This window comes from Amycolatopsis sp. NPDC051128, assembly GCF_040682715.1.
GTDB lineage: Bacteria > Actinomycetota > Actinomycetes > Mycobacteriales > Pseudonocardiaceae > Amycolatopsis.
The window spans coordinates 1-55074 of record NZ_JBFBBN010000040.1 but is presented as its reverse complement, the minus strand read 5'-3'; the positions used below and the strand labels follow the sequence as shown (position 1 = coordinate 55074).

Sequence of the window (55074 nt, the reverse complement as noted above, 5' to 3'; positions counted from 1 at the left end):
CCGCGCCACCCGCGTCGGGGAGGTTCTCGCCGTGGTGGACGCGATGGCCGCGCCCGGCGCCGCGACGTCGTACTACCTGGTTCGCCGGGACGGCCTCGAGCCCGTCGGCCAGACCGAAGCGAGCCTGCTGGTGACGACCGGGGCCAACGCCGTCGCGTACTCCGGGCCGCCGGCGCCGGTCGAGGTCCGCGCGGCCGACGTCGCCGCCGTGCCGAAGGCCGGCGCGCCCCGCGCCGGCGGCGCCGACCCGGCCGCCTACCCCGACCGCATCCCCGGCAAGGCGCCGATCACCGGGAACTCGGTGGCGTTGTGCGTTCAGGGCAGCCGGTTGCTCGTTTCGGCGGAATTCCCGCTTCCCGTTGGCGCCAAGGCAATCCAGGTCGCCACCCGGACCGAAGCAAGGGTGGCGGACGAGGTGTTCGTCCCCCCGTCGGGGGGAGCCGTCGTCGTCGAAGCCGGTTCGGTCACCACCTACCTGGTGACCGACACGGGCCGGAAGTACCCGGTGGTGCATGCGCAGGCTTTGGCCTCGCTCGGCTACGGAGGAGTCGCCAAGCCCCCGGTCGCAGGTAGTTTGCTGGCATTGGTGCCGACGGGCCCCGCGCTGGACCCGGCCACGGCCGGGCAGCCGGCCCCGTCGGGTGGAACGGGGTGAAAGTCGTGCAAATGACAGAAGAGCGTTCGACCGACGACGAAGTGGGCCAGGGGCGGATCCGGGTCGCCGTCGTCGAGGACCACCCGCTGTACCGCGTGTCCGTGGAGCGCGTGCTGGCCGAAGCCGACTTCGTCGAGCTGGGCGCGGTGGTCGATTCGGTCGCCCGGTTCCACGTCCACCGGCAGCCGCCGGGCAGCGTGGTCCTCCTCGACCTCGGCCTTCCGGGTGTCGCGGGCGCGGCGGCGGTCCTGGAGGTCTGCGAGCTGGGGCATCACGTGCTGGTCGTGTCGGCCCAGGCGGAGCCGGAGGTCGTGCTCGGCGCGATCGCGGCCGGGGCGCGCGGGTTCCTGTCCAAGGACGTCGACGCCGACGAGCTGCTGATCGCGATCAAGACGGTCGCCGACGGCGGCGCGTACGTCTCCGCGGTGGTCGCCGGGATGATCATGAAGGACAACGCCGACCGGCCGGCCACCGCGGCCGAGGTCGAGCTGTCCCCGCGCGAAGAACAGGTGCTGCGGCTGGTGGCGGCGGGCGAGCGCGACGTCGACATCGCGCTGATCCTCGGCATCGGCGTCCGGACGGTGCGCGGCTACCTCGACCGCATCCGCGACAAGACGGGCGAACGGCGGCGGCCCGGCCTGGTCAAGGAGGCCATCCGGCGCGGCCTGATCGGCGGCGCGGGCCTCCGGCGCGGCGGCCGCAAATGAGCGGCGAAGCGCCGTCTTCGCGGCGGATCCACGTCGGCGTGATCGAGGACCACCCGCTCTACCGGTACGCGCTGACCCGCGTGCTCACCGAAGCCGCCGACATCGAGCTCGGCGCGGTCGCCGACTCGGTGGCCCGGTTCGCGGTCCAGGACCAGCCGGCGGGCAGCGTCGTCGTCCTCGACCTCAAGCTGCGCGGCGTCCAGGACGCGGCCGCGGTCCTCGAGGTGGGGCACATGGGGCACAAGGTGCTGGTGGTGTCCGCGCACGCGGAACAGCCGGAGGTGCTCGGCGCGATGCAGGCGGGCGCGAAGGGCTTTCTGTCCAAGGACGTCGACGGCGACGAGCTGCTGCGCGCGATCCGCACGATCGCCGACGACAACGCGTACGTGTCGCCGACGCTGGCCGGGATGATCATCCAGGACAGCGAAGAGCGGCACGCGGGGCCGAAGATCGTGCTGTCCGAGCGGGAGAAACAGGTGCTCCGGCTGGTGGCGGCGGGGGAGCGCGACGTCGACGTCGCGGAGATCCTCAACATCAGCGTCCGGACGGTCCGGTCCTACCTGGACCGGATCCGCGACAAGACGGGTGAGCGCCGCCGGGCCGGCTTCGTCCGCGTCGCGATCCGCGAAGGCCTGCTCCGCTGACCCCTGAAGCGTCACTTTCGCTAGGAAAGATGCGTCCGAGGGGCCCGTGACGCATCTTTCCTAGCGAAAGCTCGGCTTTGCGGTTCAAAGTCGGCGGTTGGCGAGAGCGCCGGTGGCCGCGCGGGCCTGGGCCGACACCGCCGGGTCCACCTCCACCAGCAGCGTCTCCGGCGCCGCCCCGGCCTGGGCCACCACCCGGCCGAAGCCGTCCGCCACCGTCGAGAACCCGATCCCCGTCGGCGCCTTCGGGTTCACCGGGACGCCGGTCGCCGCCGGGTCCGCCTGGCCGCAGCCCAGCACCCAGCAGCCCGAATCCAGCGCGCGCGCCCGCACCAGCACCTCCCACTGGTCGCGCTTGCCCTCGCCGGCGCCCCAGGACGTCGGCAGCAGCACGACGTCGGCGCCGTCGTCGGCCAGCGCGCGGAACAGCTCCGGGAACCGCACGTCGTAGCACGTCGCCACGCCGAATACGACGCCGTCGAGCTCGAAGGTCACCGGGGTGGTGCCGGGTGCCACCGTGTCGGACTCGGCGAAGCCGAACGCGTCGTAGAGGTGGATCTTGTCGTAGCCGCGGTGGTGCCCGCCGCCGGTGATCAGCAGCGTGTTGCGCACCCGCCCGTCGCCGGCCGGGGTGAACATCCCGGCCACGACGACGACGTCGTGCTCGGCCGCGAGCGCCGCCACCGCGGACGCCCACGGCCCGTCCAGGGGTTCCGCGACCGGCTCCAGCGGACGGCCGAAGCGCGCCATCGTCGCCTCGGGGAACACCACGATCCGCGCGCCGTCCGCGACCGCCGCCTCGACTCGCGTGCGAACCAGCTTCAGGTTCGCTTCCGGATCGTCACCCGAGTTGACCTGGCACAACGCGATTCGCGCCACCATTGCCTCCTGCATGCTGGGATCGGCCGTCATTACGCCGCACCAGGGAGTATCGCTGAATACCCGCTCGACGTGACCTCGTACCCTGGGGGACATGTTGAACCGCACCGACCTGCGGACGCAGGTCCCGACCGCCGCCGAACTGCGCGCCACGCTGCCCCGCGCCGAATACGACGTGGACGCGGCGCTGCATCAGGTGCGCCCGGTGGTCGAGGCGGTCCGTGACCGCGGTGTGGAGGCCGTCCTCGAGTACACCGAGAAGTTCGACGGGGTCCGGCCCGCGTCGGTGCGGGTGCCCCGGGCGAAGCTCACCGAAGCGCTGGAGCAGCTCGACCCGCAGGTGCGCGCCGCGCTCGAAGAGTCGATCGCCCGCGCCCGGAAGGTGCACGCCGAGCAGCGACGCACCGACGTCACGACCACCGTCGTCGAGGGCGGCACGGTCACCGAGAAGTGGGTGCCGGTCGAGCGCGTCGGGCTGTACGCCCCGGGCGGGCTGGCCGTGTACCCGTCGACCGTGGTGATGAACGTCGTCCCGGCGCAGATCGCCGGCGTCGGCTCCCTCGTCGTGTGCTCGCCGCCGCAGACCGCGTTCGGCGGGCTGCCGCACCCGACCATCCTCGCCGCGGCCGAACTGCTCGGCGTCGGCGAGGTGTGGGCGGCCGGCGGCGCACAGGCCGTCGCACTGCTCGCTTACGGCGGCACGGACACCGACGGCACCGAGCTCACCCCGGTCGACACCGTCACCGGGCCGGGCAACATCTACCTCACCGCGGCCAAGCGGATGCTCCGCGGCCTGATCGGGATCGACGCCGAGGCCGGGCCGACCGAGATCGCCATCCTCGCCGACGAGACGGCCGACCCGGTGCACGTCGCCGCCGACCTGATCAGCCAGGCCGAGCACGACCCCCTGGCCGCGAGCGTCCTGGTGACGACCTCGGAACAGCTCGCCGACGCCGTCGACAAGGAGCTGGTGAACCGCGTCGCGGCGACGAAGCACACCGAGCGGGTCGCCGAAGCGCTGGCCGGCAAGCAGTCCGGCGTCATCCTGGTGTCCACTGTGGATGACGGCCTGCGCGTCGTCGACGCCTACGCCGCCGAGCACCTGGAGATCCAGACGGCCGACGCGCGCGAGGTCGCCGCCCGGGTCCGCAACGCGGGCGCGATCTTCGTCGGCGCGTACGCCCCGGTTTCGCTCGGCGACTACTGCGCCGGGTCCAACCACGTGCTGCCCACCGGCGGGTTCGCCCGCCACTCTTCGGGCCTGTCCGTGCAGAGCTTCCTCAAGGGCATCCACGTCGTGGACTACACCGAGGACGCGCTGCGCGAGGTCGCCGGCCGCGTCGTCGCGCTGGCGAACGCCGAAGACCTGCCCGCCCACGGTGAAGCCGTCGCCGCGCGGTTCGGAGGAGAGACCCGATGACCATCGGCGAAGAGGTCACGCTGGACGCGCTGCCGCTGCGCGACGACCTGCGCGGCAAGTCCCCGTACGGCGCGCCGCAGCTGGACGTCCCGATCCGGCTCAACACCAACGAGAACCCGTACCCGCCGCCGCCCGAACTGGTCGCGGACGTGGCCGAGGCGGTCCGCGCGGAGGCCGCCGAGCTGCACCGCTACCCGGACCGCGACGCGCTGGCGCTGCGCCAGGACCTGGCCGACTACCTGAGCGTGTCGACGCGGGTCGTGCTGTCCGAGGCGAACGTCTGGGCCGCCAACGGGTCCAACGAGGTGCTGCAGCAGATCCTGCAGGCGTTCGGCGGTCCCGGGCGCAGCGCGCTCGGCTTCGAGCCGTCGTACTCGATGCACCCGATCATCGCCTCCGGCACCCGCACCGAGTGGGTCCCGGCGCCGCGCCGCGCCGACTTCACGCTCGACACGGCCGCGGCGGCTTCGGTCATTCGCGACCGGCGTCCCGACGTCGTGTTCCTCACCAGCCCGAACAACCCGACGGGCGGCTCGATCCCGCTCGACGAGCTGCGTGCGGTGCTCGACGCGGCTACCGGGATCGTGGTGGTCGACGAGGCGTATGTGGAGTTTTCGTCGCAGCCGAGCGCGGTGGAGCTGCTCGCGGACTACCCGGCCCGGCTGATCGTCTCGCGCACGATGAGCAAGGCGTTCGCCTTCGCGGGCGGCCGGCTCGGCTACCTGGCCGCGGCGCCGGCGATGGTCGACGCGCTGCAGCTGGTCCGGCTGCCGTACCACCTCTCGCGGCTGACGCAGGCGGCCGCGCGGGCGGCACTGCGGCACGCGGACGCGACTTTGGACAGTGTGCACAAGCTGGCCGCGGAGCGCGATCGGGTCGTGGAAGCGTTGGCGGGACTGGGTTACGACCCGGTGCCGAGTGACTCGAACTTCGTCCTCTTCGGACGGTTTTCGGATCCCGCCGCGGCTTGGCAGTCCTATTTGGAGCGCGGGGTGCTGATCCGCGACCCCGGCATCGAAGGGCACCTGCGCGTCAGCATCGGCACCCCGGAAGAGAACGACGCCTTCCTCGAGGCGAGTAAGGAAGTGGCCCGATGAGCCGCATCGGCAAGGTCGAACGGACCACCAAGGAGTCCTCGATCTTCGTGCAGCTGGACCTCGACGGCACGGGCGAGGTCGAGATCTCGACCGGCGTGCCGTTCTACGACCACATGCTGACGGCGTTCGGCGTGCACGGCTCGCTGGACCTCAAGGTCGAGGCCACCGGCGACGTCCACATCGACGCGCACCACACGGTGGAGGACACGGCGATCGTGCTGGGCCAGGCGATCCGCCAGGCGCTGGGCGACAAGAGCGGCATCCGCCGCTTCGGCGACGCGTGGATCCCGATGGACGAGACGCTCGCCCATGCGGCGATCGACGTCTCGGGGCGGCCGTACTGCGTGCACGTCGGGGAGCCCGAGCAGTTCAACACGTTCACGATCGGCGGCAACTACCCGTTCGTCCTGACGCGGCACGTGTTCGACTCGCTGGCGTTCCACGCGCAGATCGCGCTGCACGTGCGGGTGATCCACGGCCGCGACCCGCACCACATCGCGGAGGCGGAGTACAAGGCGGTGGCACGCGCGCTGCGCGCGGCGACGGAGCCGGACCCGCGCGCGGGTGGCATCCCCTCCACGAAGGGCGTGCTCTAGCCGGCGGTCGCGCGGACACTTCGCGCGATGAAGTCAGGGCTCGGGTTCCCGGGTAGCGAACCGGCGCGCATTCCCGCTACACCTCGAACACACTGCCCGCTCTCGCGACCTCGACCTGTCCCTTGTGGACGGCCGAGGCTCGATCGGCGGCTTCTTCCCGCGTCAGGAACGGGCCGAGGTGGGTCAGCACCAGCCGTCCGGCGGCGTGCGCGGCGTGGGCCGCGTCCTCCGGGGTGAGGTGCACCGGCGACGGCTCGGGCCCGTCCGCCTCGCAGAGGAACAGGTCCGCGCCGGTGGCCAGCTCGGTGAGCGCCGCACACGGGCCCGTGTCGCCGGAGTAGGCCAGCACCCGATCGCCGTCGGTGACGCGGACGCCGAACGCCGGGAAGCCGTGCGCCACCGCCGTCGTCGCCAGCGTGAGGCCGCCCACCTCGGCGAGGTGGCCGTCGTGGAGCTCGTGCACCGCGAACGCCTCGCCGATCGGCGCCGCCGCGGTGTTGGTGAGGAACGCGCTGAGCCGCGCCGCGATGCCCGGCGGGCCGTACAGCGGGATCGGTCGCGCCGGGCGGAGATCGGCGAACAGCAGCGCATACACCGCCGGCAGCAGGTCGGCGACGTGGTCGGCGTGCAGGTGCGAGACCCAGATCGCGTCGACGCCGGTCAGCGCGGTGTGCTCCTGCAGCGCGGCGAGGGTGCCGGGGCCCGCGTCCAGCCAGACCGTCGCCCCGGCGCTGCGCACAAGGTATCCCGAGCACGGCTCGCCGGGACGCGGGTAAGGGCTGGCGCTGCCCAGCACGATCAACTCGAACGGCATGTGGCACCCTAACCAGCGTGAGCAAGGAAGTGGTCGCCATCCTGCTGCTGGCCCTCGGCGGGTTCCTCGTCGGCGGGGTCTATTCGACCTGGAAGACGGCCAAGTTCATGGCCGTGGTGCTGGGCGTCGCCGCCCTGCTGGCCCTGGGCGGCGCCGCCTTCTGGCTCCTGAGCTGATCAGACTCGCGCGAGCTCGCGGGGCTCGTCGTCCAGGTGCTTGGTGAGCTTCTCGCCCTCGACGTCGACGTCCGGCAGGATCCGGTCGAGCCACTTCGGCAGCCACCACGCGCCGCGGCCGAGCAGCGACATCGCCGCCGGCACCAGCGTCATCCGCACCACGAACGCGTCCACCAGCACGCCGAACGCGAGCGCGAACCCGATCGACTGGATCAGCGCCGACTCGGCGAGCACGAACCCGGCGAACACGCTGATCATGATCAGCGCCGCCGCGACGACGACCCGCGCCCCGTGCCGGAAGCCGGTGACCATGGCTTCCTGGGGTTCGGCGCCGTGCACGTGCTCCTCGCGCATCCGCGTCACCAGGAACACCTGGTAGTCCATCGCCAGCCCGAACAGCACGCCGATCAGCAGGATCGGGAGCATGCTCATGATCGGCCCGGTCGAGTCGACGCCGAGCAGATCGGTCAGCCAGCCCCACTGGAACACCGCGACCACGGCGCCGAACGTCGCCGCGACCGAGCCGAGGAAGCCGATCGTCGCCTTCAGCGGCACCACGACCGAGCGGAACACCAGCATCAGCAACACGAACGCGAGCCCGACGATCAGCGCGAGGTAGGGCAGCATCGCGTCCGACAGCTTCTCGGAGACGTCGATGTTCGCCGCGGTCTGCCCGGTGACGGCCAGCTTCGCGCCGGTCGCGTTGGCCAGCACGCCGGATTCGACGCGGATCGCGGCCACCAGGTCTTCGGTCTGGGTGCTGCTCGGCCCGCTCTTCGGGATCACCGAGAGCAACGCCGTGTCGCCGTTCTGGTTGACCTTCGGCGGCGTCACGGCGGCGACGTCGGGGAGCTTCGCGATGCCGGCCGCGGCCTGGTCGAGCGCGGCCTTCCGGTCGGTGCTCGCGCCGGTGTCGACGACGACCAGCAGCGGCCCGTTCGCGCCCTCGCCGAAGCTGCGGCTGACGATCTCGTACGCCTTGTGCTGGGTCGACTCCGGCGCGGCGGTGCTGTCGTTGGGCAGGCCGAGCTGCATGCCCAGCGCGGGCAGCGCGACGACGGCCATCCCGGCCAGGGCGACGAGCAGCACCGGGATCCGGTGACGGGCGACGAACCGTGCCCAGCGTTCGCCGTGCGTCGTTTCGACCGGCTTGCGCCGCAGCCGGATGCGGCCGCCGGCGACCCGGCGGCCGGCGAAGCCGAGGATCGCGGGCAGCAGCGTCAGGGCGATGAGCACGGAGATGGCGACGGTCAGAGCCGCGGCGACGCCCATCTGGCCGAGGAACGGGATGCCGACGACAGTGAGGCCGGCCAGCGCGATGATGACGGTGAGCCCGGCGAACACGACGGCCGAGCCGGCGGTGCCCGCCGCGCGTCCAGCGGCTTCTTCGGGGTCACGGCCGATGCTCAGCTCGTGGCGGTAGCGCGAGACGATGAACAGCGCGTAGTCGATGCCGACGGCCAGGCCGATCATCAGCGCCAGGACCGGCGTGTTGGTGTTCAGCTCCAGGAACCCGGAGGCGAGCAGGATGCCCGCCATCCCGGTGCCGACCCCGATCAGGGCGGTGAGCAGCGGGATCCCCGCCGCGAGCAGCGAGCCGAAGGTGATGACCAGCACGACGGCGGCGACCGCGACACCGAGGCCTTCGGTGGCGCCGGTGGCGGGCGCGCCCTGCACGGCGTCGCCGCCGAACTCGACGGTGAACCCGGCCTGGCGGCTCGCGTTCGCCGTGTCGAGCAGCGCCTGACGGTCCTCGTCGGTGAGCTCGTACGCCTTCGCTCCGTAACTGACCTGGGCGAGCGCGACGCGCTGATCGGGTGAGATCGACCGCATCTGGAACGGGTCGAGCACGGTGGTGACCTTCGGCGCCGTCTTCAGCTGCGCGACCAGGGACTCGACGGCGGCTTTGCCCTTCGCGTCGGTCACCGTGGTTCCGGCCGGGGCTTCGATCACCACGCGAGCGGTGGCGCCACCGGCGTTGGCCTGCGGGAACTTCTCCGTCAGCTGGTCGATCGCCCGTTGTGACTCGGTGCCGGGGATGGACACCGAGTTCGACAGCGGGCTCGACAGCGTCAGCGCGCCCAGCCCGAGCGCCACCAGGATGACAGCCCAGACGGCCGCGACCAACGCCCGTCGTCGGAAGGACAACCGGCCGAGCCGGTACAGGAAGGTCGCCACGAGTCAGCTCCGTTTCGCCCGAACGGGGTCGGTTCACTCCATCAGGTAGGAGTCACGCTAGCCGATCGGCAAGGGGACTCCAAGCCGATCGGCAAGTATGTGACTTGTCGAACAGCTAGTAGCTGGCTTGCCGATCGGCAGGTGGCCCGTTTGCCGATCGACAGGGCGTGACGTACGCTCCGACGGCTGCTGAGGAGGAAGAATGACCGCCGGCCCGGCCGAGGACACCCGGACCCGACTGCTGCAGACCGCGCTGCGCCTGTTCACCGAACACGGGGTGGAGGGGACGTCGCTGCAGATGATCGCCGACGCGCTGGGGATCACGAAGGCCGCCGTCTACTACCACTTCAAGACGAAGGCGGAGATCACCGAGGCGGTGGCCGAACCTGGCATCCGCGACCTGGGCGAACTGGTGCGGCGCGCGGCCGCGCAGAAGCGCCGGGGCGCGCAGGTGGACCTGCTGCTGGAAGGCTTCGTCGACCTGGTGATCCGGCACCGCACGCTGGTGGCGCTGTTCTCGAGCGACCCGGGCATCGCCCGCGCGATCGAGAAGTCGGCGCACGGCGGCGCGGAAGGATTCGGCCAGGCGGTGCTCGGCATCCTGTCCGGGCCCGACCCGGACACGGCGGCCCGGGTCAACGCCCTGGTGGCACTGACCGGCATCGCCATGGCCGGCGGCTCCCCGGACCTGGCCGGCGTCGACGACGAAAAGCTCCGCGCGGAACTCCTGGACGTCGGCCGCCGTCTGCTGGGCCGCCCCCGCCGCCGATCCCTCACCCCCGTGCCGACCCTCTGACCGCCCGTGATGCCCCTCCAGTCACACGAGATGCCCGCCTGATCACGCGAGATCGCCGCTCAGTCACGCGAGTTCCGGCGCTGATCACGCCAGTTCCGGGCCCAATCACGCGAGTCACGTACTTTTCGGACGGTCGGCTCGTGTACTTGGAGGGTCGGATCGCGGTGCTTGGAGCCGGATCTGCCGTGACGGCGGGCGGAACTCGCGTGATTGGGGCCGGAACTCGCGTGATTGGCCGGGCATCTCGCGTGATTGGCGGGGAATCTCAGATCCCGTCACGGGCAAGCGATTTAGATGCCGCCCTCCACCGCGGGACGCAGTTTGCCCGCCCCCGGCCCGAACCGGGCCAGCGAGTCGTCGTTGTTGTAGAGCGCGCAGCTGCGCAGTGAGAGACACCCGCAGCCGACGCAGCCGGTGAGCCGGTCGCGAAGCCGTTGCAGGGCGTCGATCCGCGCGTCGAGCTCGTGCTGCCAGTCGCGGGACAGGCGCGCCCAGTCGGCCTTCGTCGGCGCGTGGTCCTCCGGCAGCGTCGCCAAAGCCGAACTGATGTCCTCCAGCGAGAGGCCGACCCGCTGCGCGGCGCGGATGAACGCGATCCGCCGAAGCACCGAACGTGGGTAGCGGCGCTGGTTGCCCGCCGACCGCTCCGAGCTGATCAGCCCCTTCTCCTCGTAGAACCGCAGTGCCGTGTGCGGAACCCCGCTGCGTTCCGCCACCTGTCCGATGCTGAGATGTTCAGCGAGCCTGGTCACCAGGTCAGGCTATCCTTGACTTCGAGTTTAGTCGAGGTTGCATCGTCGGGGCATGACCACTGCGACCGAACCGGGTTACGCCGAGCTGCCTCGACTGATCTCGCTGATGACTGGCGACGACAAGCACCGCGCCGCCGCCGAGTCCACTGTGGACGTCCTGTGGGTGCTCTACGACCGCGTGCTCGACATCACCACCGAAAACTTCCGCGAGCCCGGCCGCGACCGCTTCCTGCTGTCCAAAGGACACGGTCCGATGGCGTACTACGCCGTGTTGACCGCGAAGGGCTTCATCGACGAAGCGGAACTGGCGACGTGGTCCGGTCCGGCGTCGCGGCTCGGCCACCACCCCGACCGGCGGCGGATCCCCGGCGTCGAGATCTCCAGCGGGTCTCTCGGCCACGGCCTCCCGATCGCGCTCGGCACCGCGCTCGGCCTGCGCGCCCGCGGCCTGACCCGGCCGAAGGTGGTGACGCTCGTCGGCGACGCCGAGCTGGACGAGGGCTCGAACCACGAAGCGATCGTCGTCGCGGCGCGGGCCGGTCTCGAAAACCTCACCACGGTGGTGATCGACAACCAGTCGTCGACGCGCGGGTGGCCGGGCGGGATCGCCCGCCGCTTCGACGTCGAAGGCTGGGAGACGCGCACGGTGTCCGGCCGCGACCACGACGCGCTGGACGACGCCTTCACCACCGCCCACCCGGGCCGGCCGCTGGCCGTCGTCGCCGTCGTCGAACCGAAAGGCTGAACCGATGCTCTCGATGCGGGAAACGTTCCTCGCCACCACCGAACAGATCCTCGACGCCGACCCGGACGTCGCGATCGTGCTCGCCGACATCTCCGCCGCGCAGCTGGCCGGCGCCGCGCGGCGGCACCCGGACCGGGTGATCAACGTCGGGATCCGCGAGCAGCTGCTGGTCAGCACGGGCGCCGGGCTGGCGCTCGCGGGGCTGCGCCCGATCGTGCACACTTTTCCGTCGTTCCTGGTGGAGCGTGGTTTCGAGCAGATCAAACTGGACTTCTCGCACCAGGAGCTCGGCGGAGTACTGGTGTCGTACGGCGCGTCCTACGACATGCCGACGGCGGGACGAACGCACCAGGCCCCGGGTGACGTCGCGCTGATCGACTCGCTGCCGGCCTGGACGGTCCACGTGCCGGGTCACCCGGAGGAGGCCCGCCGGTTGCTGCTGGAGTCCGTCCCCGGCGACGACCGCGTCTACCTGCGCCTTTCGGCCCAGGAGAACGCGGAACCGCACCTGGGCGTCGGCTTCACGCGGCTGAGGTCGGGCCGCGGCGGAGTGGTGGTGGCGGTCGGGCCGGTGCTGGACCGGGTCCTGCGGGCGACGGCGGGACTGGACGTCACGGTGCTGTACGCGTCGACCATCCGCCCCTTCGACGCGGCCGGCCTGCGGGCCGCGGCGCTCGACGCCGGCACGGCCGACGTGGTGCTGGTGGAGCCGTACCTGGCCGGGACTTCGGCGCACTGGGTGGCCGAGGCGCTTTCGGACGTGCCGCACCGGCTGAAGTCGCTCGGGGTCCGGCGGGACACGGAGATCCGGACATACGGCGACATCGCGGACCACGACCTGGCGCACGGGCTGGACGCGGGTTCGCTCAAGTTGTCGATCAAAGACTTCCTGGCGACGTGAACGCCCGCTAGCGTGGGTGCCATGGGGCTCACCATCCGGCCGATCACGCTCGGGATCATCCGCCGCGGGGACGCGCTGCTCGTCTTCGAAGGGCGGGACGACGTCAAGGACGAGACCTTCTACCGGCCGCTCGGGGGTGGAGTCGAGTTCGGCGAAGGCAGCAGGGACGCCCTCAAGCGCGAGTTCCGCGAGGAGCTCGACGCCGATGTAGTTGTCAAAGAACGGATCGGGGTGCTCGAGAACGTCTACACCTGGCGAGGCCGGACCGGGCACGAGATCGCCTTCCTCTACGCCGCCGAGTTCGCCGACGCGAGCTTCTACGCGCGCGACGAGATGAAGATCCTGGACGACGACGCCACCGCGCGCTGGGTCGACGTCGCGGACTTCCGCGACGGCGGCAAGATCCTCTACCCCGCCGGGCTCATCGGGCTGCTCTCACCGGATCAGTGACCGCGAAGTCGCCTCCAGCTCCGACGAGGAATCCGTGGGCGTGCGGCTGAACCACACCGAAACCGGCCTGTCCGTGTGGACCGGCAGCTGCGGGAACGTGTTCTCCACCGGCGCCGTCTCGAACGCCGCGAACGCCGACGGGGGCGGCGCCGAGACCGGACCGACCGTCACGTGCAGACCGGAACCCGGTGGTGGCGAAGCAAGACCGAGCCGGACCGGGCGTAGCAGGTGGACGTCGTCCGAGTCGAGCATCGTCGCGTTCGCCGCGTCGCGATGCGCGCGCCAGACCGGGCCGAAGTAGAACTCCTCCAGCGCCGCCTTGCGCGACTCCATCGAGCGGAAACCCCGCAGCCACACGAACCTGCCGGGCGACGCGCGCTCGCGGAACAGCCCGAACAGGTGTGCGCCCGCGGCTTCCTGCGGCTCGACGAACTCGCGCTCGAACAGCTCGATCAGCTCATCGCGCCGGCCAGGACGCAGGGTGTAGCGCCGCAGTTCCACCACGGCTTCGAACTCCGAAAAGTCGTCAGAAGAGGTCATGCCGGCGAAGCTACCGGCCGCCACCGACAAAAAACGATCAGCGGAACGCGGCCAGCCCCGTGATCGCCTGACCGAGTGACAGCGCGTGCATCTCCTCGGTGCCTTCGTACGTCAGCACCGTCTCGAGGTTCGCCATGTGCCGCATCACCGGGTACTCCAGCGAAATCCCGTTCGCGCCGAGCATGGACCGCGCCGTGCGGGCGACGTCCAAAGCCGACCGCACGTTCGCCATCTTCCCGAAGCTGACGTGGTTGTGGTGCAGCTGCCCGGAATCCTTGAGCCGCCCGATCTGCAGCGCCACCAGCCCGGCGCGGTTCACCTCGACGAGCAGGTCGGCCAGCTTGCGCTGGGTCAGCTGGAACCCCGCCAGCGGCTTCCCGAACTGCGAGCGCGAAAGCGTGTACTCCAACGCCGATTCGTAGCACGCGCGCGCCGCGCCGACGACGCCGAACAAGATCCCGTAGCGAGCTTCGTTCAGGCAGGACAGCGGCCCGCGCAGCCCGCGGACCTCGGGGAACGCGGCAGACGAAGGCAGCCGGACGCCGTCCAGCACCAGTTCCGCGGTCAGCGACGCCCGCAGGGACAGCTTGTGCTTGACCTCGTTGGCCGTGAAGCCCGGCGTCGACGTCGGGACGACGAAGCCGCGGATCCCGTCGTCGGTCTGCGCCCAGACGACCGCGACGTCGGCGACGGTTCCGTTGGTGATCCACATCTTCGTGCCCGACAGCACCCAGTCGGACCCGTCGCGCACCGCGCGCGTCCGCATCGAACCCGGGTCGCTGCCCGCGTCCGGCTCGGTCAGCCCGAAGCAGCCCAGCGCCTCGCCGGTGGCCATCCGCGGCAGCCACTCCCGCCGGTGCTCTTCGCTGCCCCACCGGTGGATCGCGTACATCGCCAGCGACCCCTGCACCGACACGAAACTCCGCAGCCCCGAGTCGACGGCCTCGAGCTCGCGGCACGCGACGCCGTACGCGACCGCGCTGGTGCCGGCGCAGCCGTAGCCTTCCAGGTGCATGCCGAGCAGCCCCAGCGAGCCGAACTCCTTCGCCAGCTCGGCGGCGGGGAGCGCGCCCGTTTCGTACCAGCCGGCGACCTGGTCCAGCAGGTTGTCCTTCGCGTACGCGCGGACGGCGTCGCGGATGGCGCGTTCCTCCTCGGCGAGCCCGGCGTCGAGGTCGAGGAAGTCGTGCGGGTCAGGGGTGCGACTCATGAAGGGCTCCCGGGGACGCGTCGATGCGGTCCCCGCAGGAAACCACAGTCAGGCGTCTGTTCTCCGCGTGGCGTTCGTCACGCGGGCGACAGAACCCCCCGACGGGCACCGCGTGACCGCTCGCGGCCGGACCTGCTGGCGAGGAATCAGCAGTTCGCTGAACTGCGGGAACGGGACGCTTTCGATATCGTCACGCCAGGCGTGCAGCAGTTGGGACAGCACGTCGTCCTCGGCCATCTTCGCCTCCTTGGCGCCCCGGTCGCGCGAGCGGTGCTCACACGATTGGGTGACTTGATACCCAGCGAACGGGACGCCCAAACATCGCTCTTCAAGATTCTTCCGGTCCGTTACCTCCCCGTGGCAGGATCGCGTGGCCGCCGCCATGGTCTCCACTCCCGAGGAGCGCACACCGCGACGTCTGTTCGTTCGAGCGCCGCCGAGGGCTGCGGCTACGCTGAGCGGCGTGTCTCGTGTGGTGATTCTCGACTACGGTTCCGGCAACCTCCGCTCCGCCGAACGCGCGGTGGCGCGCGCCGGCGCCGACGTCGAGGTCACCGCCGACCCGCATGCCGCGATCGAGGCCGACGGCCTGGTCGTGCCCGGCGTCGGCGCCTATTCCGCCTGCATGGCGGGGCTGCTCGACGTGAAGGGCCACCGGATCATCGGCAAGCGCCTCGCCGGCGGCCGCCCGGTGCTCGGCATCTGCGTCGGCATGCAGATCCTCTTCTCGCGCGGTGTCGAGCACGGCGAGGAGACCGACGGCACCGGGGAGTGGCCCGGCGTCGTCGACCGGCTGCACGCCGACGTCCTGCCGCACATGGGCTGGAACACCGTGCGCGCGCCCGCGGATTCGCGGCTCTTCGCCGGTCTCGACGCGGACGAGCGCTTCTATTTCGTGCACTCCTACGCCGCGCGCAAGTGGGAGCTCGACGGCCTGCCGGGCCAGGAGCCGAAGGTCACCTGGGCGAACCACGGCGAGGACTTCGTCGCCGCGGTCGAGAACGGGCCGCTCTGGGCCACCCAGTTCCACCCGGAGAAGTCCGGCGACGCCGGCGCGCACCTGCTGCGCAACTGGCTCGCGACCCTCTGACCGGGCGCCCGGGGCCGCCGCCCTAGAGTGGCCGCGTGACTTTCACGCTGCTTCCCGCCGTTGATGTGGCCGATGGCCAGGCCGTGCGACTCGTCCAGGGCGAGGCCGGCACCGAGACCTCCTATGGCCGCCCGCTGGACGCGGCGCTGGCCTGGCAGCGCGACGGCGCCGAGTGGATCCACCTCGTGGACCTCGACGCCGCCTTCGGCAAGGGCAGCAACCGCGAGCTGCTCGCCGAGGTCGTCGGCAAGCTCGACGTGCAGGTCGAGCTGTCCGGCGGCATCCGCGACGACGCGTCGCTGGCGGCCGCGCTGGCCACCGGCGCCCGCCGGGTCAACCTCGGCACCGCCGCGCTGGAGGACCCGGACTGGACCGCCCGCGTGATCGGCGAGTACGGCGACCGCGTCGCGATCGGCCTCGACGTGCGGATCACCGAGGCCGGCCACCGGCTCTCGGCGCGCGGCTGGACGTCCGACGGCGGTGACCTGTGGGAGGTCCTGGAGCGCCTGGACCGCGACGGCGCCTCCCGCTACGTCGTCACGGACGTGAGCAAGGACGGCACGCTGCGCGGCCCCAACCTCGAGCTGCTGCGTGACGTCGTCGCCCGGACCGACGCGCCGGTGATCGCCTCCGGCGGGGTGTCCAGCGTGGCCGATCTGGTCGCGCTGGCCGGCCTGGCGTCCGACGGCGTCGAGGGGTCCATCGTCGGCAAGGCCCTCTACGCCGGTGCGTTCACGCTGCCGGAGGCGCTCGCCGCGGTCGCGAAGGTCTAGGGCGTGTTTCTTGGATCTCGGCTATCGCGAACACGGATCCGAGAAACACGCCCTAGTACCGGAAGCGGCTCACCGTCTCCGGGTGGAGGACGAGCCGGACCTGGTCCGTGGCCAGGATCCCGGCGAGGTCACCGGCGCGGGCCGGGTCGTCGAGGTCCCAGTACCGGGCGGCCAGGCGGCGGGCGAGGTCGTGCGCGCCGCCGGGTTCGACCGTGGTGCGGCCGGTGACCGACACCCAGCGCTCGCGCTCGCCGACCGGCGCGGCGACGATGAGTGAGGTACGCGGGTCACGCCGTAGCCGTCGCATCTTGGCCGAGTCCGGTTCCGAGAACAGCTGGAGCGTGCCCTCGGCGGTGGCTTCGAACCACACCGGCCGGGCCGGGCCGTCGGCCACGGTCAGGAAGCCGTGCAGCGGGCGACGGAGGAACTCGAGGTCTTCGGTGGTCAGCATGGCACCGATTCAACCGGCCCGGCTCGGACGATCCCATAGGTGAGAAGCCGGATCGCCTGTCCATTCGTCTAATCTTGCGACGTGGACGCGTTCAGTGACCTGATCCGCGGGGTGCGGGCCCACGGCTCGCTGTTCGGCAGCTCGACCTTGTCCCCGCCGTGGGCTCTGCACTTCGTGGACGGCGCGCCGTTGACGCTGTGCACCGTCCTCGCCGGGGCGGGCTGGATCGTGCCGGAGCACGGTCCGCCCGAGCCGCTTCGCGCCTACGAGACGATCGTCGTGCGTGGTCCCGCGACGTTCACCTTCGTCGACGAGCCCGGCACCCGGGCCGAGCCGGTCGCATGCGGCGAGCACTGCGCGACGCCCGAGCAGGGCGGGACCCGGCACCGGCTCGGCTGGCACGACGACGGCCGCGGTCCGACGACGCTGATCACCGGCGCCTATCCGGCGCGTGGCGAGCTCAGCCGGCGGCTGCTGGAGGCGTTGCCCGTCGTGCTGCGCGTGGACGGCGGGGGAACGGGTGACGCGGTGGTGGACCACCTCGCTGCCGAGCTCGCCGTCGACACCCCGGGTCAGCAGGTCGTGCTCGACCGGCTGCTGGACTGGATGCTGGTCTGCACGCTGCGCGAGTGGTTCGACCGGCCCGGCGGCGAGCCTCCGGCGTGGTGGGCCGCGCAGCGCGACCCGGTGGTCGGCCACGCGCTGCGCCTGCTGCACGCCGAACCGGCGGCACCGTGGACGGTCGCCGCGCTGGCCGGACGCACCGGGGTGTCGCGGTCGACGCTGGCCAAGCGGTTCGCCGACTTGGTCGGCGAACCGCCGCTGACCTACCTCACCCGCTGGCGCATGGCGCTCGCGGCGGACCTGCTGGTCGAGCGGGACTCCGCGACGGTCGCGGACGTCGCCCGCGCCGTGGGGTACGCCGACCCGTTCGGGTTCAGCGCCGCGTTCAAACGGGTCCGGGGCGCCACCCCGAGCGAATTCCGGCACACCGCGGCCCCGGCGTTACCTGCGGGGTAATCGACGCTGTGCGCTGTCCGCGTCAGGATCCCTTTCAGGACAACGAAAGGATCAGCATGACCGCCTACGGACTCGCCCACCTCCGCCCGCCCGCCGTGCTGCCGGAGGAGGTCTTCCAGTACCTGGAGCGCATCCAGGCCACGCTCGACCCGTATGGCGGCAGGTTCGTCGTGCACGGCGCGCCGGTGGAGGTGATGGAGGGGGAGTGGCCGGGCTCGCTGGTGATCATCGAGTTCCCCAGCGTCGCCGCGGCGCACGAGTGGTACGACTCGACCGCCTACCGGGAGATCCTGCGGCTGCGCGCCGACCACATCCCTGGTGACCTGGTCATCGTCGAGGGCTGCGGCCCGGACCACGACTCGGCGGCGATGGCCGCCGCGATGCGGGCCTAGTCCCGTTCTCCACCAACGACTTGGCCCGAACTCGTGTGGTGTTCGAACCTGGTGCCAGTCTCGAGTTCGTCCCCGCCGAGGGTCCGGACCATGAACGCGACGTGCTGAAGTCCGGTGCGGTGCCGCGAGTATTCGCCGGGCTCCCGCGCCGGATGGACGAACAGGTACGTCCCGGGTTTGCCCCCGGCCGATAGGCGAACTGGTCGTCGGCGGCGAGGAATTCGTCGAATCCGAGCAGGGGCATGATTCGGTCGTAGTACGCCTTCGCCGCGCGGAGATCGGGCACGTTGATCCCGAAATGACCCAGCATTTCGCCCATCCTGCGCGATCCGGGTTCGACTACGACCGAAAAGCGGCTGACAGCGCCACCCGCGCCCCGTAGGTTGCCGCGGTGGAGGAGATCATCACCCAGCTCGAAATGACCGCCGCCGACCAGTTCCACCCGGCTCCGCTCGTCGATGGCGTCGCGCTGCGGGCCGTGGATCCGGGGCCGCTGATCCGCGAACTACACGTCCGGATCGGGACGCCGTACGCCTGGCCGAGCGCCTCCAGGAATGCCGCGGAATGGGACCGCTGGCTCGCCGATCCGGCCCGGCGGTACCGGCTCATCGAGTTCCACGGCGAGATCGCCGGTGCCGCCGACTTCGAGCCGCGGCGGGACGGCGACGTCGAGATCACCACCTTCGGCCTGCTGCCCGAGTTCGTCGGCAAAGGGCTCGGCGGGTACGCGCTCACCCTCGTCGTCGCCGACGCGTGGGCGCTGCCGGGCACGCGCCGCGTGTGGCTGCACACCTCGACGCTCGATCACCCGAACGCGCTGCCGAACTACCTGCGCCGCGGCTTCCGCAGCTTCAGCCGTCCAGCTTGACGGCGATCCCGACGGTCCGGTCCGCCGGGCCGCGCAGCTTCGAGAAGAACATCGTGACGCGCCCGACGATGCCGTACTTGCGCGCGATCGCCGTCCGGACCCGCTCGGTGCCGGCAGTGTCCAGCAGCCGAGCCTGTCCGGTGACGACAGCGCCGTGGGTCTTCTGCCCCCGGACGTCGCAGGCCTGGACCTCCACGCGTCCGCTGTTGCGGATGCGCTTGACCTTCCCGGCCTTGCGCTCCGACCACAGCACGAGCTCGCCGCCGTCGCCGGCCACCCAGATCGGGGTCGGCACGGCCCGGCCGTCGCGGCGGAACGTGGTCAGGACGACGTAGCGTTCGGCGGCGAGCCGGTCCGTTTCGGATGCCATGCGCTCACTCTAAGGCGTCCGCCGCCGCAGTGTCGCCGCGCCGAGCATCAGCGCCATCAGCGCGCAGCAGGCCACGACCAGGAGGTTCCGCAGGATCACCGCGTCCACCGTCGAAGAAGCCGTCACGCGGTTCAGCGCCTCGACCGCGTACGACAGCGGCATCACCTCCGACAGCCACCGCAGCAGCCAGCCCATGTCGTCGCGCGGCACGAACAGCCCGCACAGCAGGATCTGCGGCAGCACGAACACCGGCATGAACTGGATGGCCTGGAACTCGGTGCGCGCGAACGCGCTGACGAACAGGCCGAGCGCCATGCCCAGCAGCGCGTCGAGGACCGCGACCAGCAGCAGCATCCCCACCGACCCGGCCAGGTCGAGGCCGAGCCACCACACTGAGACGCCCGCCGCGAGCGCCACCTGGACGACGGCGATCGCGCCGAACGCCAGCGCGTAGCCGAAGAGCAGGTCGAGCCGTCCGATGGGGAGCGTCATCAGGCGTTCGAGGGTGGCTGTGGTCCGTTCCCGCAGCGTCGTGATCGACGCGATGAGGAACATGATCAGGAACGGGAACACGCCGAGCAGCGCGGGCGCGACGTGGCTGAACACCAGCGTCGAGTTGAAGACGTACCGCAGCAGGACCATCAGCAGCGTCGGCACCAGGACCAGCATCACCACGGTGCGCGGGTCGTGCCGCAGCTGCGTCAGGATGCGCCGGGTCGTCGCGAGGGTCAGCGCCGGGTTCACGACGCGGCCCTCACGAGGTGCAGGAAGGCCTGTTCGAGGTCGGCGGCGCCGGTGCGTTCCCGCAGGGCGAGCGGCGCGTCGTCGGCCAGCAGGACGCCTTCGCGCATGAGCAGGAGGCGGTCGCAGCGGGCCGCTTCGTCCATGACGTGGCTGGACACCAGCAGCGTGGCGCCGCCGTCGGCGAGCCGGCGGAACAGCGCCCACAGCTCGTCGCGCAGCACCGGGTCGAGCCCGACGGTCGGCTCGTCGAGCACCAGCAGCTCCGGCGTGCCGAGCAGGGCGACGGCGAGGTTCGCGCGGGTGTGCTGCCCGCCGGACAGGGAGCCCACGAGTTCCCCGGCGTGGTCGGTGAGCCCGACCTCCGCGATCACTCTGTCCACATCGGACGCCGGAGCGCGCAGCACCGCGGCGAAGTACCGCAGCGCCTCCCGGACGGTCAGGTCGGCGTAGATCGCCGGGTTCTGCGTCGCGTAGCCGATCCGGTGCCGCAGCGGCGGGCTGCCGGCGGGCAGGCCCAGCACGGTGACCGTGCCGCCCTCGACGATCTGCACGCCGACGATCGCCCGCATCAGCGTCGTCTTGCCGCAGCCGCTCGGGCCGAGCAGCCCGGTGACGACTCCTCGTGGCACCTCGAAGCTCACGTCCCACACCACCGGGCGGCCACCACGCCGGACCCGCAGGCCGGTGACCGCCAGCGCAGAATTAGTCATGCGTTTAATTCTGCGCGTGGTGAGTTTTGCCGTCAAGACCCGGGCGTCCGGCGGCACCGGCTGCGCCGACCGGTCTCGTGATTTCCGCATGGGCCGTTCGAGGGGAAGAAACCCACACTGCTGGCCCAAGCGTTTCGACGCCCGTGTCTGAAACGCTTCCCGCACCGGGGTTTCCGCGACGGAGGGAAGTCGATGGCCATCAAGCACGAGGTACCGCTTCATCCGCAGGCCCAGTTCTTCGGCGCCGGGCCCTACCCGGCCCGCCGCGCGGCGATCGCCGTCGCCGCGATCCTGGCCGGGCTCGTGCTGACCATGATCTGGTCGGCGCCCTTCGTCGACTCCGTCATCGGCGACAGCGTCGCGAACGGGCTGCTCGGCTACGACGCGAAAGCCACCCCGATCAGCGGCGTCCTCGCCGGGACGCTGTTCGCGTTCGTCTCCGGCCTCGCGGGCTCGTTCACCGCCTGCAACATCGCCGCCTTCGGGGCGGTCGCGCCGCTCGTCGGCGGTGAGGCCGGCGGAAAACGGAGCTTCGCCACCACGCTCAAGCCGCTCGGCTGGATCTCCGCGGGCATGCTGGCCGTGTCGGTGGTCTACGGCGTGATCGTCGCCCTGGTCGGCACCAAGATGCCGCAGTTCTCCACCGCGAAGACCACCGGGCTGTCCGCGCGCAGCGTCCAGTCGATGGTCGCCTTCGGCGTCGTCGGCCTGGCCTTCCTGCTGATGGGCCTGATCGCGCTCGGCATCCTCCGCAACCCCCTGGCCGGGTTCGTCCGCCGCCACCCGGCCGCGCCGCTGGTCCTGATGGGCGCGCTCATCGGCGGATTCCTCATCGGACGGCCGTACCCGCTGTTCCGGATCATGTTCCGCAGCGCCGCCGAGCAGCACAACGTCATCTACGGCGCCGCCGCGTTCGCGCTGCAGTCGGTCGGCAACATCGTCGTCATGGCGGTGCTGTTCCTGATCCTGACGCACGCCACGGGCGGGCGCGTGCAGCGCTGGCTGGCCGCGAAACCGGCCAGGATCGCGACCGTGACCGGCGTGGCCCTGCTCGTCGGCGGCACGTTCACGCTGCTCTACTGGGACGTCCGCGTGCTGGGACGGCTCGGGTACATCTGGTTCCCGATGATCAGCTGGTAGCCCGGCCGAGCCAGCGGTAGTCGGGCGAAGGGTCGAGCTGGACGCCGTCCGCGACGGCGACCAGCACGGCCTCCGGCCGGGCCCCCGACACTGTCAGCCAGCGCCCCGACGGCAGCCGGGTGGCGACCATCGCGTCCCTCCCGTCCTTCGGCGGCACGAAGAAGCCCTCGCTGCCGCGGACGGTCACGGGTGCGGCGCCGGCCACGCCGGGGGCGCGCCCACCGACGGCGGCCCGCACCACGGGGATCGACGGCCGGGCCGGGTCGGCCGCGGTCAGCTCGGTGCCCGCGTCGCCGGGACCGGTGCCCTTCACCGCGGCCGAACGTTCGGCCAGCCCCGGCGGCAGCGGGCCGAACCGCAGCTCACCGCGGACGTCGACCGGGTCGGCGGCGACCGAGCCGGCGATCCGCTCCGCGACCGCGCGGGCGTCCGGGACGCTCATGACCTCCGCGGTCAGCACGTGCTCGTCGTCGGCCAGCCAGGTGAGCCGCGCCGTGCCGCCGGAGCCCTTGACCATGGCGACCCGGCCGCGCACCAGGACCTGGTCCGGGAGCGACGCGATCTTCAGCGCCGCCTGCGACCACTCGGGGTCGGCGGTCGAGTACGCCGAGAGCGTGATCGACGCCGGCCCGGCGAACCACCGCCGGACCTGCGGGGTGATCCCGGGCCCGCCTTCGCGGTACTGCTCGGTGAAGCCGTCCGGCAGCCACCCCGGGCTGTAGCCGAGCACCGGGCGGCTCGCGGCCGGCGCCGGGTCCGGCCTGGTCAGCAGCTGCGTGCCCGCGACGACGCCGACGACCAGCGCGACCACGGCGGCGGCCACCAGCGCGAGCCGGGCGGGCGCCCGCCGGCCACGCTCGGCGCGGGCGAGTGCCTCGCGGACCGCGTGGCCGTCCGGAGCGCGGGCGGCGAGGCGGTCGAGGCTCTCCCGGATCAGCGTCTCGGTCTCGTGCTCGCTGCGGGTCATTCTCCAGCTCCGGTCGTGAGGGCAGCGTTGTGCCACCCAGCGGGGTGCGGGGCGGTCCTTAACGTGGCGAGAGCGCGGGAGATCTGGCTGCGCACGGTCGAGGTGCCGCACCGCAGGATCGCGGCGATCTCGGCGTCGGAGTAGCCCTCGTAGTACCGCAGCACGATCGCCGCGCGCTGCTTGCGGGGCAGCGCGGCGAGCAGGCCGAGCATCGCGTCCCGCTCGTCGTAGGCGGTGGCCGGGTCGGCCGACGGCGGGCCGAGGGCGTCCAGGACGTCGTGGCTGCTCGGCACCATCCGCCGCACCGCCCGCCGTCGCCAGGACAGGTACTCGTTGGTGACCATCCGCCGCACGTACGTCGGCGGGGCGCCGATGTCGTCCCACCGCTGCTGGGCGCGCAGCAGCACGTCCTGGACGATGTCCTGCGCCAGGTGGGGGTCGTTCGTCAGGACGGTGGCGTAGCGGAGCAGCCCGTCCAGCCGCTCCGCCACGAACTCTTCGAAGCCCACGCACGTCCCTTCGCCCGCTCTGTCACCCCCTTGGACGCGCGAGAGGGCCGGGCTGATGCATCGATCCGGGAAGTTTCCCCGGCTTCGTCAGCAGTTCGGGGTCACCCCGTCGAAGGACGAGCAGTCGTCCTTGTACCACGGTGCGCTCTGCCACTCCGCCGGCGTGAGGGTGCGGGAGACGTCCCCGGTGACGAACGTCCACGGCCCGACGTAGTCGTTGCTGAACCAGTAGTTGTCCTGGTCGCGCGTGATCGCCTCCTGCACGAGGGTGCCCCGGTACGGGGACCAGGACGGGTAGGTGCCGTAGTTCGACACCACGGCCATCCGGCCGCACAGGCCGGCGCAGCCGGGCCGGGCGGGGTCGAAGCTGAAGGTGTTCGAGTGGATCTCGACCCGCTGGGTCTTCCAGCGGCAGTCGTCGTAGAGCGGCCGGGACTCGATGCCCGGCGCCGCGCACAAGGTCCGGTCGGCGACCAGCTTGGTGCAGCTCGCGGTGGACGTGTTCGCCGGGCTGTTGCAGAACCGGTCGGCGTTCTCCCACAGCGTGATGGCGGACCAGTTGTCCTCGAAGTCGTTGCCGTAGATGTCGACGAGGTCGGTGCGGGCAGGCACGCGCGGTTCGCCGCCGGACTCGGAGAGGTAGATCGCCGCGGAGGGGAAGTTGTCGCCGCGGGCCGCGCGCCTGCCGCCAGCCACCACGTTGTTGCGGCGGATGGCGTTGTGGCGGATGACGACGTTGTAGCTGATCTCGTAGAAGATCGCTTCGTTCTCGTTGTCTTCGATGACGTTGTCTTCGATCAGGAAGTCGTTGTCATTGGTGTCGGCCCACAGGCCGGGCCCGTGGTTGTGGTGGATCCAGTTGCCGCGGATGTCGGCGCCGTTCACGGCCCAGAACTTGATTCCGCCGCTGCAGCCGCAGCCGGGGCTGCGCGTTTCCCAGTCGTCGACATTGTTGCCCGAGACTTCGTTGCCCTCGACGAGCAGCCCGGTGATCGCGTTGTCGGGGCGGTAGGCGTTCATTCCGTACTGCCCGTTGTCGCGCAGGCAGTTGGCCCGCACTTCCTGCCGGACGCCGGCCATCAGCGCGGCGCCCTTGTTGTGCTGGATCGTGTTGTTTTCGATCACCCAGTGCTCGCCGGAGTCGTGGTTGACCACGCCCTGGTCCTGCGGGGCGACGAAGTTCTGGATGGTGAGACCGCGGATGACGACGTCCTTGGCCTGCTGGGTGAAGGCGGCCCGGTTGAGCCCGCGTCCGTCGAGCACGGCGCCGGGCGCGCCGAGGTAGACGTTCCCGTCCTTCGGGATCACCTGGCCGAACTCGTCCGCGGCCAGGCGGTGCGTGCCGGGTGGCAGCCAGAAGGTGGTGCCGGCCGGCGCGGTCAGCGTCCGGATGCTGAGATCGCCGTCGACGGCCGGGTCGACGACCACGGCGCCGGGCGGCGCCTGGGCGTTCAGGGCGGGCTGGTGGTCGCACACGGCGGCGGTCCCGGCGCTGTCGGCGGCGGTCGCGGCGGCCGGGAAAACGGGACTGATCAAAGCGGACAGGAGCAGGACGACAATCGCAAAATGGGGGCGCGGCATGTCGTGAACCTACGCGGGATTGATTGTGATGACACCGCCATAAGTGGAAACTTGGACCCTTTCGGGTGATGAAAATGTCGTGAATGGCCTAGCGGACAAGGGTTAAATAATCACCGGATCTGATTTCTGGACAAATGTGGGACAATGGTGGCGGCCACGGCCACCGGGAGGAGTTCGCGCACAGGCGGAAACCAGACGAACCGGATGGCCGGAACGTGAACGCGCGCTGAGCAGCCCCCGGTTTCCAGCCTGCCAGGAGGCACCGACAGTTCCGCGGCCCGGGCGACCGTCGGGGCGGCGCGGCTACCAGGCCCCCGCCGCCGGGGCCAGGTAGTACTGCGCGACCGGTGCCAGCATCGCGACGATCTCGTCGTCGGAGGCCTGCACCAGCGGTGGCAGCTTGATCACGTACCGCAGCAGTGCCACCCCCATCATCTGCGCCGCGATGCCGGTCACCCGGACCCGCGGCACGTCCAGCGCGCGGGCGACCTCGGCCAGTACAGCGCGCTCGATGAACTGGCGCATCATCAGCGCGACCTGCTCGTTCGTCGCCGCGGCGCGCAGCATCGCGACGAACGGCGTGCGGCCCTCCGGCTCCGCCCAGACCGCCAGGAACGCCCGCACCAGCCGCTCGCCGACGCCGTCGCGGGGCCCGGTCAAGATCGCCGAGATCAGGGAAGCGGGGTTCACGGGCAGGTTCATCGTCGCCGCGAACAGCTCCTGCTTGCTGCCGAAGAAGTGGTGCAGCAGCGCCGCGTTCACGCCCGCGTCGGCGGCGATCCCGCGGATCGTCGCGCCGTCGTACCCCAGCTCGGCGAACCGGTGCCGGGCCGCGTCGAGGATCTTCTCGCGCGTCTCGGTCTGCCCCGGCCGCCGTCCCGCCCGTGCCATTGCCCGAGCTTAGAACGCCCTTGACTACGCTGATGGGCATGTCTGTCGCGGTGCGGGTGATCCCCTGTCTCGACGTCGACGCGGGCCGGGTCGTGAAGGGTGTCAACTTCGCCGGCCTCCGCGACGCCGGCGACCCGGTCGAGCTGGCCCGGCGGTACGACGCCGAAGGGGCCGACGAGCTGACGTTCCTCGACGTCACGGCGTCCTCCGGCGACCGCGAAACCACCTACGACGTCGTCCGCCGGACCGCCGAGCAGGTGTTCATCCCGCTCACCGTCGGCGGCGGCGTCCGCAGCAACGACGACGTCAACCGGCTGCTGCGCACGGGCGCGGACAAGGTGAGCATCAACACCGCCGCCATCGCCCGGCCGGAGTTCCTCCACGAGGCCTCCCGCCGGTTCGGGTCCCAGTGCATCGTGCTGTCGGTCGACGCGCGCCGCGTGCCCGCGGGCGGCGAGCCGACCGCGTCCGGCTTCGAGGTCACCACCCACGGCGGCCGCCGCGGCACCGGCATCGACGCCGTCGAATGGGCCGCGCGCGGCGAGGAGCTCGGCGTCGGGGAGATCCTGCTGAACTCGATGGACGCCGACGGCACCAAGAACGGCTTCGACCTGGAGCTCATCGAGCTGGTCCGCAAGGCCGTGCGCGTCCCGGTGATCGCCAGCGGGGGAGCGGGCGCGGTCGAGCACTTCCTGCCGGCCGTTCGCACCGGCGCGGACGCCGTGCTCGCCGCCAGCGTGTTCCACTTCGGACAGCTGAAGATCGGCGACGTCAAGGCCGCCCTCCGCGAAGGCGGGGTCGAGGTCCGATGAGGTCGTGGCAGGCACCCGTCGAGGTGAAGGTCACGGCGGGGCTGCTGGTTGGCCTGCCGGTGGCGTGGGCGCTGCTCGACCTGATCCCGGTCCTGAGCGCCGGCTCGGGCCTGACGATCTTCCGGATGCCCGCGCTCGCGCTGCTCCTCGGCGGCGTCGTCGTCACCGGGCTCGCGGTGAAGATGGGCAGCGCCCGCATCGGCGGGCTGGTCGTCGCCGTGGTGTTCGCGCTGCTCCACGCGTTCCTGCTGCTCGCCGCGGCGCTGTGGTGGAACAAGCTGTTCTCGGGCCTGTCGTTCGCCGGGTACGGCTACGCATTCGTCCTGCTGAACTCGATGCCGCTGAAGCGGCACATCCTGGGAGCGCAAGCATGACCCTCGACGCGGCCGTCTCGGCGCGCCTCAAGCGCAACGCCGACGGCCTGATCGCGGCGGTCGTCGTCGAGCACGCCACATCGGACGTGCTGATGATGGCCTGGATGAACGACGACGCCCTCGCCGCGACCCTGGCCACCCGCCGCGGCACGTACTGGTCCCGGAGCCGGCGGAAGCTGTGGGTCAAGGGCGAGACGTCCGGTCACTACCAGCACGTTCGCGAAGTGCGGATCGACTGCGACGGCGACACGGTCCTGCTGCGCGTCGACCAGACCGGCCCGGCCTGCCACACCGGCACGCACACCTGTTTCGACACCGAGGAGCGACTGCTCCTGGCCGATGAGAAAGAGCACGCGTGAACATCGTCGCGGACGTCCTGATCGGAATCGTCGCCCTGATCCACCTCTACATCGTCGTGCTGGAGATGGTCCTCTGGACGACGCCCCGGGCCCGTGCGGCCTTCGGCACGACGAAGGAGTTCGCGGAGCAGAGCAAGACGCTGGCCGCGAACCAGGGGCTGTACAACGGTTTTCTGGCGCTCGCGCTCGTGTGGGGCCTCATCGCGGGCGAGTTCCAGCTCCAGCTGTACGGCCTCGTCTGCGTGATCGTCGCGGGCCTCTACGGCGCGGCGACGGCCAGCAAGCGGATCCTCCTCGTGCAGGTGGTCCCGGGCGCGCTGGCGCTCATCGCGCTGCTGCTCGCCCGCTGACCCTGCTGACTTGCACGCCTGGGGGCCCGGGGGTTGCCCCGGTGTCTGCTTTCCCAATTCCGGCTCTGACCTGCGGGTTTCCACTTAGGATTCGGCCATGGATCTGGGGTCGGACGCCCAGGCCGCCGCTCGCCGCCGATCTCGGGATGCTCGCCGGTTCGGCGGCGCTGGGTGCCCTGGCGGTGGCCCGGCGCCGGGCCGCCGATCGCCGGACCGAGTCCGTGCTGGCGCGGCTGTGCCTCGAACGCTGGCTGCCGCCGCCGGAGCGTCTCGACGGCGGCGTCCGGGTCGACTTCGACGTCGAAACCGCCCGGCTGCGCACTCTCGGCCGGCGCGCCCTGGTGCTCGCGTTGCTGTGGTGCGGGGTGCTGGCCGGCGGCATCGCGGGTCTCGTCGCGATCGAGAACGCCGCCGAGGATCTCCTGGCCACCGGCGCCCGCGCCGGCGGTCAGGTCGTGGAAGTCGTCAACCCGCGCAGCGGCCGGGGCTCGCCGTCGATGTGGGTGCGGTACGCGGCCGGCGGCACCGTGTTCACCGAGGAGATCGTCCGGGACAGCAGCCGCGCCTACACGCCCGGCGACAGCGTGACGGTGGTTTACGACCGGACGGACCCGGAGCACGTCCGCACCGTGGACGAGCCGAACGACAACCAGTACCTGGTCGGGTTCTGCGTCGTGCCGATGCTGCTCGCGCTCGTCGCGGCGCCGGTTTCGGTGGTGGCCGCCTCGCGTTGGCGGCAGCGGCACCGGGCCGTGCGGCGCACCGGCTGGCGCGTCGCCGCCGTGACGGTGGTCCCCGACTACCCGGTCCGCAAGGGACAGCACACCCCCGACATCCACGTTCGCTACCGCGACGACTCGGTGATCGCGTTGCGCGCCGCCACCTCGACGCACGGCGCCACGGTGCTGAAGAACCGGCCGGACCGGCAGGCCTGGGTCGGCGGCTGGGGCCGCGACATGGTCGTGCTGTTCCCGTACGCGCCGCGGCGGAAGCGGCCTTACGCGGTCCCGGTGTACGCGATGTCCCTGCGGGAGGAACGTTGAGGCCGGAGGTCAGCGCAGCCGGTCGAGAACGGAACGCCACGCCCGCGCGGAGACGGTCAGCTGCGCCTTGGTGTCCCGCACACCCGCGCCCCAGCGCCACCTCGACGCAATTGTCATTGGTGCCGCTGTACGACAGTTTTTGCCAAAAGTCCACGAATGGCGATGGACTGCTGTTCCGTTCGGCATCCGGGTGACGATCGCCTGCTCACTCGCACGCTCGGCGCGGCCGTCCGGTTGCCTTCGGGCGCTGTGCCTTTTCTCGCGGCATCGGCGCTGCTCAAGGCTTCTAAGCTCGGCTGATGGATCCCTTCGGCGGTTTCGTCCGGCGGCGGTGGGTGTGGTTCGCCCTCCCGGCGGCCGTGGTGGCCGTCTTCGCCTTTTCTCCGGACGTGGTGGCGGCTTACGGCCTGATTCCCGGCTCCGTCGTCGCTCTTGCGGCGTTGTCCGGCTGCGTGGTGCTGGGCGTCCGGCGCCTGCGGGTGCTCGCCCGGAATCGCGCCGCCGCGAGCGAGGACGGTTTCGCGGGGTGGCTGCCGCCGCCGACCGGCCACGACCACGACCGCCGGATCGACTTCGCGGCCGAAACCGTGCGGCTGCACCGGATCGCGCGGCGTGCGACGATGTTCGTCCTCGTCTGGGCGGCACTGGCCGGGAGCGGGGCCGCCGGTCTGGTCCTGCTCGGCAAGGCCGCCGACGAGCTCCTCGCGACCGGCGCCCGCACCACCGGCGAGGTGGTTTCCGTGCAGAACCACACCCGGGGCCGGATGACGTTCCAGGTGCGCTACGGCACGCGGACCGCGAAGATCGTCCGGGATTCGGAGAACTCGTACTCCGTCGGCGAGAAAGTCACCGTGGTCCACGACCGCGCCGATCCGGACCGGGTGCGCACCACGAAAGAAGAGAACAAGAACCAGTTCGTCTTGAACCTCGGCATCGTCTCGATCGTGGCCGGCTCGCTCGGGACGGTGTTCGCCACCTGGGCCGCGGTGGGCTGGTGGCGCCGGGCCCGCGCGGTCGCGGCCACCGGGTGGCGGAACGCGACGGTCGACATCGTGCGCGTCTTCGCCCGCACCGGCACCTCGCTGAGACGGCCCCCGCCGGAGATCCACGTCCGCTACCGCGAGGGCACCGGGATCGTGCTGCGGGCGATGTCTTCGACGCACGGGGCCCACGCGCTGGCGGACTTCACCGACCGGCTCGCGTGGGTGGGCGGCTGGGGGCGGCACATGGTCGTCCTCTTCCCGAACGGCCCGCGCCGCCCCGGCCCGTACGCGGTTCCGGCTTACGCGATGGGCCTGCGCACCGAAAGCGGGGGCGGGGGACTCAGCCGATCTCGCCGGTGAGGTAGCGCTGGACGTTCGGGGCCACCGCGGTCACCAGCGTCTCGATCTCCGTCGACGCCATCGGCTCGAACTTCGCGACGTACCGGATCATGCCCATGCCCACCAGCTGGGACGCGCAGAGCGTCATCCGGAGCGGGATCCGGTCGGAGCCGATGGACGTGATCAGCGCCGTGAAGAAGCTCTGGAAGAAGTTGCGCAGCATCTGCCCGGCCAGTTCGTGGGCGGTGATGCTGCGGATGAGCGCCTGGAAGACGTCGCCGCCCGCGCCGTCCCAGCGGGTGAGGAACGCGCGGACGATCCGTTCGCCGAGCTCGTCGGCCGGGCCGTCGCGCAGCTCCGCCTGCAGCTCCAGGGGGTCGAACGGGAGCTCGAGCACCGCGCGGGCGAACAGGCCCTCCTTGCTGCCGAACCAGTGGTTGACCATCGCCGCGTCGACGCCGGCGCGGCCGGCGATCGCGCGCACGGTCGCGCCGTCGTAGCCGTTCTCGGCGAACACCGCCCGCGCGGCTTCGACCAGCGCCGTGCGGGTGTCCTGGCCGGCGGGCCGCCGGCCCCGGCGGCGGGCGGTAGGCTCGGTGTCGTCGGTGGTGCTCACGGCCCCATCATGACCGAAGCCCCCACCGAATTCAACAGCCATTGAATTTCGGGGTCGCCGTGGCCGTGATCCGCCGGGGCGGCACAATGAGCCGCATGGTCAGCGCTACCGCCGGTTCGACCGGCCCCGGCTCGGTCAGCCCGTCCCGTGAGGACTTCCGTTCGCTCGCCGAAAGCCGCCGCGTGGTCCCGGTCGTGCGCCGGGTCCTCGCCGACGGCGAGACGCCGATCGGGGTGTACCGCAAGCTCGCCGCCGACCGGTCCGGCACGTTCCTGTTCGAGTCCGCCGAAAACGGCGCGTCCTGGACCCGCTGGTCGTTCATCGGCGTCCGCAGCCCGGCCGCGCTCACCGTCCGCGACGGGAAGGCGGTCTGGACCGGCACCCCGCCGGTCGGCCTGCCCGCCGAGGGCAACCCCCTGGCCGTGCTGCGCGAGACCATCGAGGCCCTGCACACCGAAGCGCTGCCCGGGCTGCCGCCGCTCACCGGCGGCATGGTCGGCTACATCGGCTACGACGCCGTGCGCTGGCTCGAAAAGCTGCCGGAGCTGGCCGAGCGCGACCTCGACATCCCCGAGCTGACCATGCTCCTGGCCACCGACCTGGCGGCGTTCGACCACCACGAGGGCACGGTCACGCTCATCGCGAACGCCGTCAACTGGGACGACTCGCCCGAGCGCGTGGACGCGGCCTACGACGACGCCGTCGCCCGGCTGAGCGCGATGACCGAGCAGCTGCAGGTGCCCGCGCCGGCCACCGTCGCCGCTTTCGACCGGCCCGAGCCGAAGTTCACCCGGAAGCGGTCCAAGCCGGAGTTCCACGCCGCGGTCGAAAAGGCCGTCGAGGCGATCAAGGCCGGCGAAGCGTTCCAGATCGTGCCGTCGCAACGATTCGAGATCGCCACCGCCGCCGGCGCGCTCGACATCTACCGCGTGCTCCGGACGTCCAACCCGAGCCCGTACATGTACCTGCTGCGGCTCGACGGCTTCGACATCGTCGGCTCCAGCCCCGAATCCCTGGTCACCGTGCGGGACGGCCGGGCGACCACACACCCGATCGCGGGCACCCGCTGGCGCGGCGCCGACCCGGAGGAGGACGCGCAGCTGGCCAAGGACCTCCTGGCCGACGAGAAGGAGCGCGCCGAGCACCTGATGCTCGTCGACCTCGGCCGCAACGACCTCGGCAAGGTCTGCAAGCCGGGCACCGTGCGCGTGGTCGACTTCTTCCAGATCGAGCGCTACAGCCACGTCATGCACATCGTGTCGACCGTCACCGGTGAGCTGGCCGACGGCAAGACGGCGTTCGACGCGGTCACGGCGTGCTTCCCGGCCGGGACGCTGTCCGGCGCGCCGAAGGTCCGCGCGATGGAGCTGATCGAGGAGCTGGAGCCGGTCCGCCGCGCGCTGTACGGCGGCGTCGTCGGCTACCTCGACTTCGCCGGCGACGCCGACACGGCGATCGCGATCCGCACGGCGCTGGTGAAGGACGGCGTCGCGCACGTCCAGGCCGGGGGCGGGGTGGTCGCCGACTCGGTGCCGGACTACGAGGACACCGAGTCGCTGAACAAGGCCAGGACCGTGCTCTCGGCGGTGGCCGCCGCGCAGACGATCGTGGCGGCGGGCGCCCTCGACCCGGCCGCGGACACGGCCCATGTCTGACGAACCGGCCGAGGCGCCGGAGAGCGCCACGCCGTCCCGTCGTCCACTGTGGATGATCGTGGCCGCGCTCCTGCTGGGCGCGCTGGCCCTGTGGGCGGCGTCACGGCTGACGTGGTTCGCCGAGTTCCGCGACGGCGGCGTGCGCGGCACAGTGCTCCACCGCGAGAACGGCGAGCAGCGGGCGACGGCGCTCGTGCCGCTGGCCCTGCTCGCGCTGGCCGGCGTGGCGGGCCTGGTGGCCACGGGAGGCTGGGCGCGGCGCGTGCTCGGCGTCGTGCTGGCGCTGGCCGGCGTCGCCGCGGTCTGGGCCGGCGTGTCCGGGGTCCGGTTCGGCGGCTACGCCGACGGCCTTCCGGTGACGCAGATGCTGCTCGGCCGCGGGCTGGCCGTGCTCGGGGGAATTCTCGTCGCCGCCGGCGGGCTGGCGGCCGTCAAGGGCGCGGGCGGAACCGCCCGGCTCGGCGCCCGGTATGCGGCCCCGGCCACGCGGAAGAAGACGCGCGATCCGGACGCCGAGCTGTGGGAGGCGCTGTCCGAAGGGGAAGACCCCACGGACGTCCGGGGCAGGCATTCGGAGTAACGCGCACACCCGGAACCGGGCGCATCGGATGCGGGGGTTAGCATCGTTTCGGCGGGAAGGGGAAGGTTTTTGTGAGCGACCTTGCGAGTGAATCCGTGAGCACGTGCCTGGGCGGGGGCGCCCGGTGAGCGTGCTCGAAGACATCGTCGCCGGCGTGCGGGAGGATCTCGCGACGCGGGAATCCGCGCTGCCGTTCGACGAGCTGAAGATCCGCGCGGCCGCCGCCCCGGCGCCCCGTGACGTGATGGCCGCCCTGCGCGAGTCCGGCATCGGCGTCATCGCCGAGGTGAAGCGGCGCAGCCCCTCCAAGGGCGACCTGGCCGACATCCCCGACCCCGCCGCGCTGGCGAAGGACTACGAAGACGGCGGCGCGCGGGTGATCAGCGTGCTGACCGAACAGCGCCGTTTCGGTGGTTCGCTGGCCGACCTGGACGCGGTCCGGGCGGCGGTCGACATCCCCGTGCTGCGCAAGGACTTCATCGTCAGCCCCTACCAGGTGCACGAGGCCCGGCTGCACGGCGCCGACATGGTGCTGCTGATCGTCGCCGCGCTGGAGCAGAACGCGCTCGTTTCGCTGCTCGACCGCGTCGAATCGCTCGGGATGACCGCGCTGGTGGAGATCCACAACGCCGAGGAGGCCGACCGGGCCCTCGAGGCGGGCGCCAAGGTCATCGGCGTCAACGCGCGCAACCTGCACACCCTCGAGGTGGACCGCGACGTCTTCTCGCGGCTGGCCCCCGGCCTGCCGATGGACGTCTACAAGGTCGCCGAGTCCGGGGTCCGCGGGCCGGGCGACCTGATGTCCTACGCCGGGCACGGCGCCGACGCGGTGCTGGTCGGCGAAGGGCTCGTCGCGTCCGGCGACCCGAAGGGCGCCCTGGTCAAGCTGGTCACCGCCGGTTCGCACCCCGCTTGCCCGAGGCCTTCGCGGTGACTGAGGAACACGGTAAGCACGATCCGGACGAGCGCGGCTACTACGGGCCGTACGGCGGGCGGTTCATGCCGGAGGCGCTGATCGGCGTCGTCGACGAGGTCGCCACCGAGTACGACAAGGCCCGGCACGACCCGGAGTTCCTGAACGAGTTCAACCGCCTGCTGCGCGAGTACGCGGGCCGTCCGTCGCTGCTCACCGAGGCCAAGCGCTTCGGCGAGCAAGCCGGCGGCGCGCGGGTGTTCCTCAAGCGCGAGGACCTGAACCACACTGGCTCCCACAAGATCAACAACGTGCTGGGCCAGGCGCTGCTCACCAAGCGGATGGGCAAGAAGCGGGTCATCGCCGAGACCGGCGCTGGCCAGCACGGCGTGGCCACGGCCACCGCGTGCGCGCTGCTCGACCTCGACTGCGTCGTCTACATGGGCGAGGTCGACACCGAGCGCCAGGCGCTGAACGTGGCCCGCATGCGGCTGCTCGGCGCCGAGGTGATCCCGGTCAAGACCGGGTCGCGGACGCTGAAGGACGCGATCAACGAGGCGCTGCGCGACTGGGTGGCCAACGCCGACACCACGCACTACCTGTTCGGCACGGCGGCCGGCCCGGCCCCGTTCCCGGCGATGGTGCGCCACTTCCACCACGTCATCGGCACCGAGGCCCGCGAGCAGATCCTGGAGCAGGCCGGGCGCCTGCCGGACGTCGTCGCGGCGTGCGTCGGCGGCGGGTCGAACGCCATCGGCATCTTCTCCGGGTTCTACGACGACCCGTCCGTGCGGCTGGTCGGCCTGGAGCCGGGCGGCGAGGGCATCGAGGGCAACCGCCACGGCGCGACGCTCACGAAGGGCACCCCGGGCACCCTGCACGGCGCGATGACGTACCTGCTGCAGGACGAGGACGGCCAGACGGTCGAGTCGCACTCGATCTCGGCCGGGCTGGACTACCCGGGCGTCGGCCCCGAGCACGCGTGGCTGAAGGACACCGGCCGCGCCGAGTACCGCCCGGTCACCGACGCCGAGGCGATGGACGCGTTCATGCTGCTCTCGCGCACCGAGGGCATCATCCCGGCGATCGAGTCGGCGCACGCGCTGGCCGGCGCGCTGGAGCTGGGCCGCGAGCTCGGGCCGTCCGGCCTGATCGTGGTCAACCTCTCCGGCCGCGGCGACAAGGACATGGACACGGCGGCGAAGTGGTTCGGGCTGGTGGGCAAGTGAGCGGACTCGACGACCTCTTCGCCGCGACGCGGGCGGAGGGGCGCGGTGCCCTGATCGGGTACCTCCCGGCCGGTTTCCCGACCGTTTCCGGCTCGAAGGACCTGATCGCGGCGACGATCGACGGCGGCGCGGACCTGATCGAGGTCGGCGTCCCGTACTCCGATCCGGTGATGGACGGCCCGACGATCCAGGCCGCTTCGGTGACCGCGCTGGACAACGGCTTCCGCCTCAAGCACCTGTTCGAGGTGGTCGAGTCGGTCTCGGCGCGCGGGGGCCGCGCGGTGGTGATGACGTACTGGAACCCGGTGAACAAGTACGGCGTGGACCGCTTCGCGCGCGACCTCGCTTCGGCGGGCGGGCTCGGCATGATCACGCCGGACCTGATCCCGGACGAAGCCGCGTCGTGGATGACGGCGTCCGCCGAGCACGGCTTGGACCGGATCTTCCTGGTGGCGCCGTCGTCGTCGGAGGAGCGGATCGCGAAGACGGTGGACGCCGCTTCGGGCTTCGTCTACGCGACGGCCGTGATGGGCGTGACGGGCGCGCGCGAGCAGGTGGGCGTCCATGCGGAGGACCTGGTCCGCCGCACCCGGGCGCACACGTCGCTGCCGATCGGCGTCGGCCTCGGCGTCCGCTCCGGCGACCAGGCGGCCCAGGTGGCGTCGTTCGCCGACGCGGTGATCGTGGGCTCGGCCCTGGTCACGGCGGCGGCCGAGGGCCCCTCGGGGGTTCGTGGCCTTGCGGCCGAACTCGCCGAAGGCGTGCGCCGGGCCGTCACCCCGGCCTGAGGCCCGGTGCTTGACCCGGAGTGCGCTCCAGGTGCCACGCTGGGTCGGTGACCTCCTACACCCCGGCCCAGGTGACCGAAAAGACCGGTTTCACGATCGACACCCTCAGGTACTACGAGCGCATCGGCCTGCTCCACCAGGTCGGCCGCACGGCCGGCGGCAGGCGCGTGTTCACCGACCAGGACGTGGAGTTCCTCCACTTGTTGCGCTGCCTGCGCTACGCGGGCCTGCCGGTGGCGGAGATGCTGCGGTTCGTGGAACTGCTGCGGTCCGGTGAGGCCACGCGCGAAGAGCGGGTCGAAGTGCTGCGCGAGCACGAGCAGCGAGTGGAGGCGCAGATCGAGCGGCTGAAGGAACACCAGGACCACATCCGGTTCAAGATCCGGCTGTACAGCGGTGCGCCGGAGTTGGCCTCGGCAGGCTGAAGGACGCTGTCACACCCACGTGACGCCCATCGCCCGATTCAGAACTGTCAGTGGTGGTCCGCATACTCCCTGTGTGATGATCCACAACGCGTTTCTCAACGCGGCGGCTGCTCGTTCCCGATCTGGTGATCCTGACCTGCGCCGCGGTCGACGCCATGGCCTACGCGGCGAGCGATGTCCTGCTGGCCGCGGAGATCGTCTCGCCGTCGACCAAGGTGCAGGACCGGATCCTCAAACGGGCCCTCTACGCCGAGGCCCTGATCCCGTACTACCTCCTGGCCGAGCCGATGGAACCGGCCGTCGCGACCCTCTTCGAACTCCAGGGCGAGGACTACGTCCCGATCGCCAAGAGCGAGAACGCGAAACTCGAACTCACCCGGCCCTTCAACGCCACAATCCGCCTCGCCTGACCGGCTTTTGTACGAAAGCTGTATGCCGCCGCAGGAGAGTCCGTCCCATGGACATCGCACACCTCCCGCGGCGCACCTTCCTCCGCGGTGCCGCCGGCCTCGCCGTCGCCGGGGCCGCCGGCCTGGTCCTCCCGGGAGCCGCCCGAGCCGCGGGAACCGAGCCGCGGATCTACAGCTGCGCCGAGTGGGGCGCCCGGCCGCCCGCCGACGCGCTCACCACTCTCGACCATCCGGCCAACCGGATCCTGATCCACCACATCGCCAGTGCCAACAGCACCGACTACTCGCTGGCGCACGCCTTCCAGGTCGCCCGCGACGACCAGCACGACCACATGGACAACAACGGCTGGTCCGACACCGGCCAGCACTTCACCGTCAGCCGCGGGGGCTACCGTCTGGAAGGCCGCCACGGCAGCCTCGCCGCGTTGCGCGGCCGCACCACCATGATCCAGGGCGCGCACTGCCCCGGCCAGAACACCAACGCCATCGGCATCGAGAACGAAGGCCTCTACACCAGCGTCGAACCGCCCCAGACGCAGTGGGCGTCCCTCGTCGTCTTCTGCGCCTACATCTGCCGCCAGTACGGCATCCCGGTCGAGGAGATCAAGGGGCACCGCGACTACTACAACACCGAGTGCCCGGGCGACCGCCTGTACGCGAAGCTGCCGCAACTCCGGAGCGAGGTCGCGAAAGCCCTAGTGTAGGTACCGCATCACGGCGCACAGCTCCTCCGGCGACAGCGAGCCGAGCCGGTCGATCTCCCCGCGGCGCACGTCCATGAGCGTCGTGGCCAGCTCGGCGCCGAACGCCTTCGGCAGGACGTCGTCGGCTTCGAACGCCGCCACCGCGTCGGCCAGGCGGGTCGGCAGCCGCCGGATCCCGGCCGACTCGGGCAGCGTCCCCGGGTCGACGTCGACCGGCTCCGGCAACGACGCCCCCGCGGCCACCCCGGCCAGGCCCGCGAACAGCAGCGCGGCCACCACCAGGTACGGGTTCGCCGTCAGGTCGAAGCACTTGACCTCGAAGTTCGCCGCCCGGTCGCGCTGCCCGGCCGGGCCACGCACCAGCCGCAGTGGTGTCTCGCGGTTTTCCAGGCCCCACGCGGAGAACACCCCGGCCCAGTGGTGCGGTTCGAGGCGCAGGTGGCTGACGACCGACGGCGCGCCGACCGCCAGCAGCGCGGGCAGCCGCGAGAGGATCCCGGCGCCGAACGCCTCCGCCGTCTCGGTGAGCCCGAACCGCCGGTCGCCGCCGGCGCAGAGGTTGCGGTCGCCGTCCCAGATGCTCAGGTGGACGTGGCCGCCGTTGCCGACGCCGCCCGGCTCGAACTTCGGCGTGAACGACGCGCGCAGCCCGTGCCGCTCGCTGACCGTCCGGATCGTCTCGCGCGTCAGCACCGCGACGTCCGCCGCGCGCACCGGGTCGCCCGCCGCCACCGAAAGCTCGAACTGCCCGGCCGCGTATTCGGGGTGGATCTGTTCCACCGCAACGCCTTGCGCGGACAACGCGGACACCAGCGCGCGCAGGTAGCCGGCCTGCGACGAAAGCCGCGCGTAGCCGTAGGCCGGGCCCGCGGTGGCCGAGCGGGGGTCGTCCGGCGCGTCGGCGGCCGTGATCACCCACTCGATCTCGAACGCCGTTCGCGCGTTGTAGCCCAGCGACGCCAGTCGCGCCGTCGCGGCCGCGGCCAGCGCCCGCGCGTCCTGCGGGTGCGGCTCGCCTTCCTGGTCGTACTTCCACACCGGCGCCCACGCCCAGCCCGGCTGCGCGGCCAGCGGCACGAGCGCGTCGAGGTCCGGGTGCAGCCGCAGGTCGCCGACCGGGCCGTGCGAGTAGGCGCCGCCGACGATTTCGTCGGTGGCCAGGAAGAAGTCGAACGAGTTCGACGCGCCGACCCCCCACGCGGCCGCCGACCACAGCCGGTCGACCGGGACGGCCTTCACCCGCGCGATGCCGCTGTTGTCCACGAAGCTCAACGCGACGAGCTCGACCCCGGCGGCGCGCAGGCCGTCCGCCCGGATCGCGCCCTGCTGTGCGAGTTCTGCCCGATCGAGCCGGCTCATCGTGCCCCCGTCGATGTTCACTGGGTCTTCGTGCCTGCGAAAGAGGTGACGATCTTGTCAGACACCGTCGAAACCCGTCCAGGGCTGCGCCGATCCCGGTCCGTCCGGCAGGCCGCGGCAGACCACTCAACCGCCGCCTTCGCCGGCTCGTAGGGTGGGGGAGAGGCTGACCGAGAGGGACGGAGGCGCATGACCGGACTGCTCCCGTTCGTCTCGGACCTGCCGCTGGTGGACCACCACTGTCACGGCGTCGTCACCGGGGTCGTGGCCCGCGCGGGTTTCGAGGCGATGCTGACCGAGGCCGACGCGCCCTCGCCGCTGGGCACGAGCCTGTTCGACTCGCTGATCGGGCTGGCCGTGCGCGAACGCTGCGCGCCCGTGCTCGGCCTGCCGCGGCACACCCCGGCCGAGACCTACCTCGAACGCCGCGCCGAGCTGGGCGCGACCGAGGTGGCCCGGCGGTTCCTGCGCGCCACCGGCACGACGGACTTCCTGCTGGACGGCGGGTTCCAGCCGGATTCGCTGACCACGACGCCGGAGTTCGCCGCGCTGGCGGGCACCCGCGCGCACGACGTCGTCCGGCTGGAACAGGTCGCCGAGGCCGTGATCCAGGGGACGCCTGCCCGGGGGTTCGCCGCGGCCTTCGCCGACGAGCTGGGGAAACGCGCCTCGGCCGCCGTCGGGCTCAAGTCGATCGCGGCCTACCGCGTCGGTCTCGGCCTGGCGGGGGAGCGGCCGTCGCCGCCGGAGGTCGAGGCGGCGGCCGGGCGCTGGCTCGCCCGGATCGAGGCGGGCGAAGGCGTCCGCCTGGCCGACGAGGTGCTGCACCGGCACCTCGTGTTCACCGGGCTCGACCTCGGCCTGCCGGTGCAGTTCCACGTCGGCTACGGCGACTCCGACGTCGACCTGCACCGCTGCGACCCGCTGCTGCTCACCGGGCTGCTGCGGGCGACCCGCGACCGGGGCGTGCCGATCCTCCTGCTGCACAACTACCCGTTCCACCGCAACGCCGCGTATCTGGCGCAGGTCTTCGAGCACGTGTTCGTCGACGCCGGGCTCATCACGCACAACGCGGGCTTCCGGGCGCCGGCCGTCCTGGCCGAGCTCCTGGAGATCGCGCCGTTCGGGAAGGTTCTCTTCTCCACCGACGCCTTCGGCCTGGCCGAGCTGTACCACCTGGGCACAGCCCTGTTCCGGCAGGGTTTGTCGGACTTCGTGCGCGGCGCGCTGGCCGCCGGTGCGATGTCCGAAGTGGACGCCATGCGGCTGTGTGCTTTGGTGGGACACGAGAACGCGACGAGGATCTACCGCTTGGAGCATGTGTGAGTGATCTGTGGACCCGGTGGACGCGGGCGATCGCCGAGGAACTGCCCGCCGCCGTCGAACTCCGGCACGCGGTGCACGCCGACCCGCGAGCTTCCGGCGACGAGGAGGACACTGCCCGCCTGGTGGCCGGCGCCCTCGGGGCGGGCGACGGGATCCGGGTCGCCAAGACCGGCCGCGCGATCCGGCTGCCCGGCACTTCCGACGGCCCGGCCGTGGCGCTGCGGGCCGAGCTCGACGCGCTCCCGGTGCTGGAGGGCACCGGCGTGCCGTGGGCGTCGGAAACCGACCTGATGCACGCGTGCGGCCACGACGTCCACCTCGCCGCGCTGGTCGCGGTCGGCCGCGCGGCGGTGCGCGTCGGCGTGCCGCGGCCGATCCTGGCGCTGCTCCAGCCGCGGGAGGAGACGTCACCGCCCGGCGCGCTCGACGTCGTCGACTCCGGGGTGCTGGCCGAGTCCGGGGTGGACATCGTGATCGGCGCGCACGTCCAGCCGCGGATCGCGCACGGCATGGTGTCGGCGGCGCCCGGCCCGGTGAACGCGTCCACCGACGAGTTCGAGGTGACGATGCACGGCCAGGGCGGCCACGCCGGCTACCCGCACCTGCTGCGCGACCCGATCCTGGCGCTGTCGCAGCTGGTCGTGAGCCTGCAGCAGCTCGCGTCGCGCCGGATCGACCCGGTGTTCGGCGCGGTCTGCTCGATCGGCCGGATCCAGGCCGGCGCCGCCGCGAACGTCGTCCCGAACAGCGCGACCGCGTTCGGCTCGCTGCGCGTGATGCGCGAGAAGGACCGCGAAAGCGCGCTCGAGAACCTGACGGAGATCGTGCACGGCACGGCCAGGGCGCACGGCTGCGCGGCCGAGCTGAAGATCAACCCGTGCGAGCCGGTGCTGAACAACGACGTCTCGCTGGCGACGGCGGCGCAGGGCTGGCTTCGGCACGCGGGCTTCCTGGTGGACGACAAGTTCCGGTCCTTCGGCGCCGACGACTTCGCCCACTACTGCGGCAACGGAACCCGCGGGCTGATGCTGTTCGTCGGCGTCGGCGACACGGCGGGCGTGCCGAGCCTGCACGACGAACGGTTCCTCCCGCGGGACGAGGCCGTCACCCACGTCGCGCACGCGCTGGTGGCGGGCTACCTGGCCGCCTTGGAGCCTTCGGCGCGATAGCGCTACGGTGGCCGCGTGATGAGCGCCTACCTCGCGACGATCCCCAGCCCCGACCAGGGGGTCTGGCACCTGGGGCCGATCCCGCTCCGTGCGTACGCCCTGTGCATCATCGCCGGCATCATCGTGGCGATCTGGTGGGGTGAGCGGCGCTGGGTGGCGCGCGGCGGCACCAAGGGCACGGTGATCGACCTGGCCGTCTTCGCCGTGCCGTTCGGCCTGGTCGGCGGCCGGTTGTACCACGTGATCACCGACCCCGAGCTGTACTTCACCGAGGGCAAGAACCCCTGGAAGGCGTTCGCGATCTGGGACGGCGGCCTCGGCATCTGGGGCGCCATCGCCCTCGGCGCGGTGGGCGCGCTCATCGCGTGCCGCCGCCGGGGCATCCCGCTGCCGGCGATGGCCGACGCGCTCGCCCCCGGCATCGTCGTGGCGCAGGCCATCGGGCGGATCGGCAACTACTTCAACCAGGAGCTGTACGGCGCGCACACCGACCTGCCGTGGGGCCTGGAGGTCTACCAGCGCTTCAACCCGGAGGACCCGGACAACCTGCTGAACGGCGTCGCGACCGGCCACATCCCGCTGCCGGAGAGCCCGGTCCACCCGACGTTCCTGTACGAGCTGCTCTGGAACCTGCTGGTCGCGCTGCTGGTGATCTGGGCGGACCGGCGCTTCAAGCTGGGGCACGGGCGGGTGTTCGCGCTGTACGTCGCCGGCTACACGGTGGGCCGCGGCTGGATCGAGATGATGCGGACGGACACCGCGAACCACATCCTCGGCCTGCGGGTGAACGTGTGGACGTCGATCCTGCTGTTCGTGGGAGCGGCGGTGTACTTCGTGCTCGCCGGGAAGCGGGGGCCGCGGGAGGCGCCCGAACTGCTGCGGGGCAAGGACACCGCGGCCACGGGCGAGCCGGCCGCTGATCCGGCTACTGGGGATCCGGACGCCGCGGCGTCGGAAGACCCGGCTCCGGAAGCCGCCGCCGACGCTGCGGAGCCGGAACCCGCGAAGGTCGCCGCTCCGGCCGACAAGCCCGCGGAGGACGCGGCCCCGGCCGAGGAACCCGCGGCGAAGAAGTCCGACGAGGGCTGACCCCGGTCAACGCCCTCACAGCATTGAGCACCTGGCTGGGTTCCGCGCGCTGATCCCCAAGCGCCCCAATGTGGCGTTGGGTGCTCCTCCCATGCCCCCACCGCCACCCTCAACGGAGGCGCTTCGCGCCGCAGTGTCATTCGACGCACCGAACGCCACATTGGGTGCGTTGGACGCAACCAATGCCACATTGGGGCGCATGAGCCGGTCGACAGCGCCCGGACCGCGCTGAGCAGCCCCCGTTTTCCACGCTAGCGGGGAGCACCGACAGTTCCGGGTCACGAAAGGTCGGGCAGGCCCAGCTCCAGGTTCGGGGTCTGGAGGCCGCCGTCCACTTCGAGGATCTTGCCCGTGATGTAGCCGCCCGCGCGGGAGGCCAGGAAGATCACCGTCGCCGCGATGTCCTCCGCCTCGCCGATCCGGTGCAACGGGGTCGCGGACTCCATCTTCTCCTTCAGCTCCGGGTTGCCGACCACGATCTCCAGCGCCGACGTCGCCACCGAGCCCACCGAGATCGCGTTGACCCGCACCCGGGGCGCCAGGTCCGCCGCCGCCAGGCGGGTGTAGTGGGCTAGGGCCGCCTTCGCCGTTCCGTACGCCGCGAAGCCGCGGCCGCTGACCCGGCCCATCACCGACGAGATGTTGACGACCGAGCCGCCCGTCTTCACCAGGGACGGTGCCGCCGCCACCGTCAGCGCGTGCGCCGTCGAGACGTTGAAGCGGAACGCCTCCTCCAGGAACTCGGGGGTCGTCTCCAGCAGCGGCCGGGGGTAGGTGCCGCCGACGTTGTTGACCACCAGGTCGAGCCGCCCGAACTGCTCGATCGCCACCGAGGCCAGCGCCGCGGCGGCGGCCGGGTCGGCGAGGTCGGCCGGGACCGGGAAAGCCCGGCGGCCCGCGGCCGAAACCTGCGAAGCGACTTCTGAGAGCTGGGAGGCGGTGCGGGAGGCGATGACCACGTCGGCGCCTGCTTCGGCGAGGGCCACGGCGGTGGCCGCGCCGATCCCTCGTCCAGCGCCGGTGACCACCGCGACCTGCCCGGACAGCCGGAACCGGTCGAGGATCATGCGCGAAACAGTAACACGTTCTAGTGACCCGCGACACAACGCCGGCGCGCCGCGTTGGCCATGTCACGTTAGACTTGACGGAGGTTTCCGGGCCGTATAATTAGCGGCGCGAACTACCGGGACCCCATCAGGAACTACGTCGTTCCGCGCAGCCAGATCGTTACCGTCCGACGCCGTTCGGTGCGCTCCGAACGGATGCTGGCGTGTTTCCCAGGTGTTAAAGTCGCGCTAACAGGCGGGCCATCGTCGTCCCGTGCGCTCCCCCGGTCGGTAGCCCGGCCCCGCACGACAAGACGACGAAGGAGGTCCCTTCATGATCTTCTCCGCCATTCCCGGCAAGCAGGGTCTCTACGATCCGGAGACCGAACAGGACTCCTGCGGTGTGGCCATGGTGGCCGACATCCGCGGGCGCCGCTCCCACGGCATCGTCACCGACGGCCTGGCCGCGCTGACCAACCTGGACCACCGCGGCGCCGCCGGCGCCGAGCCGACCAGCGGCGACGGCGCCGGCATCCTCCTGCAACTGCCCGACGCGCTGCTGCGCGCCGAGGCCGGCTTCGAGCTGCCCGGACCGGATGAGCACGGCCACCACCGCTACGCCGCGGGCATCGCGTTCCTCCCCGAAGACGCCGAGCAGCGCCGCAAGGCCGTCGGGCTCGCCGAACGCATCGCCGTCGAAGAGGGCCTGGAGGTCCTCGGCTGGCGCGAGGTCCCGGTCGACGCCGTCCGCGCCGACATCGGCCCGACCGCCCGCTCGGTCATGCCGCACTTCGCGATGCTGTTCGTGACGGCGGAAGGGAAGTCGGGGCTCGCCCTCGACCGGCTGGCCTTCTGCCTGCGCAAGCGCGTCGAGCACGAGAGCGCGAATTCCGGCTGTGGCACGTATTTCCCGTCGCTGTCCTCGCGGACGATCGTCTACAAGGGCATGGTGACGCCGGAGCAGCTGCCCGCGTTCTTCGCCGACCTGCGCGACGAGCGGCTGGAAAGCGCCATCGCGCTGGTGCACTCCCGCTTCTCCACCAACACCTTCCCGTCGTGGCCGCTGGCCCACCCGTTCCGGTTCGTCGCCCACAACGGGGAAATCAACACCATCCGCGGCAACCGCAACCGCATGCGGGCCCGCGAAGCGCTGCTGGAGTCCGACGTCATCCCCGGCGACCTGTCCCGGCTGTTCCCGATCTGCTCGCCGGACGCGTCGGACTCCGCGTCCTTCGACGAGGTCCTGGAACTGCTGCACCTGGGCGGCCGGTCGCTGCCGCACGCGGTGCTGATGATGATCCCGGAAGCGTGGGAGAACCACGCGACCATGAAGCCCGAGCGCCGCGCGTTCTACCAGTTCCACGCCAGCCTGATGGAGCCGTGGGACGGCCCCGCGTGCGTCACCTTCACCGACGGCAGCCTCGTCGGGGCGGTCCTGGACCGCAACGGCCTGCGCCCGGCGCGCTGGTGGCGCACGGCCGACGACCGCGTCGTCCTCGCCAGCGAGGCGGGCGTCCTGGACGTCGCTCCGAAGGACGTCGTCGCCAAGGGCAGGCTCAAGCCCGGCAAGATGTTCCTGGTCGACACCGAGGCCGGCCGGATCGTGGACGACGAAGAGGTCAAGTCCGAGCTGGCCAAGGACCTGCCGTACGAGGGCTGGCTGCACGCCGGGCTGCTGAAGATCGCCGAGCTGCCCGACCGCGACCACATCGTGCAGAGCCACGACTCCGTGCTGCGCCGTCAGCTTTCCTTCGGCTACACCGAAGAAGAGCTGAAGATCCTGCTCGCGCCGATGGCCACCAACGGCGCCGAGCCGATCGGCTCGATGGGCACCGACACCCCGCCCGCGGTGCTGTCGAAGCGGTCCCGGCTGCTCTACGACTACTTCAAGCAGAACTTCGCCCAGGTGACCAACCCGCCGCTGGACGCGATCCGCGAAGAGCTCGTCACCTGCATGGCGCGGATCATGGGCCCGGAGCGCAACCTCCTGGCCCCCGGGCCGGCCTCGTGCCGCCACCTGAAGCTGCCGTACCCGGTCATCGACAACGACGAGCTCGCCAAGCTCATCCACATCAACGACGACGGCGACCTCCCCGGCTTCGCCTGCAGCGTCCTTTCCGGACTGTACGAAGCGGACGGCGGCGCCGAGGCGCTGGCGTCGGCCATCGAGCGGGTCCGGCGGGAGGCCTCCGAGGCGATCGCGGCCGGCGCGCGCACGCTCGTGCTGTCCGACCGCGACTCCGACCACCGGATGGCGCCGATCCCGTCGCTGCTGCTGGTCTCGGCGGTGCACCACCACCTGGTCCGCACCAAGGAACGCCTGCGCGTCGCGCTGGTCGTCGAGTCCGGCGACGCGCGCGAGGTGCACCACATCGCGCTGCTGCTCGGCTACGGCGCCGCCGCGGTCAACCCGTACCTGGCCTTCGAGACCATCGAAGACATGATCGGCCAGGGCGCGGTCACCGGCATCGAGCCCGCCAAGGCGATCCGCAACTACGTGTACGCGCTGGTCAAGGGCGTCCTGAAGATCATGTCCAAGATGGGCATCTCGACGGTCGGCGCCTACACCGCCGCCCAGGTCTTCGAGTCACTCGGCCTGAGCCAGGACCTGCTCGACGAGTACTTCACCGGGACGTCGTCGAAGCTCGGCGGCGTCGGCCTCGAGGTGCTCGCCGAAGAGGTCGCGACGCGCCATCGCCGCGCCTACCCGGACAACCCGACCGACCGCGTCCACCGTGGGCTCGAGACCGGCGGCGAGTACGCCTACCGCCGCGAGGGCGAGCTGCACCTGTTCACGCCGGAGACGGTGTTCCTGCTGCAGCACGCGTCCAAGACCGGCCGCGACGAGGTCTACCGCAAGTACACCGAAGAGGTGCACCGCCTCTACCGCGAAGGCGGCACGCTGCGCGGGCTGTTCTCCTTCCGCGACGGCGTCCGCGAGCCGGTGCCGCTCGACGAGGTCGAGCCCGCCGAGGCGATCTTCAAGCGCTTCAACACCGGCGCGATGTCGTACGGCTCGATCTCGGCCGAGGCGCACGAAACCCTGGCCATCGCGATGAACCGGATCGGCGGCCGGTCCAACACCGGCGAGGGCGGCGAGGACCCGGAGCGGCTCTACGACCCCGAACGCCGCAGCGCGATCAAGCAGGTCGCTTCGGGCCGGTTCGGCGTCACCAGCGAGTACCTGGTCAACGCCGACGACATCCAGATCAAGATGGCGCAGGGCGCGAAGCCCGGCGAGGGCGGCCAGCTGCCGCCGAACAAGGTGTACCCGTGGATCGCGCGGACCCGGCACTCGACACCGGGCGTGGGGCTGATTTCCCCGCCGCCGCACCACGACATCTATTCCATCGAGGACCTTGCCCAGCTGATCCACGACCTCAAGAACGCCAACGAGCACGCCCGCATCCACGTGAAGCTGGTGTCCTCGCTCGGCGTCGGCACGGTCGCGGCCGGCGTGTCCAAGGCGCACGCCGACGTCGTGCTCATCTCCGGCCACGACGGCGGCACCGGCGCGTCGCCGATGAACTCGCTCAAGCACGCCGGCACGCCGTGGGAGATCGGCCTCGCCGAGACCCAGCAGACGTTGCTGCTCAACGGGTTGCGCGACCGCATCACCGTGCAGGTGGACGGCGCCATGAAGACCGGGCGCGACGTCGTCATCGCGGCGCTGCTCGGCGCCGAGGAGTACGGCTTCGCGACGGCCCCCCTCGTCGTCGCGGGCTGCATCATGATGCGCGTCTGCCACCTCGACACCTGCCCGGTCGGCGTCGCCACGCAGAGCCCCGAGCTCCGCAAGCGCTACACCGGCCAGGTCGAGCACGTCGTGAACTTCTTCAAGTTCGTCGCCGAAGAGGTCCGGGAAACCCTGGCGGCGCTCGGCTTCCGCACGCTCGACGAGGCCATCGGCCACGCCGAGCTGCTGAACACCGACGAGGCCGTCGACCACTGGAAGGCGTCCGGGCTGAACCTGGCGCCGATCTTCGAGGTGCCGTCGGAGACCCCGTACGGCGGCGCGAAGCGACGCACCCGCGGCCAGGACCACGGCCTGGAGCACGCGCTGGACCGCACGCTCATCCAGCTCGCCGAGGCGGCGCTGGAGGACGCGCACCCGGTGCGGCTCGAACTGCCGGTGCGCAACGTGAACCGGACCGTCGGCACCCTGCTCGGCTCGGAGATCACCCGCCGCTACGGCGGCGACGGCCTCCCGGAGGGCACGATCCACGTGCTGCTCACCGGGTCCGCGGGCCAGTCGCTCGGCGCGTTCCTGCCGCGCGGCGTCACCCTCGACATGGTCGGCGACGCGAACGACTACGTCGGCAAGGGCCTGTCCGGCGGCCGGATCGTCGTCCGCCCCGACCCGGAGGCGTCCTTCGCCGCCGAGGCGCAGACGATCGCGGGCAACACCATCGCCTACGGCGCGACCGGCGGCGAGATCTTCCTGCGCGGCCAGGTCGGCGAACGCTTCTGCGTCCGCAACTCCGGCGCCACGGTCGTCGCCGAGGGCGTCGGCGACCACGCCTTCGAGTACATGACCGGCGGCCGCGCGGTGGTGCTCGGCCCGACCGGGCGCAACCTGGCGGCCGGCATGTCCGGCGGCATCGCGTTCGTGCTCGACGTCGACCGCCGGAAGGTCAACCAGGACATGGTGGACCTGCTGGCCCCGACGGCCGACGACCTGGCCTGGCTGAAGAAAACCGTGCAACAGCACTACGATCTCACCCGCTCCGCGGTGGCCGCGTCGCTGCTCGGCGACTGGCCGCGCCGCTCGGTGGCCTTCACGAAGGTGATGCCGCGCGACTACCAGCGGGTCTTGGACGCGGCTAAGGCGGCGCGTGCCGCCGGCCGCGATGTCGACGAAGCGATCATGGAGGCCGCTCGTGGCTGACCCGACCGGTTTCCTGAAGTACGAACGCGAAGAGCCGAAGAAGAAGTCCAAAGAGGAGCGTCTCGCCACCTGGGGCGAGGTCTACGCGGACGTCGACCCGGGCGAGCGCAACGACAAGGTGCGCAAGCAGGCGTCACGCTGCATGGACTGCGGCATCCCGTTCTGCCACTCCGGCGGTTCCGGCTGCCCGCTGGGCAACCTGATCCCGGAGTGGAACGACCTGGTCCGCCGCGGCGACTGGGCCGCGGCGAGCGACCGGCTGCACGCCACCAACAACTTCCCCGAGTTCACCGGGAAGCTGTGCCCGGCGCCGTGCGAGGCGGGCTGCGTCCTGTCCATCTCGCCGCTGTCCGGCGGGCCGGTGTCGATCAAGCGCGTCGAGCAGACGATCGCCGACCAGTCCTGGGAAGCGGGCTACGTCCAGGCGCAGGTGTCCGAAGTGTCCAGCGGGCAGCGGGTCGCCGTGGTCGGCTCCGGCCCGGCCGGGCTCGCCGCCGCCCAGCAGCTGACCCGCGCGGGGCACGAGGTCACCGTGTTCGAACGCGACGACCGGCTCGGCGGGCTGCTGCGCTACGGCATCCCCGAGTTCAAGATGGAGAAGAAGGTCCTCGACCGGCGGCTCGCGCAGCTGCGCAAGGAGGGCACCCGGTTCGTCACCGGCTGCGAGGTCGGCGTCGACCTTTCGGTGGAGGACCTGCGCGAGCAGTACGACGCCGTCGTGCTCGCGGTCGGCGCGCTGCGTGGCCGCGACGACACGACGACGCCGGGCCGCGAGCTGGCCGGCGTCCACCTGGCCATGGAACACCTGGTGCCGGCCAACAAGTACGTCGAGGGCGACGGCCCGCCGTCGATCGACGCGCACGGCAAACACGTGATCATCATCGGCGGCGGTGACACCGGCGCCGACTGTTACGGCACCGCCACCCGCCAGGGCGCGCTGTCGGTGACGCAGCTCGACCAGTACCCGATGCCGCCGACGACGCGCGACGACGACCGTTCGCCGTGGCCGACGTGGCCGTACATCCTCCGCACCTACCCGGCGCACGAGGAGGCGGGCGAGCGCAAGTTCGCGGTCGCGGTCAAGCGGTTCGTCGGCGACGACGCCGGCCGCGTCAAGGCCGTCGAACTGCAGCACGTGAAGGTGCGGAAGGACCCCGCGACCGGCCGCCGCGAGGTCATCCCGGTCGGCGACGACGTCGAGACGCTGCCCGCCGGCCTGGTGCTGCTGGCGATCGGCTTCGAAGGCGTCGAGGAAATGCCGCTGCTGGACGGCCTCGGGCTTTCCCTGACCCGCCGGGGCACGCTGTCGTGCGGCGCCGACTGGCAGACGGAGACCCCGGGCGTGTTCGTCTGCGGCGACGCCCACCGCGGCGCGTCGCTGGTGGTGTGGGCGATCGCGGAAGGCCGTTCGGTGGCCAACGCGGTCGACGCGTTCCTGACCGGCGCGTCGGACCTCCCCGCTCCGGTCCACCCGACGGCGCTCCCGCTGGCCGTCGTCTGACCCGCCCAAGTCCGTGAATGGCACATTGAGGGACTTCAAGTCCCTCAATGTGCCATTCACGGCTTTCCCGAGCGTTACGCCGGACGGCGGCTGTGCGGTGTGTACACGGGCAACTACTTTCGAGGGGTTGTGTCGCCTTTGCGACGATTCACTTCGGCTGAAGGTGGGGCGTCTTGAAGCACACGAAACTCCGGGCCGCGGTGGTCACCGCCGTCCTCTCCCTCGCGTTCGCCCTGGTCGGCATGCCCGCCCAGGCCGCGCCGAAACCGTTCTGGACGCCTGACGCCATGCGGGCGGCCGTCCCGATGGACAACCTCGTGAAAGCCCCGGCGTACACGCCGAAGGACGTCGCGCGCGGGCAGAGCGCGATCATCCAGAGCATCCCCAACGGCGGGGGCGCCTGGACCGGCGGCGGGAAGGTCACCCAGACCGCCGGCCGCGTGTTCTTCCTCTTCAACGGCCAGAAGGCGTCGTGCTCGGGTGACGCCGTCACCAGCACCAACGGCAGCGTCGTCGTCACCGCCGGGCACTGCGTGAAGTACCAGGGCACCTGGCACACGCAGTGGGTGTTCGTCCCCGGCTACAACAACGGCAACGCCCCCTACGGCCAGTGGGCGGCGAAGAGCACCCTCACCACGCCGCAGTGGGAAGCCAGTGAGGACATCAACTACGACGTCGGCATGGCCGTGGTGAACCCGCTGAACGGCCAGAAGCTGACCGACGTCGTCGGCGCGCAGGGCATCGCCTTCAACCAGCCGAAGAACCAGAGCATGTACACCTTCGGCTACCCGGCCGCGTCGCCCTACGACGGCACGAAGCTGATCTACTGCAGCGGCAGCACGTTCACCGACTTCCTGCTGACCAAGGACCACGGCATGAGCTGCAACATGACCGGCGGCTCCAGCGGCGGGCCGTGGTTCCTGTCGTTCAACGAGGGCACCGGCACCGGCGTGCAGGCCTCGGTGAACAGCTTCGGCTACAACTTCCTGCCGGGCTACATGTTCGGACCGTACTTCGGCGCCGACGCGCAGAACCTGTACAACCGCGCGCAAGCCGCGTGAGTCCCGTCAGCCCAGGGGAGGACCCGCGGGTCCGGCCCCTGGGCTGACGTCCGCGCGCCTCCAGCGGGCCAGGCTCGGGGCATGCGAAAAACCCTGGTCCTGCTGGCTTTCCTGCCGCTGCTCGCCGCCGCCCCGGCCCACGCCGAGCCGTCGCCGTCCCTGAAGTGGACGGCACCCTGCCCGGACTACGGCATGTCGCCGTCACCGACCGCCGGGCTCGACTGCGCGACCCTGCGCGTGCCGCTCGACTACGCCGATCCCGGCGGCCGCACGATCGAACTGACCCTCTCGCGGCACGCCGGCACCCCCGGTAAACGCCGCGGCGTGCTGCTGATGAACCCCGGCGGGCCGGGCAGCCCCGGGCTCGCGATGCCCGCCCAGCTGCTGCAGCGGATGGGCGGTTCCGGCCTGCCGGACGCCTACGACGTCATCGGGTTCGACCCGCGTGGCACCGCCTACAGCACACCGGTGACGTGCGGCATGACGACGTCGGAAGAGCGTGGCGCGGTCCTCGGCCCGTACGCGGACGGGCCGCGTGACGTCATCGCCACCGCGGCGAAAGCGCGGGCCGTGGCCGGGAAGTGCGGCAGTGCGTCCACAAAGGACCTGCTGCCGCACATGACGACCGCGAACACCGCCCGCGACCTCGACCGGATCCGGGAAGCGCTGGGGGAGAAGAAGATCTCCTACTACGGCGTCTCGTACGGCAGCTACCTCGGCGCCGCGTACGCGTCGATGTTCCCCGGCCGCGGCGACCGGATCGTGCTCGACAGCGTCCTCGGCCCGCACGGCCTCGACGCCCGCGCCAACCAGCGCTTCGCCGAAGGCTTCGACGACCGGTTCCCGGACTTCGCCGCGTGGGCGGCCGAACGCGACGACGTCCACCACCTCGGTGCGACCCCGGCGGCGGTGACGGCGAAGTTCTTCGAGCTCGCCGCCGTCCGCGGACCGGAGTTCCGGGCGAACACGTGGAACGGGCTCTACGACGACGCGTCCTTCTCCGCGCTGGCCCGGGACTGGGCGGGCGCCGCGCGCGCCGCGGCGGGCCCGCTCGACGGCGACAACCACGCCGCGCTCCAGCTCCAGGTGCTCTGCAACGACTCCGACTGGCCCGAGCAGGTCGGCTACTACCAGCGCGCGGTCGAACGCGAACGGGCGCGGCACCCGATGTTCGGCCCGGCCGCGGCGAACGTGAACCCGTGCGCGTTCTGGCCCGTCGAACGCGCGGAGCCGCCGGTGCGCGTGGGCGGCCCCGGCCCGGCGAACGTCCTGCTGGTGCAGAACCTGCGGGACCCGGCGACCCCGCTTTCGGGAGCGCGGGAGACGCGGGCGGCGTTCGGGGCGCGCGCGCGGCTGGTCACCGTCGACGCCGGCGGGCACGGCGTCTTCACGCGGGAAAACGCTTGCGGCAACGCCGTGGTGCTGGGCTATCTGCGTGACGGGGTCTTCCCCGCGGCGGACGGTTCCTGCCAATCTGGCCGATCGCAGTGAAAAAGGGGAGAAACCATGAAAAGAATCGCGTTCCTCGTCGCGGCCGCGCTCGCCGCGACCGGCCTGTTCGCCACACCGGCGACCGCGCGGTCCGCGCCGTCTGAGGCGTTCTGCGTTCCGGAAAGCATCACCCTGCTGGGGGCGGGGGGCACGTCGATCTGCCTGATGGCGCCGAAGCCGTCGATCGTCCCGCCGTTCACCGCTTTCACCGAACAGAACGGCAGCCAGTTCGCCTGGTGCCTGTATTCGGAAGAGAAGTACGGCGGTTTCTTCGTGCGCGTGCCGGCCTTCTCGCAGGTCCGCGTGATCGCGACGTTCGCGTCGGGGCGGCCCTGCTGAACACCGGGGTCAGCTCAACGCGGTGAGGAGCACCCAGTAGGCGCCACCGCCGACGACGACGCCCATCAGCAGGCCGGCCAGCACCTCGGGGGTGGTGTGGTCGCGCAGCTCGACGCGCGACCACGCCACCCAGGCGACCGCCACCGCGAGCAGCAGCGCCCACGGGCCGTACGTCAGCGTCAGCACCACCACGGCGGACGAGGCGACCGCGGCGTGCAGGGAGATCTTGAACTTCGCGCCGAACGTGACGGCGACCGCGACCACGAGGCTCGCCAGCATCGACGCGGCCAGCGCGACCAGCCGGGCGGGCGCGCCCCCGGCCAGCAGCGCGACGAACCCCAGGCCGAGTGACACCCCGGCGAACAGCAGCGGGACCCGGCGCCCGGCCCGGTTCGTCACGTGGTGGCCGTCCCACTTGCCCCGTTTCGCGCCGTGGACGATCACGGCCATCGGGATCAGCGAGCCGGTGACGGAGATCAGCAGGCCCCAGCCCAGCGCCGGGAGCACCCGGTGGCCGGTGGCGGCCCAGGCGACGGCGAGGGGCAGCGCGAGCACCCACACCCACGGGGCCAGCAGCTCGGTGGCCCACCGGGCGGAACGCGACACAGCGCGAACCTTATCCTGGTCTGCGTGAACTGGACCGTGGACGTCCCCGTCGACACCTTGCCCGAACTGCCGCCGTTGCCGCCGGGCCTGCGGGCGCGGCTCGACCAGGCGCTCGCCCTCCCGGCCGCGCAGCAGCCGGAGTGGCCGGACCCGGAGGCGACCCGCCGCGTCCGGGGCGTGCTCGAGAGCGTGCCGCCGATCACCGTTCCCCCCGAGATCGACCGGCTGCAGGACCGGCTGGCGATGGTCGCCCGCGGGGAGGCCTTCCTCCTGCAGGGCGGTGACTGCGCGGAGACGTTCGAGTCGAACACCGAGCCGCACATCCGGGCCAACCTGCGCACGCTGCTGCAGATGGCGGTCGTGCTGACCTACGGCGCGAGCCTGCCGGTGGTCAAGGTCGGCCGCATCGCCGGCCAGTACGCGAAGCCGCGGTCCGCCACGACCGACGCGCTGGGCCTGCCGGTGTACCGCGGCGACATCATCAACTCGCTGGTCGCCAAGCCCGAGCTGCGCGTGCCCGACCCCGGCCGGATGATCCGCGCCTACGCCAACGCGGGCGCCGCGATGAACCTGGTCCGCGCGCTCACCGCCACCGGCATGGCCGACCTGCACCAGGTGCACGACTGGAACAAGGACTTCGTGTCCGCGTCCCCGGCCGCGGAGCGCTACGAGGCGCTGGCCGGCGAGATCGACCGCGGCCTGCGGTTCATGTCCGCCTGCGGCGTCACCGACACGTCCCTGCACTCGACCGAGATCTTCGCCAGCCACGAGGCGTTGCTGCTCGACTACGAGCGCGCCCTGCTGCGGCTGGACAACGCCGACGCCGCCAACCCGAAGCTGTACAACCTGTCGTCGCACTTCCTCTGGATCGGCGAGCGCACCCGCCAGCTGGACGGCGCGCACATCGCGTTCGCCGAGCTGCTGGCTAACCCGATCGGGTTGAAGATCGGCCCGACGACCACGCCCGAGCAGGCGCTGGAGTACGTCGAGCGGCTCGACCCGCGCAGCGAGCCGGGCCGGCTGACGCTCATCTCGCGGATGGGCAACGGCAAGGTCCGCGAGGTGCTGCCGGCGATCGTGGAGAAGGTCGAAGCGTCCGGGCACAAGGTCATCTGGCAGTGCGACCCGATGCACGGCAACACGCACGAGGCGTCCACGGGGTACAAGACCCGCCACTTCGACCGCATCGTCGACGAGGTCCAGGGCTTCTTCGAGGTCCACAACAAGCTGGGCACCTACCCGGGCGGCATCCACGTGGAGCTGACCGGCGAGGACGTCACGGAGTGCCTGGGCGGCGCCCAGGAGATCTCGGACATCGACCTCTCGGGCCGCTACGAGACGGCCTGCGACCCGCGGCTGAACACGCAGCAGTCGCTGGAGCTGGCGTTCCTGGTGGCGGAGATGCTCCGCGGCTGACAGCTCTCATGCGCCCCAATGTGGCGTTCGGTGCGTCCAGCGCTGGAGGCGAAGCCGCGATGAGCCGCTCCGTGTCGCCCGGGATCGTCTGGGCCACCAGCGCGCCGGCCGCGGCGGGTACCGGCCACCTCAACCTG

At 71.5% G+C, this 55074-nt stretch carries 58 protein-coding genes and 1 pseudogene (1 of these 59 only partly in view); 40 read left to right on the top strand and 19 right to left on the bottom strand.

Features of this window, described 5'->3' with window-relative positions; all coding sequences use genetic code 11:
- The 3 genes in view from eccB to AB0M82_RS32445 are tightly spaced (at most 11 nt apart) and all read left to right on the top strand, a layout consistent with a single transcriptional unit that may run on beyond the window.
- Positions 1–655, top strand: the end of a protein-coding gene (gene eccB / locus AB0M82_RS32455) for a type VII secretion protein EccB (RefSeq protein ID WP_364730113.1). The gene continues 767 nt to the left of window position 1, outside the view; the window shows 655 of its 1422 coding nt (coding positions 768–1422); its start codon lies off the left edge, out of view; it ends in the stop codon at positions 653–655.
- Between the two features lie 11 nt (positions 656–666).
- A complete protein-coding gene (locus tag AB0M82_RS32450; RefSeq protein ID WP_364730111.1) occupies positions 667–1362 on the top strand; it encodes a response regulator transcription factor in 696 nt (231 codons plus the stop codon).
- Positions 1359–2006 carry a response regulator transcription factor gene (locus AB0M82_RS32445; protein ID WP_364730108.1) on the top strand — a complete coding sequence of 216 codons (648 nt, stop codon included), beginning with the start codon at positions 1359–1361 and terminating at the stop codon, positions 2004–2006. The genes AB0M82_RS32450 and AB0M82_RS32445 overlap by 4 nt, the downstream gene beginning before the upstream one ends.
- 84 nt (positions 2007–2090) lie before the next feature.
- Here AB0M82_RS32445 and AB0M82_RS32440 read toward each other — a convergent pair whose 3' ends face one another.
- Positions 2091–2885 carry a carbon-nitrogen hydrolase family protein gene (locus tag AB0M82_RS32440; RefSeq protein ID WP_364730225.1) on the bottom strand — a complete coding sequence of 265 codons (795 nt, stop codon included), beginning with the start codon at positions 2883–2885 and terminating at the stop codon, positions 2091–2093.
- A 94-nt stretch (positions 2886–2979) separates the two neighbouring features.
- Here AB0M82_RS32440 and hisD point away from each other — a divergent pair, with 94 nt between their 5' ends.
- Genes hisD through hisB form a run of 3 tightly spaced genes read left to right on the top strand, consistent with a single transcriptional unit; the run spans position 2980 to position 5998 of the window.
- Complete coding sequence (gene hisD, locus AB0M82_RS32435) at positions 2980–4305, top strand: histidinol dehydrogenase (protein WP_364730105.1); 1326 nt, start codon at positions 2980–2982, stop codon at positions 4303–4305.
- The gene (locus tag AB0M82_RS32430; RefSeq protein WP_364730102.1) at positions 4302–5402 is read left to right on the top strand and encodes a histidinol-phosphate transaminase; all 1101 of its coding nucleotides are present in this window, start codon (positions 4302–4304) and stop codon (positions 5400–5402) included. The genes hisD and AB0M82_RS32430 overlap by 4 nt, the downstream gene beginning before the upstream one ends.
- Positions 5399–5998, top strand: a complete 600-nt coding sequence (gene hisB / locus AB0M82_RS32425) for an imidazoleglycerol-phosphate dehydratase HisB (protein ID WP_364730099.1) — start codon at positions 5399–5401, stop codon at positions 5996–5998. Before AB0M82_RS32430 ends, hisB begins: the two co-directional genes overlap by 4 nt.
- Before the next feature lie 76 nt (positions 5999–6074).
- Here hisB and AB0M82_RS32420 read toward each other — a convergent pair whose 3' ends face one another.
- Positions 6075–6812, bottom strand: coding sequence for an MBL fold metallo-hydrolase (locus tag AB0M82_RS32420; RefSeq protein WP_364730096.1), 738 nt, complete (start codon positions 6810–6812; stop codon positions 6075–6077).
- Between the two features lie 17 nt (positions 6813–6829).
- Between AB0M82_RS32420 and AB0M82_RS32415 the strand changes: the two genes are divergently transcribed.
- On the top strand, positions 6830–6988 hold the full coding sequence (locus AB0M82_RS32415) for a hypothetical protein (protein ID WP_364730093.1): 159 nt from the start codon (positions 6830–6832) through the stop codon (positions 6986–6988).
- On the opposite strand, the gene AB0M82_RS32410 is transcribed toward AB0M82_RS32415, so the two are convergent.
- A complete protein-coding gene (locus AB0M82_RS32410) occupies positions 6989–9166 on the bottom strand; it encodes an MMPL family transporter (protein WP_364730090.1) in 2178 nt (725 codons plus the stop codon).
- A 202-nt stretch (positions 9167–9368) separates the two neighbouring features.
- On the opposite strand from AB0M82_RS32410, the gene AB0M82_RS32405 reads away from it, so the two are divergent.
- Positions 9369–9962 (top strand): TetR family transcriptional regulator, encoded by a 594-nt coding sequence (locus AB0M82_RS32405; protein ID WP_364730087.1) that lies wholly within the window; start codon positions 9369–9371, stop codon positions 9960–9962.
- A gap of 290 nt (positions 9963–10252) precedes the next feature.
- Here AB0M82_RS32405 and soxR read toward each other — a convergent pair whose 3' ends face one another.
- On the bottom strand, positions 10253–10714 hold the full coding sequence (gene soxR / locus AB0M82_RS32400; RefSeq protein WP_364730085.1) for a redox-sensitive transcriptional activator SoxR: 462 nt from the start codon (positions 10712–10714) through the stop codon (positions 10253–10255).
- A 52-nt stretch (positions 10715–10766) separates the two neighbouring features.
- On the opposite strand from soxR, the gene AB0M82_RS32395 reads away from it, so the two are divergent.
- The 3 genes from AB0M82_RS32395 to AB0M82_RS32385 are packed head-to-tail and all read left to right on the top strand — an operon-like array spanning position 10767 to position 12810.
- Entirely contained in the window at positions 10767–11459 is a 693-nt protein-coding gene (locus AB0M82_RS32395) for a thiamine pyrophosphate-dependent enzyme (RefSeq protein WP_364730082.1), read from the top strand.
- Between the two features lie 4 nt (positions 11460–11463).
- Complete coding sequence (locus AB0M82_RS32390) at positions 11464–12360, top strand: transketolase (protein ID WP_364730079.1); 897 nt, start codon at positions 11464–11466, stop codon at positions 12358–12360.
- A gap of 21 nt (positions 12361–12381) precedes the next feature.
- Positions 12382–12810, top strand: a complete 429-nt coding sequence (locus AB0M82_RS32385) for an NUDIX hydrolase (protein WP_364730076.1) — start codon at positions 12382–12384, stop codon at positions 12808–12810.
- Here AB0M82_RS32385 and AB0M82_RS32380 read toward each other — a convergent pair.
- The 3 genes from AB0M82_RS32380 to AB0M82_RS32370 are packed head-to-tail and all read right to left on the bottom strand — an operon-like array spanning position 12796 to position 14797.
- Positions 12796–13350 carry an NIPSNAP family protein gene (locus AB0M82_RS32380; protein ID WP_364730073.1) on the bottom strand — a complete coding sequence of 185 codons (555 nt, stop codon included), beginning with the start codon at positions 13348–13350 and terminating at the stop codon, positions 12796–12798. The two genes, AB0M82_RS32385 and AB0M82_RS32380, sit on opposite strands and share 15 nt — an antisense overlap.
- Positions 13351–13387: 37 nt before the next feature.
- Complete coding sequence (locus AB0M82_RS32375) at positions 13388–14560, bottom strand: acyl-CoA dehydrogenase family protein (RefSeq protein WP_364730071.1); 1173 nt, start codon at positions 14558–14560, stop codon at positions 13388–13390.
- Positions 14561–14608: 48 nt separating this feature from the next.
- A complete protein-coding gene (locus tag AB0M82_RS32370) occupies positions 14609–14797 on the bottom strand; it encodes a hypothetical protein (protein WP_364730068.1) in 189 nt (62 codons plus the stop codon).
- Between the two features lie 235 nt (positions 14798–15032).
- On the opposite strand from AB0M82_RS32370, the gene hisH reads away from it, so the two are divergent.
- Positions 15033–15650: an imidazole glycerol phosphate synthase subunit HisH gene (gene hisH, locus AB0M82_RS32365; RefSeq protein ID WP_364730222.1), complete on the top strand. Its 618-nt coding sequence runs from the start codon at positions 15033–15035 to the stop codon at positions 15648–15650.
- A 35-nt stretch (positions 15651–15685) separates the two neighbouring features.
- Positions 15686–16423, top strand: a complete 738-nt coding sequence (gene priA, locus AB0M82_RS32360) for a bifunctional 1-(5-phosphoribosyl)-5-((5-phosphoribosylamino)methylideneamino)imidazole-4-carboxamide isomerase/phosphoribosylanthranilate isomerase PriA (protein WP_364730065.1) — start codon at positions 15686–15688, stop codon at positions 16421–16423.
- A gap of 52 nt (positions 16424–16475) precedes the next feature.
- Here the strand turns inward: priA and AB0M82_RS32355 are convergent, their stop codons facing one another.
- Positions 16476–16874 (bottom strand): pyridoxamine 5'-phosphate oxidase family protein, encoded by a 399-nt coding sequence (locus AB0M82_RS32355; protein WP_364730062.1) that lies wholly within the window; start codon positions 16872–16874, stop codon positions 16476–16478.
- A gap of 81 nt (positions 16875–16955) precedes the next feature.
- Between AB0M82_RS32355 and AB0M82_RS32350 the strand changes: the two genes are divergently transcribed.
- From AB0M82_RS32350 to AB0M82_RS32340, 3 genes are all read left to right on the top strand, one after another.
- Entirely contained in the window at positions 16956–17894 is a 939-nt protein-coding gene (locus AB0M82_RS32350) for an AraC family transcriptional regulator (RefSeq protein WP_364730060.1), read from the top strand.
- Positions 17895–17950: 56 nt separating this feature from the next.
- Positions 17951–18286, top strand: coding sequence for a DUF1330 domain-containing protein (locus tag AB0M82_RS32345; protein WP_364730057.1), 336 nt, complete (start codon positions 17951–17953; stop codon positions 18284–18286).
- 391 nt (positions 18287–18677) lie between these two features.
- On the top strand, positions 18678–19154 hold the full coding sequence (locus tag AB0M82_RS32340; RefSeq protein WP_364730054.1) for a GNAT family N-acetyltransferase: 477 nt from the start codon (positions 18678–18680) through the stop codon (positions 19152–19154).
- On the opposite strand, the gene AB0M82_RS32335 is transcribed toward AB0M82_RS32340, so the two are convergent.
- From AB0M82_RS32335 to AB0M82_RS32325, 3 genes are read right to left on the bottom strand one after another with little or no spacing between them, the layout of a single operon-like run.
- Positions 19138–19524, bottom strand: a complete 387-nt coding sequence (locus tag AB0M82_RS32335; RefSeq protein ID WP_364730051.1) for a PPOX class F420-dependent oxidoreductase — start codon at positions 19522–19524, stop codon at positions 19138–19140. The two genes, AB0M82_RS32340 and AB0M82_RS32335, sit on opposite strands and share 17 nt — an antisense overlap.
- A gap of 9 nt (positions 19525–19533) precedes the next feature.
- Positions 19534–20268 carry an ABC transporter permease gene (locus AB0M82_RS32330; protein WP_364730048.1) on the bottom strand — a complete coding sequence of 245 codons (735 nt, stop codon included), beginning with the start codon at positions 20266–20268 and terminating at the stop codon, positions 19534–19536.
- Complete coding sequence (locus AB0M82_RS32325; RefSeq protein ID WP_364730045.1) at positions 20265–20978, bottom strand: ABC transporter ATP-binding protein; 714 nt, start codon at positions 20976–20978, stop codon at positions 20265–20267. The genes AB0M82_RS32330 and AB0M82_RS32325 overlap by 4 nt, the downstream gene beginning before the upstream one ends.
- 192 nt (positions 20979–21170) lie before the next feature.
- On the opposite strand from AB0M82_RS32325, the gene AB0M82_RS32320 reads away from it, so the two are divergent.
- Positions 21171–22118, top strand: a complete 948-nt coding sequence (locus AB0M82_RS32320) for a hypothetical protein (protein WP_364730042.1) — start codon at positions 21171–21173, stop codon at positions 22116–22118.
- Here the strand turns inward: AB0M82_RS32320 and AB0M82_RS32315 are convergent.
- The 4 genes from AB0M82_RS32315 to AB0M82_RS32300 form a co-directional block, all read right to left on the bottom strand.
- Positions 22108–23085: a hypothetical protein gene (locus AB0M82_RS32315; RefSeq protein ID WP_364730040.1), complete on the bottom strand. Its 978-nt coding sequence runs from the start codon at positions 23083–23085 to the stop codon at positions 22108–22110. The two genes, AB0M82_RS32320 and AB0M82_RS32315, sit on opposite strands and share 11 nt — an antisense overlap.
- Positions 23082–23594, bottom strand: a complete 513-nt coding sequence (locus tag AB0M82_RS32310; RefSeq protein WP_364730037.1) for a SigE family RNA polymerase sigma factor — start codon at positions 23592–23594, stop codon at positions 23082–23084. Before AB0M82_RS32310 ends, AB0M82_RS32315 begins: the two co-directional genes overlap by 4 nt.
- Positions 23595–23681: 87 nt before the next feature.
- Complete coding sequence (locus AB0M82_RS32305) at positions 23682–25175, bottom strand: right-handed parallel beta-helix repeat-containing protein (RefSeq protein ID WP_364730035.1); 1494 nt, start codon at positions 25173–25175, stop codon at positions 23682–23684.
- A 303-nt stretch (positions 25176–25478) separates the two neighbouring features.
- Entirely contained in the window at positions 25479–26066 is a 588-nt protein-coding gene (locus tag AB0M82_RS32300; protein ID WP_364730032.1) for a TetR family transcriptional regulator, read from the bottom strand.
- 38 nt (positions 26067–26104) lie between these two features.
- On the opposite strand from AB0M82_RS32300, the gene hisF reads away from it, so the two are divergent.
- From hisF to AB0M82_RS32270, 6 genes are all read left to right on the top strand, one after another.
- Positions 26105–26878, top strand: coding sequence for an imidazole glycerol phosphate synthase subunit HisF (gene hisF / locus AB0M82_RS32295; protein ID WP_364730029.1), 774 nt, complete (start codon positions 26105–26107; stop codon positions 26876–26878).
- Positions 26875–27252, top strand: a complete 378-nt coding sequence (locus AB0M82_RS32290; protein ID WP_364730027.1) for a hypothetical protein — start codon at positions 26875–26877, stop codon at positions 27250–27252. Before hisF ends, AB0M82_RS32290 begins: the two co-directional genes overlap by 4 nt.
- Positions 27249–27611 (top strand): phosphoribosyl-AMP cyclohydrolase, encoded by a 363-nt coding sequence (hisI, locus tag AB0M82_RS32285; protein WP_004561853.1) that lies wholly within the window; start codon positions 27249–27251, stop codon positions 27609–27611. Before AB0M82_RS32290 ends, hisI begins: the two co-directional genes overlap by 4 nt.
- Positions 27608–27961 carry a DUF1304 domain-containing protein gene (locus tag AB0M82_RS32280; protein ID WP_364730025.1) on the top strand — a complete coding sequence of 118 codons (354 nt, stop codon included), beginning with the start codon at positions 27608–27610 and terminating at the stop codon, positions 27959–27961. Before hisI ends, AB0M82_RS32280 begins: the two co-directional genes overlap by 4 nt.
- Before the next feature lie 146 nt (positions 27962–28107).
- The gene (locus AB0M82_RS32275; RefSeq protein ID WP_364730023.1) at positions 28108–29004 is read left to right on the top strand and encodes a DUF3592 domain-containing protein; all 897 of its coding nucleotides are present in this window, start codon (positions 28108–28110) and stop codon (positions 29002–29004) included.
- Positions 29005–29303: 299 nt separating this feature from the next.
- Positions 29304–30347 (top strand): DUF3592 domain-containing protein, encoded by a 1044-nt coding sequence (locus AB0M82_RS32270; protein ID WP_364730020.1) that lies wholly within the window; start codon positions 29304–29306, stop codon positions 30345–30347.
- Here the strand turns inward: AB0M82_RS32270 and AB0M82_RS32265 are convergent.
- Positions 30328–30984 carry a TetR family transcriptional regulator gene (locus AB0M82_RS32265; RefSeq protein WP_364730017.1) on the bottom strand — a complete coding sequence of 219 codons (657 nt, stop codon included), beginning with the start codon at positions 30982–30984 and terminating at the stop codon, positions 30328–30330. The two genes, AB0M82_RS32270 and AB0M82_RS32265, sit on opposite strands and share 20 nt — an antisense overlap.
- Positions 30985–31037: 53 nt before the next feature.
- Here AB0M82_RS32265 and AB0M82_RS32260 point away from each other — a divergent pair, with 53 nt between their 5' ends.
- The 8 genes and pseudogenes from AB0M82_RS32260 (at position 31038) to AB0M82_RS32225 (ending at position 37646) form a co-directional block, all read left to right on the top strand.
- Positions 31038–32597, top strand: a complete 1560-nt coding sequence (locus AB0M82_RS32260) for an anthranilate synthase component I (protein ID WP_364730014.1) — start codon at positions 31038–31040, stop codon at positions 32595–32597.
- A 52-nt stretch (positions 32598–32649) separates the two neighbouring features.
- Positions 32650–33177, top strand: coding sequence for a Trp biosynthesis-associated membrane protein (locus AB0M82_RS32255; RefSeq protein ID WP_364730220.1), 528 nt, complete (start codon positions 32650–32652; stop codon positions 33175–33177).
- Positions 33178–33301: 124 nt separating this feature from the next.
- Entirely contained in the window at positions 33302–34111 is an 810-nt protein-coding gene (gene trpC / locus AB0M82_RS32250) for an indole-3-glycerol phosphate synthase TrpC (RefSeq protein ID WP_364730012.1), read from the top strand.
- Entirely contained in the window at positions 34090–35319 is a 1230-nt protein-coding gene (gene trpB, locus AB0M82_RS32245) for a tryptophan synthase subunit beta (RefSeq protein ID WP_364730009.1), read from the top strand. The genes trpC and trpB overlap by 22 nt, the downstream gene beginning before the upstream one ends.
- A complete protein-coding gene (gene trpA, locus AB0M82_RS32240; protein WP_364730006.1) occupies positions 35316–36107 on the top strand; it encodes a tryptophan synthase subunit alpha in 792 nt (263 codons plus the stop codon). Before trpB ends, trpA begins: the two co-directional genes overlap by 4 nt.
- Positions 36108–36154: 47 nt before the next feature.
- The gene (locus AB0M82_RS32235; protein ID WP_364730003.1) at positions 36155–36532 is read left to right on the top strand and encodes a MerR family transcriptional regulator; all 378 of its coding nucleotides are present in this window, start codon (positions 36155–36157) and stop codon (positions 36530–36532) included.
- Between the two features lie 98 nt (positions 36533–36630).
- Positions 36631–36942 (top strand): annotated as a pseudogene (locus tag AB0M82_RS32230) (Uma2 family endonuclease); the annotation flags it as partial.
- A gap of 47 nt (positions 36943–36989) precedes the next feature.
- Positions 36990–37646 (top strand): peptidoglycan recognition family protein, encoded by a 657-nt coding sequence (locus AB0M82_RS32225; protein WP_364730001.1) that lies wholly within the window; start codon positions 36990–36992, stop codon positions 37644–37646.
- Here AB0M82_RS32225 and AB0M82_RS32220 read toward each other — a convergent pair.
- Positions 37638–39005, bottom strand: coding sequence for a glutamine synthetase family protein (locus tag AB0M82_RS32220; protein ID WP_364729998.1), 1368 nt, complete (start codon positions 39003–39005; stop codon positions 37638–37640). The genes AB0M82_RS32225 and AB0M82_RS32220 overlap by 9 nt on opposite strands.
- Before the next feature lie 189 nt (positions 39006–39194).
- On the opposite strand from AB0M82_RS32220, the gene AB0M82_RS32215 reads away from it, so the two are divergent.
- From AB0M82_RS32215 to lgt, 3 genes are read left to right on the top strand one after another with little or no spacing between them, the layout of a single operon-like run.
- Entirely contained in the window at positions 39195–40331 is a 1137-nt protein-coding gene (locus AB0M82_RS32215) for an amidohydrolase family protein (RefSeq protein WP_364729995.1), read from the top strand.
- Positions 40328–41500 (top strand): amidohydrolase, encoded by a 1173-nt coding sequence (locus AB0M82_RS32210; protein ID WP_364729992.1) that lies wholly within the window; start codon positions 40328–40330, stop codon positions 41498–41500. Before AB0M82_RS32215 ends, AB0M82_RS32210 begins: the two co-directional genes overlap by 4 nt.
- Before the next feature lie 18 nt (positions 41501–41518).
- Positions 41519–42589 (top strand): prolipoprotein diacylglyceryl transferase, encoded by a 1071-nt coding sequence (lgt, locus tag AB0M82_RS32205; RefSeq protein WP_364729990.1) that lies wholly within the window; start codon positions 41519–41521, stop codon positions 42587–42589.
- A gap of 278 nt (positions 42590–42867) precedes the next feature.
- Here lgt and AB0M82_RS32200 read toward each other — a convergent pair whose 3' ends face one another.
- Positions 42868–43656 (bottom strand): SDR family oxidoreductase, encoded by a 789-nt coding sequence (locus tag AB0M82_RS32200; RefSeq protein ID WP_364729988.1) that lies wholly within the window; start codon positions 43654–43656, stop codon positions 42868–42870.
- A gap of 313 nt (positions 43657–43969) precedes the next feature.
- On the opposite strand from AB0M82_RS32200, the gene gltB reads away from it, so the two are divergent.
- The 5 genes from gltB (at position 43970) to AB0M82_RS32175 (ending at position 52915) form a co-directional block, all read left to right on the top strand.
- Positions 43970–48523 (top strand): glutamate synthase large subunit, encoded by a 4554-nt coding sequence (gltB, locus tag AB0M82_RS32195; RefSeq protein WP_364729985.1) that lies wholly within the window; start codon positions 43970–43972, stop codon positions 48521–48523.
- The gene (locus AB0M82_RS32190; protein ID WP_364729982.1) at positions 48516–50024 is read left to right on the top strand and encodes a glutamate synthase subunit beta; all 1509 of its coding nucleotides are present in this window, start codon (positions 48516–48518) and stop codon (positions 50022–50024) included. The genes gltB and AB0M82_RS32190 overlap by 8 nt, the downstream gene beginning before the upstream one ends.
- A 173-nt stretch (positions 50025–50197) precedes the next feature.
- Positions 50198–51085 carry a peptidase gene (locus tag AB0M82_RS32185; RefSeq protein WP_364729979.1) on the top strand — a complete coding sequence of 296 codons (888 nt, stop codon included), beginning with the start codon at positions 50198–50200 and terminating at the stop codon, positions 51083–51085.
- 81 nt (positions 51086–51166) lie between these two features.
- Positions 51167–52576: an alpha/beta hydrolase gene (locus tag AB0M82_RS32180; protein ID WP_364729976.1), complete on the top strand. Its 1410-nt coding sequence runs from the start codon at positions 51167–51169 to the stop codon at positions 52574–52576.
- 15 nt (positions 52577–52591) lie between these two features.
- Positions 52592–52915 (top strand): hypothetical protein, encoded by a 324-nt coding sequence (locus AB0M82_RS32175; RefSeq protein WP_364729974.1) that lies wholly within the window; start codon positions 52592–52594, stop codon positions 52913–52915.
- A gap of 9 nt (positions 52916–52924) precedes the next feature.
- On the opposite strand, the gene AB0M82_RS32170 is transcribed toward AB0M82_RS32175, so the two are convergent.
- Complete coding sequence (locus AB0M82_RS32170; RefSeq protein WP_364729971.1) at positions 52925–53521, bottom strand: hypothetical protein; 597 nt, start codon at positions 53519–53521, stop codon at positions 52925–52927.
- Between the two features lie 24 nt (positions 53522–53545).
- Between AB0M82_RS32170 and AB0M82_RS32165 the strand changes: the two genes are divergently transcribed.
- Entirely contained in the window at positions 53546–54937 is a 1392-nt protein-coding gene (locus AB0M82_RS32165) for a class II 3-deoxy-7-phosphoheptulonate synthase (protein WP_364729968.1), read from the top strand.
- The last annotated feature ends 137 nt before the right edge of the window (positions 54938–55074 follow it).

Bases quoted from the DNA above. Each gene is read 5' to 3' on its own strand.
- AB0M82_RS32450 (WP_364730111.1), top strand. From the start codon at position 667: ATGACAGAAGAGCGTTCGACCGACGACGAAGTGGGCCAGGGGCGGATC.
- AB0M82_RS32445 (WP_364730108.1), top strand. From the start codon at position 1,359: ATGAGCGGCGAAGCGCCGTCTTCGCGGCGGATCCACGTCGGCGTGATC.
- hisD (WP_364730105.1), top strand. From the start codon at position 2,980: ATGTTGAACCGCACCGACCTGCGGACGCAGGTCCCGACCGCCGCCGAA.
- AB0M82_RS32430 (WP_364730102.1), top strand. From the start codon at position 4,302: ATGACCATCGGCGAAGAGGTCACGCTGGACGCGCTGCCGCTGCGCGAC.
- hisB (WP_364730099.1), top strand. From the start codon at position 5,399: ATGAGCCGCATCGGCAAGGTCGAACGGACCACCAAGGAGTCCTCGATC.
- AB0M82_RS32420 (WP_364730096.1), bottom strand. From the start codon at position 6,812: ATGCCGTTCGAGTTGATCGTGCTGGGCAGCGCCAGCCCTTACCCGCGT.
- AB0M82_RS32405 (WP_364730087.1), top strand. From the start codon at position 9,369: ATGACCGCCGGCCCGGCCGAGGACACCCGGACCCGACTGCTGCAGACC.
- AB0M82_RS32395 (WP_364730082.1), top strand. From the start codon at position 10,767: ATGACCACTGCGACCGAACCGGGTTACGCCGAGCTGCCTCGACTGATC.
- AB0M82_RS32390 (WP_364730079.1), top strand. From the start codon at position 11,464: ATGCTCTCGATGCGGGAAACGTTCCTCGCCACCACCGAACAGATCCTC.
- AB0M82_RS32385 (WP_364730076.1), top strand. From the start codon at position 12,382: ATGGGGCTCACCATCCGGCCGATCACGCTCGGGATCATCCGCCGCGGG.
- AB0M82_RS32380 (WP_364730073.1), bottom strand. From the start codon at position 13,350: ATGACCTCTTCTGACGACTTTTCGGAGTTCGAAGCCGTGGTGGAACTG.
- AB0M82_RS32375 (WP_364730071.1), bottom strand. From the start codon at position 14,560: ATGAGTCGCACCCCTGACCCGCACGACTTCCTCGACCTCGACGCCGGG.
- AB0M82_RS32370 (WP_364730068.1), bottom strand. From the start codon at position 14,797: ATGGCCGAGGACGACGTGCTGTCCCAACTGCTGCACGCCTGGCGTGAC.
- AB0M82_RS32355 (WP_364730062.1), bottom strand. From the start codon at position 16,874: ATGCTGACCACCGAAGACCTCGAGTTCCTCCGTCGCCCGCTGCACGGC.
- AB0M82_RS32345 (WP_364730057.1), top strand. From the start codon at position 17,951: ATGACCGCCTACGGACTCGCCCACCTCCGCCCGCCCGCCGTGCTGCCG.
- AB0M82_RS32335 (WP_364730051.1), bottom strand. From the start codon at position 19,524: ATGGCATCCGAAACGGACCGGCTCGCCGCCGAACGCTACGTCGTCCTG.
- AB0M82_RS32325 (WP_364730045.1), bottom strand. From the start codon at position 20,978: ATGACTAATTCTGCGCTGGCGGTCACCGGCCTGCGGGTCCGGCGTGGT.
- AB0M82_RS32320 (WP_364730042.1), top strand. From the start codon at position 21,171: ATGGCCATCAAGCACGAGGTACCGCTTCATCCGCAGGCCCAGTTCTTC.
- AB0M82_RS32315 (WP_364730040.1), bottom strand. From the start codon at position 23,085: ATGACCCGCAGCGAGCACGAGACCGAGACGCTGATCCGGGAGAGCCTC.
- AB0M82_RS32305 (WP_364730035.1), bottom strand. From the start codon at position 25,175: ATGCCGCGCCCCCATTTTGCGATTGTCGTCCTGCTCCTGTCCGCTTTG.
- AB0M82_RS32300 (WP_364730032.1), bottom strand. From the start codon at position 26,066: ATGGCACGGGCGGGACGGCGGCCGGGGCAGACCGAGACGCGCGAGAAG.
- hisF (WP_364730029.1), top strand. From the start codon at position 26,105: ATGTCTGTCGCGGTGCGGGTGATCCCCTGTCTCGACGTCGACGCGGGC.
- AB0M82_RS32290 (WP_364730027.1), top strand. From the start codon at position 26,875: ATGAGGTCGTGGCAGGCACCCGTCGAGGTGAAGGTCACGGCGGGGCTG.
- hisI (WP_004561853.1), top strand. From the start codon at position 27,249: ATGACCCTCGACGCGGCCGTCTCGGCGCGCCTCAAGCGCAACGCCGAC.
- AB0M82_RS32275 (WP_364730023.1), top strand. From the start codon at position 28,108: ATGCTCGCCGGTTCGGCGGCGCTGGGTGCCCTGGCGGTGGCCCGGCGC.
- AB0M82_RS32270 (WP_364730020.1), top strand. From the start codon at position 29,304: ATGGATCCCTTCGGCGGTTTCGTCCGGCGGCGGTGGGTGTGGTTCGCC.
- AB0M82_RS32265 (WP_364730017.1), bottom strand. From the start codon at position 30,984: ATGGCTGTTGAATTCGGTGGGGGCTTCGGTCATGATGGGGCCGTGAGC.
- AB0M82_RS32260 (WP_364730014.1), top strand. From the start codon at position 31,038: ATGGTCAGCGCTACCGCCGGTTCGACCGGCCCCGGCTCGGTCAGCCCG.
- AB0M82_RS32255 (WP_364730220.1), top strand. From the start codon at position 32,650: ATGATCGTGGCCGCGCTCCTGCTGGGCGCGCTGGCCCTGTGGGCGGCG.
- AB0M82_RS32225 (WP_364730001.1), top strand. From the start codon at position 36,990: ATGGACATCGCACACCTCCCGCGGCGCACCTTCCTCCGCGGTGCCGCC.
- AB0M82_RS32220 (WP_364729998.1), bottom strand. From the start codon at position 39,005: ATGAGCCGGCTCGATCGGGCAGAACTCGCACAGCAGGGCGCGATCCGG.
- AB0M82_RS32215 (WP_364729995.1), top strand. From the start codon at position 39,195: ATGACCGGACTGCTCCCGTTCGTCTCGGACCTGCCGCTGGTGGACCAC.
- lgt (WP_364729990.1), top strand. From the start codon at position 41,519: ATGAGCGCCTACCTCGCGACGATCCCCAGCCCCGACCAGGGGGTCTGG.
- AB0M82_RS32200 (WP_364729988.1), bottom strand. From the start codon at position 43,656: ATGATCCTCGACCGGTTCCGGCTGTCCGGGCAGGTCGCGGTGGTCACC.
- gltB (WP_364729985.1), top strand. From the start codon at position 43,970: ATGATCTTCTCCGCCATTCCCGGCAAGCAGGGTCTCTACGATCCGGAG.
- AB0M82_RS32180 (WP_364729976.1), top strand. From the start codon at position 51,167: ATGCGAAAAACCCTGGTCCTGCTGGCTTTCCTGCCGCTGCTCGCCGCC.
- AB0M82_RS32175 (WP_364729974.1), top strand. From the start codon at position 52,592: ATGAAAAGAATCGCGTTCCTCGTCGCGGCCGCGCTCGCCGCGACCGGC.